Source organism: Cohnella sp. GCM10012308 (genome assembly GCF_042649185.1).
In the GTDB taxonomy this organism is placed as follows: domain Bacteria; phylum Bacillota; class Bacilli; order Paenibacillales; family Paenibacillaceae; genus Cohnella.
In genome coordinates this window covers 1-51630 of record NZ_JBHRYU010000047.1, presented here as the reverse complement: position 1 = coordinate 51630, position 51630 = coordinate 1, and the positions used below count along the sequence as shown (strand labels likewise).

The following is a 51630-nucleotide window of genomic DNA, read 5'->3' as shown; positions in this document are numbered from 1 at the left end:
AACGCAGTTTGCACGCATTCGATCCGTCGTCTCCACGCTCCTCAAACAAAACCTTTCCGTCCTCAAATCCCTCTCACTCGCCATTCACGGGCAGTTTCAGTTCTAGCTCACCTAAGTAGTAACCAAAAGTGCAGGTATTTTCGTTCATTAGCCCCATTTCCGGCTTGTGCTTTGAATTTACCTGCACATTTGCAGGTTTTTAAACAAGTGTCGCTGTTCGACAGAAAATGCCTGTACATATGCAGTTATTCGACCTGAAAAGTATCGAAAAACGCCGGCACGAGCACGATTACGGGCACGAGCACGAGCACGGGCACGGGCACGAGCACCGGCACGGGCACGAGCACCGGCACGGGCACGAGCACGAGCACCGGTACGGGCATGCGCACGAGTACGAGCCGTCGAAAATGCATTTACCTGTCATGCATCGCCGCCAAACTTATACTTGCTGATCCGGCAAATTTAGCTTGCTGATCAGCAAATTTAAACCTGCTGATCCAGCAAAAAGAAGCTTGGGGCTTCATCCCCCAAGCTTCTCGGCCATTCGATCGCCCGGCCGCATACATCGATGCGGCGAGCCATTTGCGCATCCCTATTACAAGGAAGACGCACCGCCCGCGCGCCGCAGCCGGAGCAAGCCGGGCTCGCCGCGCAGCAGCACCGGCTCGCTCGCGCCGAGCGCACCGCTGCGGATCCGGCCGTGCCGCGCGAACGTGAAGCCTGCCGGCGCCTCGAGCACCTCGTATTCGCCGGCCTCGAGCGCGAGCCGGCCCCAGGCGAGGCGGTCGCCGTCGACGTCGCGCCAGGCTTCGAGCGCCGTCTCGCCGGGCACGCCGTCGATCTCGGTCGGCAGCGCCACGGGCGCGAGCGGCCCCGGCAGCGGCGCGTCGTCCAGCCGGAAGGCGTGCTGGCCCCGCTCCAGCCGAAGCGAGAGCCGTCCGGGCGCTGCCGTCCAGTGCACGCCCTGGCTGCCAAGGCGTGCCGCGGCGTCGCCGTCCGCAGGCACCTCGCGTCCGCGGCCGCCATCGCGCAGGATCACCTCGCCCGGCACCGCCAAGGAGAGTCTCGCGTCGTCGGATACGGACGCAGACAGCCGCCCGTCGCCCCAGGCGACCGTCGCGGGCACGTCGCTCTCGAAGACGACGCCCCCGTCGCGCTCGACCCGCGTGCCGTGCACGAGCAGCGACGAAGCGCCCTCGATTGCAAGCGCAGCGCCGTCGAAGCGATACCCGTCCGCGCCGGTGTCGATCAGGCCATCTGCGGCCGTGCGTACGTACAGCACGGCGCCGCCGGCGAACGACAGCCGGACATAGCCGTCGTACTCGGCCGACGCGACCGCTTCCGGCTCGCCGCCGGCCAGCCGGTACGGCGACAGCGTCGCGACCAGCACCGCGGCATCCGTCTTCGGCGTCGCGAACGTCGCATGCACCTGCGACTTGCCGGCTGCCCATGCGACCGGCGTCGCCTCGTTCCCTTCGGGATCGAGGAACCGGGTCTCGATCGAGGCATTGCTGCCAAGCGCGTCCGCGCCATGCAGCCGGACCTGCAGCCCGGCCTTGCCCTTCTCGATCGTGGCGCCGCCGCCGTCCGGATCGAGCGTCAGCCGCTCGTCGGCATGCAGATTCCACTCGAAGGAGACGCCCGCAGGGTTGGACGCGGCCAGGTCGTCGATGACGACAAAAACGGAAGGCTTCATGTAGACGATATGCCGAAGCGCGCGTGCGAGCTCGCCGCCCCGATAGGCCGCGACCGCGTCTCCCGTCGCCGCGTCGAAGGCGGGGTGCGTCGCGAAGCCGACCATCCGGCCCTTGGCGTCGAAGTCGTCGATCGGCTGGCCCTGCCGTCCGTCGAACGTGATCGCGTTCGCGGAATACGTGCGTTTGGTGTAGCCGCGGTGATGCACGCTGTTGTAATAATCGTAGTAACCGCTCTTGAGCGCCAACGTCTCGCCGAAGGCATGAATGATAAAGCCGTTCTGGTCGGCTTGGCTATGGCTGTAGCTGCCGTAAGGACTGGATTTGAAGTAGAGCGAGATCCGCTCGGGATCGGTCAGCTCGCTGTGCATGGCGACGAGGCCGGTCGTTTGGAACCACTTGGCCTTCGGCAGGTCGGCCGGCGGCCGCGGCGCGATGCTCTCGTCGCCGTAGAAGTAATTCTGCAGGCCGGAAGCAGGCATGTCTCCGATAGCCTGGGACGCCCACTGCATACGCGGATCGCCGTACACCTGCGCCAGCCGGTTCAGCAGGCTGATGCTGGGCCAATCCGGCAGGTAGTGGCTGTCGTTGCCGAATACGCCGGCCTTGCTGCCGTGCGGGAACATGTAGATCGGGTACAGGCCCTCGTGCCGCGAAAAGGCTTTAGCATACGCGTCGATGGCGCCCGCGCTCAGCAGCACGTCCATCAGCTCCTTGTTGGAGCCGGACGACCACTGCCAGTAGCCGGTCCCTTGCGACCAGGAACCGTCCTCGCCGCCCCATGGCGGGAGCAGATTAATAAACGCGGGCACGGCGCGGCGCACCCAAACCTCGGCCTCGGGAATATCGTGAAGCAAGATCGTGCCCATCAGGCCGATATAGCCCGCGATCGTCCAGCCGTGGGAGTCGAACGGATATTGATAGATCGGCTGGCGGTCCAGGTAATGCTCGATCAGTACGGCGATGCGCGTGCGGACCATATCCTGGACGGCCTGCCGCTCCTCCGGCGCCAGCAGGTCGTAAATCCAGTCGTAGGCGATCGTAGATCGGTAAGCGACGGCGCGATGCACCTGATCGTTAATATCGAACCGCGTCGCCGCTTCCGGATCCCAGGAGGCGAAGTTCAGCAGATGGGCCTTGGCATGTTCGCCGATCGCGCGGTCGCCCGTGATCAGATAGACGAAGGCGGCTTGTAGCAGATGGTCGAGCGCGGTGTCGGCGTATTTGCGCAGGTCCTGCAGCGCCTTGACCCATTCCGGCGATACGCTCGAGATGGATCTGTCCATGTACGGGAAAATCGGGTCCGGGGGCAGCGGATCGTCAAGTTGCGCAAGCACCGACGCGCGCGTTTGTTCGAACACCGCCTTGGGGGCGCCATGCAAGCGCCGCTCGCGGAAGGCCGCGAGCTCGCGCGGATTGGTCCATACCCGCGGGTGTCCGGTCTCCATGCGCGCGAGCATCTCGTCGATCGGCGGCACGGGAAACGGCACGCTTCCTTCCGCGATCCGGAATCTGCGCACCTCGCTCCAGGCGGACCAGCCGGCCTCGGGCGTATGGAATCGCACGCGCCAAAACCAAACGCCCTCGCCTAGCGTTTCGGGAAAGTTATAAAAGTTGATCGCCGGCTCCGCGGCTTCGATCGCGCCGCCGTCCATGACGGCATCCCGCGCGAGCTCGAGCCGGTAACGGTCCGCGCCGGGAACGAAGGGCCAGCCGAAGTCGGGCGGGTTCTGCGTCGTCACGAGCGCGTCGGCCGGGCGGAACGGAAGATTGGCGTTCGCCATCAGCTCGGCGGGCCAGGCAGGTCCTGCCACCGGTTGCTTGCTCCGCTCGGGCTGCTGCGGCTTTGAAGCGGCTTCTGCATGTTTGCTTGCGTTTTCCATGACAAACTTCCTTCCTCATCGGAATTTAGCCTCATGGTAAGCGCGGCAGGCAGGCAAGACAACTCAACAATATGCAGTTTTATGAACGATCGGCACCTCGTCGGAGGTTTTCATTTTTGTATGGATCTCTCTTAGCGCTTATTCTGCAAAAAGTGCTCGATCTTTCTCAATCGGACGTGCAGATGCTCGACCGACATCTCCGCCTTGTTGGAGATGGACTCGCGGAACGCCTCGACTTCGACCTCCATGTCGCCGAGCAGCTTGTACAACCGCTCGTAATCCTTTACGACCTTGTCCAAAAAGGAGTCCACTTGATCGGCGTCGTAGCGGCGAGACATCATGCGCCCTTTGCCGAATTCCTGATTAAAAATATCCAGAGCCGTAAACGAGACGCCATTGTCGGTTAACAATTGCTGAAGCTTCGGGCTGACGGACATGCGATGACCTCCAAAATTTTATTCAACGAGAAGCACGGGAGCTGCCGGCGCAAAGCCTAACCTTGCTCGGCTGCTTGCCCTCTTCTCACCAGCAGCAAATATGCGAGCATCGCGGCCGTGCTTGTCGCCAGGATGATGACGCCGAGCGGCACGGCGGTATCCTCGCCGGCGATGCCGACGAGCGGCGAGACGATCGCGCCGATCAGGAACTGAATGACGCCAAGCAGCGCGGCTGCGCTGCCCGCCATATGCGCCTGGCTCTCCATCGCAAGCGGAAATGCCGCCGTGGAGGTCATGCCGATAGACGCGACGAACACGAACAGCGGAATAACGAGCGTGAACAGCGGACCGTGGACGAGGGCCACGATCAGGACGGCGACGCTGGCGCACAGCGCCAGACAGAGGCCGAGCAGCAGAAAGGTGCGTTCGGATACGCGGTGCGACGCCCGTCCGACGATCTGGGAGCCGATGATCAGGCTGATGCCGTTCGAGCCGAACAGAAGCGCGAACACGGTCGGCGACGCGCCGTAAATATTTTGATAAATGAACGGCGTTCCCGAGACGTAGGCGAACACGCCCGCGATCATGATGCCCTGGGCCAGCATGTAGCCGACGAACTGGCGGTCGCGCAGGAGCGTGCCGTAGTTTCGCAGCTGCTGCTTGAAGTTGCTCGGACTGCGCCGCTCGACCGGCAGCGTCTCCTTGAGGCGCCACTTGGTCATGATCCACAAGTAGATGCCGAGGAGCGACAGCGCGACGAACACGCCGATCCAGGAGGAAAACGACAAGATGCCGCTGCCGGCGACCGGCGCTACGAGCGGCCCCAGGTTGCCGACCAGCAGAAGCAGCGAGAAAAACCGCGTGAGCTCGTGGCCTTCGTACAAGTCGCGCGCGATCGCGCGGGAGATGACGATGCCCGCAGAGGCGGCAAAGCCCTGTACGAACCGGCAGGCGATCAACAGCCCGATATGGGGCGAAAACGCGCAGCCTAACGAAGCGAGCACATAAAAAGCCATGGCGATAAGCAACGGATTGCGTCTGCCGTGAACGTCGCTGAGCGAGCCCATGACGATCTGGCCGAAGCCGAGTCCGAGCAGGCAGGCGGTCAGACTAAGCTGCACCAGCGAAGCGGTCGTGCCGAACCGCTCTACGATCTGCGGAAACGCCGGCAAGTACATATCGATCGTAAAAGGCCCGAGCGTTGAAAACAGGCCAAGCAGCAAGGCTTGCCTAAGGACATTTGAGTTGTTCTTGGTGGACATTCGGTGTTCTCCTAATCCTGATCTGTCTCTTTATCTGTGTAAGTTTTCATATCAAAGGCCAGTCCATCCTACCACAATCGGGCGCGGATTCCGACAACAATTTATGACAGACGCGCAAAACGACGCGACCGGGGAAGCGATCGCGCCGTTTGCTTATGCTTTATTGACGGGTTCCTTCTATATAAATGTAGACCATAAATTTAAACCCGATTTTAATGAAGGCTCGCTTCCAGCCAGCTGCCGTCCTCCGGGATCGGCGACTCGATGGTTTGGCCGCCCTTCCGGTATCGGAGCACGCCGTGGCCGCCGGTCGCCCGGACGCGGATGCGCGAAGCGTCCATGTCGACTTCGACCTCGCCGCCGGCGGTCGGGACGGTGCCCTTCATCCAGCCCAGCCCGCCGAGCTGCGGCTCGACGACAAAGGTCCCGTAGCCCGCGCTAAGCGGTCTCACGCCGAGAAAGTATTTGCCGAACAGATAGATCGGACCCGCTCCCCAGGCATGGCAAAGGCTTTTCCCGAAGGTAACGCCGTACATCCCGTAGTGGGCGTCGTCCGCCAGGGACGGATCGTATTCCTCCCAGAACGTCGTCGCGCCGAGATCGATCATGCCGCCCCAGTAGTCGCGGACCTCCTGCAGGACATGGTCGTGCTGCCTGCTCTCGCAGAGCGTCGCCATCTCGTGAAACCGCATGTACGGGGTCCGAATTTGCGGCACTTCCGGATTCAGCATGACGCTATGAATGACGCGCTCTTGCTGCGCGGGGCTCAAATAGCCGAAGGTCATCGCGAACATGTTGGCATGCTTCGTCAGCATCGGCTGCGTGACGCCGTCCGCGCGATGATGCAGCAGACCGCCTCTGGCTTCGTCCCAGAAAAGGCTCAGCGTCTTGGCCTTGAGTTCTTCGGCAAGCGACCGATAAGATCCGGACGCGACAGGGTCGTCCAGCTCGGCGGCGAACGCGCTCATCGCTTCCAGCCCGCGCGCCAGCAAGATCTGGATCGTGCTGACGGCGCCGCTGTTGTCCAGATCCGCCCAGTCGACGAACACCCAATCCTGCTGCCTGCCCTCGACCAGCCCTTCTTCATTGCGCTGCGCGAGGCAGAAGTCCATCAATGACGCCGCGCGGTCGTAATAGTGCCGGATGAACGCAAAATCCCCGGTGTACAAATAATAGTCGTACAGCGATACGAACCAATACAGCGAATAGTCCAATATGGTGTTGAAGTGCATGACAAGCGGATCCTTGCCGCGCAGCGCGATGAGCGTCCGTCGCGTCACGTCCAGATCGAAGAAGCTGTAGTAGTTCATCAGAAACGCCTGATAGGCGTCGCCCGACCAGACCCAGCGGTCCCGTTTGATGCCGTCCAGGAAAAACTCCCGCGTATTCAGATGCAGCGTGTAGAGGCTCATCGCGTAAATCTCGTTTAATTTGGAATCCGAGCATTCGAATGCGCTGCGGTACGTGACGGGGACGTATTCGTAGAGCATCGATACGCGATCCCAGGTTGTGCCCGGGTCGGCGTGAATCCATGCATACCGGAACGCCTTCGCGGCCCCCAGCGTATAAATGCCGCCCTCGGCCTGCAGCGCCGCTTCTCCGGCATCGAATCGGTCCAGGCTGTAGCACTCCGCAATCGAGAGCGCCTCCGACATCGACTCGCCGTAGTAGATCCGGACTTTGCCTTTGCCCTGGAGATTGTGGAACCGCAAATAGCCGAACGTCTCGCGGCCGAAATCAAGCAGCGGATGACCTTGCACCTCTTCTACGGACGCCGGCTCTTGCGGCGCGACCGCCAGACGGAAGGCTGACGGCGGCACGGACGGCGACTCGAACGTCCATGTCCCGGCGGAGACCCAGTCGTTCTGGTACGAAGTCGCTTCCCAGGTTGCGTCCGTCCGGAGGTTGGGTCCTTCGATGAACAAAGCGGGCATCTCGACGTCGTTGAACACGCTGACGCTAATCTCGTGCCGGCCGGCCGGCAGCGTGATGACGGGCTCGTCCGAGCGATAGTTGTCCCTTCCGTCAAGGTAGAGCGAATAGGACCCTTCGGCCTTAATCGATATTTGTTCCTCGTGCGGGAGATCGTAGGTATAACGAAACTTCACGTTGGAGTAGTGCCGGTCGAGACGCCAATAAGCGGGATAAGGAACGCCGCGCGCCCTCCGTTTCACGGACATTTTTTCATGGAGCCGGATCTCGAAGTCGCCCGGATACCAGATCCAGGTTGCGGTCTGCGGCTTTGTTTTTATCGTCTCTTGTATCGTCTCTTGCTTCGTCATCGCCGAACCGCTCCTTCCCTATCGTTAAGCCACATTGTATAATAAACGCGCACCCTTGAAGGTGGGGAGTTGTGACGAGAATCATGGAGAATAGTGACATCGTATCGCATACCGACGACACGCAAAAAGCCCCGCGGGCCGCCGCCTACCGTTCGGAAATCTCCGAGCACTTTCAAGGCGACTTCCCGATTTTCATCAATCGCTGGGAGGAAGGCTTCGCGCTCAGGGAGCATGATCATGCCTACCTGGAGATCGTATACGTGATGTCCGGAGACGGCTTCCATTATGTCGGCGACCGCATCGAACGCACGACCAAGGGCTGCCTGTACGTATTGCCGGTCGGCACCTCGCATATTTTGCGACCGAGCGACGCCGCGGCCAGACGGAAGCTGGTCGTTTACAATCTCTGCATTCGGCCCGAATTTTTAGAGGTCGTTGCGGGCTGGCTGGCTCCATACGGTCGCGGAGGCGAAGTTCTCGCTTTTTTTGAAGGGTCGCCCGGCGCCCATTTATCCTTGTTCGATCAAAGGATGGAGATTGGACGGCACTTCGTCCGGATGCATCGGGAGTTTACGGAGAAACGCCTCGGCTACGAGGCCAACCTGTTCGCGGGACTCCTGCAGATCGCGGTGCGTCTCGCCAGGCTTCGACTGGACGGTTCGTACGCCGACGAAGCTGCTGAGGCCGCGGATTCGGGGCGCAAAGGCTTGTCGATGTCCGACATTCAGACGTATATCGACCTTCATGCGACCGAGCCGTTGACCGCGGAAAGCCTCGCCGCGCAAGCAGGCCTGAGCCCCCGTCACTTCATCCGGCTGTTCCAAAAGTCCGCGGGAACGACATTCTCGGGCTATCTGCAGCTTAGACGGATCGAGTACGCCTGCAAGCTGCTGCATGAAACGGCGCACAAAATCTCCGTCATCGCCAGCCTCGCGGGCTATAGGGATCAAGCACATTTCCGCGCCGTGTTCCGCGAGCAGATGGGCATGAGCCCAAGCGAGTACCGGAAGGGCGGCGGTGCGCGCCGCTAACCTTATCGCCGCACTCGCTGCCGACCTGCCGCGGTATCGGTGACCGTCACGCGCGCCGTTGAGTTTCCGCCGATCCGGTGACCGCCATTCGCGGCGCTCACCCTCGCAACTCCGATGACCGCCACTCGCGCTGCTCACCTGCCGCAACTCCGACGACCGCCACTCGCGCTGCTCACCTGCCGCAACTCCGATGACCGCCACTCGCGCAGCTCACCTGCCGCCGCCATCGATTAGTTGTTAAAAAGCAACTGTTTCCCCTCATCGATCCGCGCCAAAGGAATTAAGTGTTAAAAGGCATTTAATTCCTGCGAAAGAGGCGTTTTCGTCCATACTTCGGGGCATTAACTGCTTTTCAACAGCTAATTTGCTCACTTTACGATTGCGGAGCGGAATTAGCTGCCTTCTAACAACTATCGCCTCTGCCGCCTCCCCGCCGCGCCGACTCGCAGTCCGATTTTCCGCGTTATGGCGTGACCGTGGTGTCTCACTCTCCCGCCTCTGCGCAGAAAAAACGCCAAGCCCTCGGGGGCTTGGCGTTCATTGCGTCTCTCTTGCATGCTGTTACTTTTGCAGCAAATTGTACACCGACTGCGCGGCTTCGGCGCGGGTCGTTACGCCTTGCGGCGCGAACTGTCCTGCGCCCCGGCCGGACAGCAGGCCGAGCGACGAAGCTTCGGCCACGTACGGCGCCGCCCAAGCGGCGATGCGGTCCGCGTCGGCGAAGCTTGCGCCTGCGCCGGCCGCTGCCGCGGTGCCGTGCAGATAGCGGTACGCCTTCACGATCATCGTCGCCATCTCCTGGCGGGTGATCGCGCCGCTCGGGTCGAACGTGCCGTCGCCGCGGCCCGTCACGATGCCGGCTTCCGCCGCCAGCGCGATCGGCTTCGCGTACCAGGCGCCAGCGGACACGTCGGCGAAGGACTGCGTGCCTTCGTCCGTCAGCTTCAGCGCGCCTGCCAGCAGCTGCGTGAACTCGGCGCGCGTGATCGTGCGGCTCGGCTCGAACGTCGTTTCGCTCGTACCGCCGACAATCTGCTTGGCCGCCAGCTCCTTGATTACGTCGATCGCCCAGTGCGAAGCCGGAACGTCGGCGAAGTTCTTGGAGACTTCAAGCACCGCATACTTGCTGAAGTGTTGAATCTGCGCGACATAAGCGCCGTCTACGTACTTGCTGTCGACATACTGGCGCTGTCCGTTGCCCGCCAGGTAGAAGATGCCGCCGAGCTTCGGATTCGTGACGCCATCCGCCTTCAGCGTCAGCGTGATCGGCGCTTCAAACGTCGTCACGGCCGTGCTGGCATCGCCAACGACGACGGTCAGCGTGAACTCGATAACGTCGCCTGCCAGCTTTACTGCAGTCGCGTCGGTTGAGACGCCGACCGCTTGCGCAGCCGCAGCAGCGTCGACTGCCTTAAACGATACTTGCACCTGCGCATCGCCGAGGCGATCCGCCGGAATCGCTGCCGCCAGCTGCTTCAGCACGGCTGCCGGCAGGTTTAACGACAAGCCGTCAGCTTTAAGCGCCAGGCTTTTGCCTTCCGCCTTGCCGAGCAAGCTTGCCGGCAGCTGCGCCGTCTTCGTGCCGGCAGGCAGCGTCACGGATGCTCCCGCGTCGCCCACCGTCAGCATCTTATCCGTTACTTTCAACTTGCCTTCGGCATCCGGTTGATTCGTCTCTGTAACCGGCGTCGTCACCGGCGGCACATACGGCGGCACATAGATCGGCGCGATCGTCAGGCTCGCCGCTACCGTTGCCGTGCGTTCTTCCGCATCCGTCGCCGTGATCGTCAGCGGGAACGTACCGCTGCTCGTCGGCGTACCGGAGATGCGCAATGTCGCTGGATCGAACGTCAATCCCGTCGGCAAACCGCTTACGCTCCACGTATACGGCTCCGTGCCGCCCGTGGCCGTCAGCGTCAGCGCCTGATCGTACGCGCCGCCTTCATTGCCCGATACGATCGCGCTGCCCGCAGCCGGGGTCACAATCGCCAGTTCTTCCGTCCCCGGATCGACCGGATCCGACGGCGAGACGGTCAGAGATGCCGTCATTTCCCGGGAAACATTGGCGGAATCCGTCACGCGAATGACGACTTCGTACGGGCTGTCGACATCCGTGCCCGCAGCCGGAACGCCGCTAATCTTCTGCGCTCCAGCATCCAGCGCCAGCCCTTCCGGCAGTCCCGTCACCGTCCAGGCGTAAGGCTCCGTGCCGCCATAAGCCGCCAGCTGCACGCTGTATGCCGCGCCAACCTTGGCCGCCGGTACGACTCCGCCTTCCGGCGAGCCGATGCCCAGCACGTCGCCGATGGCCAGCGTGTTCGTGACCGATACCTTCTCGTCGTTCGCATCCGTCGCCGAGATCGTCACCGTATACGGACTGCTATCTACTGCGCCGTCCGCAACGGTGCCCGTGATCTTGCCCGTCGCGGCGTCGAAGCTCAGTCCCTCGGGCAGTCCGGTCACGCTCCACGTATAAGGAGCGGTGCCGCCGCTTGCTTCGAGCGCCAGCGTCTGATCGTACGCCACGCCCGGCTTCGCGGCCGGCAGAGCCGCGCCGTCCACCGGCTTGGCGATGTTCACGGCCGTTTGCGTCACCTGCAGGGAATCGATGCGCAGGTCGGCGGCTTCGAAGACGACGTACACCGTATGCGTACCCGCAGGCGCCGCCGCTACGGCAGCCTCGACTTTCACATAACCAAGTTCATTGACCGTCTGATCGGCGGCCGTCGGCATGACATAAGTCGTCTTGCCCGTGACCGGCACGGCGATCGTCGCGAACGGCTCGGCCGTCGGCGAGTCCGCCCGCAGCGTAATGTTGCCGCCCGCTCCGTTCGTGCCTACGCTTGCTTCGATTTTTTTGGCGCCCGTGAAGTCCGCCTTCGGCAGCGCGACCCAGGAGCCTGCGCCCTTGGACATGACCGCATAAAAAGCGCCTGCTTGCTTGTCTTCCCGCAAGCTCTCGACAGTACGCGCCTTCGAGGCTTCGCGGTACACAACTGCCTGGGAGTTGTACGCATGGTCGAATACGTTAAATGCCGTCTTGGCATCCAGCGTCGCGAGCGCGTCGCCGGAAATCGTGATGTCTTTGGTTGCGCGAATGTCGGCAGAGGAATGGCCCACCATGAACGTGTAAGCGCCGTCCTCGACGATATATTCGCCCTTGTTCACGTCCCAGATCGCCAGATCCTCGGGATCGACGCTGAGCGTGACGATCTTGTGTTCGCCGGCGGTGAGCTCCACTTTATCGTAGGCAACGAGCTTTTTAGCCGGTACCTTGTCGCCGTAGGCGGACCCGTTTTTCCGCGCGTACAGCTGCACGACCTCGGAGGTGGTCAGGGCGCCTTCGTTCGTGATTTCGACGGCAAGATTGAACTTGCCCGCTTTGGACGCCGAGTCCGGCGCGGCAAAGTTGCTGTACGTAAACTCGGCATAACCCAGGCCGTACCCGAACGGATACGTGACCGGCGCCTTCGTATACATGTAGGTCAGCTGCGTCTGAACCGGATCCCCGTCCAGCATGTCCTTGACGTAACGAGGATCCAGCTGGCTCAAGGAAGAGATAGTCGCGTTGCCTTCGGGAATGTCGTATTTATCGATGTTGGGGAGTGCGCTCATATCCGCGTACCAGGTCGTCGTCAGACGGCCGGTAGGGGCATAGTCGCCGTAGAGCACGTCCGTCAATCCCTGCGAATCGAACTCTCCCGCGTAAGGCTGCGTAACGATCGCGGAGATGTTCGGGTCCTTTTGCAGCTGGTCGACAATGACCGGCGAATTCGCCAGGACGACGACGATCGTTTTCTTGTTCTTCGCGGCAAAGGCGGCCGCGACGTTCTTGGCGAGCGCGTAATCGTTCTGTCCCAGATACAGGCTGGCACGGTCGTTGCCTTCCGAAGCGCTGTTTCTAGGATCGGCGCCTACGAATACGAGCGCGTAATCCTGCGTATCGGCCATCGCCGCGATGTCTGCGCCAGGCTGCTTGACCGTCGTCTTTTCAAATTTAACCGCGTCGCCGCGGTCGTTGAAGGCTGCCGCGTTGCCGATGGCGGAAGCCGCGGTCGCAATCATGCCGTCCGAGCTTGCTGCGAGGAAGCGGCCGCTGAAGATACCCGTCTGGAAAGCCAGGCCGCCCGCGACGATGGAAACCGTATTGTCGTTATTCGATTCGAAGCGAAGCTTCGGCGGGATGGTGCTGCTTCTTGCCTTGGCCGTCAGGTTAGACCAGTCCGAATCGGTCAGATACAGCACGGAGGCATTGGAGTTGGCTACGCTCGAGCTGTTCGCGGTCGGCGAGGTGACCCAAAGGCCGTTCGCCTTGGACTGCAAGCCCGTCGCGTTCTGTCCCCAGTCCGCCACCTCGAACAGCTGCGCATCCGTCAGCGCGTTCGCGGCCCCTGCGAAGCTCGCGTTCAGCTGGGAGCCCGCGCCTGTGCCGGCGGTAACGTACTTGCCGTTCAGCACGGACTTCAGCGCGACGACTTCGTTGCCGGACGCATACTTCGCATTGCCCATGCCGATCGTCTTCAAGATGCTGTACAAAGGCGACTTGCTGGCGATGGCGATGTTCGGCGTATTCAAGCCGTTTTGCGCCACGATCCGCGTATCGGCGTACAGTCCGCCGATTGCCGCCTTTTTAGTCTTGGACAGCGGCAGCGCGCCGTCTACGTTTTTCAGCAGGACGACCGTCTCGCGCGCCTCCTGCATGGCCACCTCTTGATGCGCCGGCGTGTTGTAATCCGTCAGCGTCGAGGCGACATCCTTGGCCTGATTCGCGAACGGATATTGCAAAGGCACGCCGCTGGCATCCGTCTCGTTGAATACGCCGATCCGAACCAGCTGGTTAATGAGCGGCCTGCCGGCCTTCTGGACATCCGCCAGCGTGATGCCGTACAGCCCTTCCTTGACGGCATTGGCCAGCGTGACGACGTCGGTCTTGTCCGTGCCGGACGCGCGCGTCGACTCGGACTCCGCCAGCACCATCAGCGCCAGCGCATGCTTGCGGTCGGGCGTGTACTGCGTGTCGTAGCCGTTGCCCGAGTTGCCGCTCGTATACATATGATTCTCGGCGTTAAAATCGGGCGAGGAATACATGCCGAACCGGGCACGCTCGTTGCCCAGCGCCAGGTAAGGGGAGATGATGTTCGGAACGCCGTTCGTGCGCCCGAACGCGGTCATCGCGCCGGCCATGGAGCCCGAGGCGAACGCCTTGAACACCGATGGCGCATGATATTCGTAGATCGCTCTCGCGCTGGCGTTGTAGCTGGCGGATTGGCGGAACCACTCCGCGTTGTACAACGAATAGTGCCGGGTGCCGACGATCGCGCGCTGCCAGAAGCCGTCTTCGCTGACGCTTTGGTTCGTGCCCGCCAGGCCTGCCGACATGCTGTCCACCATGGTGGCGGTCAGATGCGTGTCTTCGCCGTAGCCTTCGGCGAACCGGCCGTTAAGCGGATTGACCCGCATATCCGTAATCGCGGTGAACGCGATCGGCTTGGACGCGCCGGCGCCGTTGTGAATGTTGGACGTGCCTTGCTTCACGTTCAGCTGGCTGATTTTCTCGCTGCCCATCACCTGTCCGACCTGCGCGGCGAGATCTTTGTTCCACGTTTGCCCCAGGCCGAGCAGGGAAGCGAAGTCGGTGGAGACGCCATAGGGGTTGTCCGCCGCCGCGATGCCGCCCGGTACTACTTTTCCTTTGCGCGGATTGTCGTCCATGACGAAGGTATAATTGTCGCGAATGCCCGTCGCGTACAAGGAAGCGCCTTCAAGACCGATATAGTCGAAGTAGGTGTCGACGAAGGCGTTCAGGTGATCGGGGTTGCCGTCGAAAAGCGGCATTCCGTCATAGACGCCCCCTGCCTGCGTTTTGAATGTTACGGCGTTAATTACGTTTAGTCCCTCTTGCGGTTGGGCCGCTTGCGCAGCCGTCGCGAACGCGGAAACGGATAACGCTGCGGCGAGCGTCAGCGACACGGTCCGAAGACCGAATTTCTTTATCCTTGTGCCGGGCTTAGACAATTGACTTCCTCTCCCTTTGATCTGTTTTTGGAATGCGATTGCTGCCTCGCTTTTCCTTAAAAGCGATTTCAGAACCTATGTTAAAGGGCCGCATGGGCATAGAGAATGGAAATACTTAACCTCGGCCATGCAATATTCGGACTTTTTGAAGATTCGTTTCCCGGGCTTCTTCTGTTATAAAAAGACAGCGAAGGCGCGTTCTTCGCGGATCAGAGAAGAGGCGCGGATTAGCAAAGAGGCGCTGCACAGCGCTACTTTGTGCCGATTTGCGGCTCGAATCAGCAAAGAGACGCTCTATAGCGCTACTTTGTGTCGAATGGCGGCGCGGACTAGCAAAGAGACGCTGATCAGCGCCTCTTCGTGCCGATGGCGGCGCGGATCCGCAAAGAGACGCTGCTCAGCGTCTCTTCGTGCCGATTGGCGGCGCGGATCAGCAAAGAGACGCTGTACAGCGTCTCTTCGCGCCATTGGGCGCAGTTAGCCGGTTTTTCCCGCTATCTCCACACGCAACCTGCACTTCTTGGCGCAGTTAGCCGGTTTTTCCCGCTATCTCCGCACGCAACCAGCGCTCCTTGGCGCAGTTAGCCGGTTTTTCCGGTTAACTCCACACTCCACCTGCGTTCCTTGGCTCAGTTAGCCGGTTTTTCCGGTTAACTCCACACTCAACCTGCGCTCCTTGGTGCAGTTAGCCGGTTTTTCCGGTTAACTCCACACTCAACCTGCGCTCCTTGGTGCAGTTAGCCGGTTTTTCCGGTTAACTCCACACTCAACCTGCGCTCCTTGGCTCAGTTAGCCGGTTTTTCCGGTTAACTCCACACTCAACTCGCACCACAGCAAAAAGGCGCTCCTCAGCGCCTCTTCGCACCATTTGCGGTTTACTTTAGCCTCAGGCTTCACCCTTAAGCCATCGACGTTCGTTCCAACGTTTCACGCGCCATGCTCAGCCCTTGACCGAGCCCGCCGTCATCCCTTCGATGATGTAGCGCTGCAGGAACAGATAGACGATCAGAATCGGGAGCATGACCGACAGCAGATCGGCAAAGACGTACTGCCACTCCGTCCCGTACTGGGAGACGAAGTTGTACACGGAGAAAGGCAAGGTCCACTTGCTGCTGTCGCTGATGATGTACAGCGTATTCGCGAAGTCGTTCCATGCGTAGATGGAGACGAAAATCGTCACCGTAGCGATCGAAGGCTTGAGCAGCGGGAAGATGACCCGGCTGAACGTGTAAAATCCGCTGGCGCCGTCGATCGTAGCCGCCTCGTCGAGTTCTCTCGGCAGCGTCCTGACGAAGCCGCTCATGATGAAGATGGTTAGCGGCAAGTATAATGCCGTTAAGAATAAGATCAGGCCGATAAACTCGCCCGAGATATGCAGGGACTTGAGCAGCTTGATCGACGGAATCATCGACGGAGGCGCGATCATCCCCGCGAAAAAGAAGATGAACAAAAACGAAACCCAGCGCCCGTGCCGCCTTGACACGAAATAAGCGCTCATCGACCCGGCGCCGATCGTCAGTATCACCGTGGATAACGTCACCAACACGCTGTTCTTGAACCCGTTCAGCAAGCGGCCTTCGACGAATACTGTCTTGTAGTTCGACCACATCCACTCGCTCGGCAGACTGAGATTGAGCTTCGCCGCTTCGGCCGGATTTTTGAGCGATCCGAGCACGACGAGCAGGAGCGGCAGCAAAATAACGAGACTGCCCAATACCGCCAGCACGGTGCGCAGCCATGGTCCGTATCGCGATGTCATACCGCCGTCTCCCCTCTCCGCATCAGCTTCACCAGCAGCACCGAGACGATGCCGACCGACAGGAACAAGATGACGTTTGCCGCAGTGCCGTACGCATACAGACCCGAGCCGAACTGTTTGAAAATAAACGTGTTCATGACTTCGGTCGCGCCGCCCGGGCCGCCGCCCGTCGTCACGTAGATCAGCTCGAACGTCTTCATCGAACCGATCATGCTGAGCAGCACGCTGATCGTCACGACCGGCGCCAGAATCGGCATGACGACATAACGGAGACGCTGGCCGTACGTCGTGCCGTCGATGACGGCGGCCTCCAGCATATCCTTGGAGATGCCTTGAAGGCCCGCCAGATAGAGCGCCATCGAGGAGCCTGCCCACTGCCATACGTTAACCGCCGTCACCGAATACAGCGCGAGCTTGGGATCGCCGAACCAGTCCTTCGTCAACGACGATAGCCCGATTTGATCCAGCAGCTGGTTAAAGATGCCGTCCGGATGCAGCACGATCGTGAACATATAGCCGACGACAAGCGCGCTCAGGATGCACGGCATAAAAAACACGCTTCGGAAAAAGTTGCGTCCGGCCAGCTTCGCGTTCAGAAAGAGGGCCAGGAGCACGCCCAGCCCGTTCTGAAAGATCGTGACGATCGCCGCGTAGATAACCGTATGCTTCATGGCGGTGTACATCGCTTTGGTGCGGAACAGATCGACGAATTGATCGAAGCCGATCACCTTGATGCTGTCTTTGTAAGGAGACCAGTCCGTCAACGAATAATAGAAGCCGGACGCCGTCGGAAAAATGTAGAGCACTGCGTATATGACGAGCGCGGGAACGATTAACCAAACGGGATACATCTTTCTATGCAGCATGGTTCCTCACACTCCTTCCGTACGGGGGCTTTCTATTAGAAGCCGGCGACGCCCGCCGCTTTTGCCCCTTTATCTATGTTAGACTGTACGCCCGCAGCCACTTCCTTGGCCGACAATTGGCCGCCGTACAGCTGCTGCAGCAGGCTCTGATAATCGCCGATGTCGACGACGGACAGCGCGTTGAAGAACGGAACCGCCTTGCCACTCTCGACATACGCGTTCATATCCGAAGTGCCCGGGTTCAGATCGACGGTCAGACCGGTCCAGGTCGGGATCGACTTGACGGTGTTGAAGTACTTGGAGAGCTCGTCCTGGCTGCTGAAAAACTTGACGAAATCCATGGCGGCTTCGACGTTTTTGGAGTTTTTAAGCACGTACAGGCCGTTCGGGTCGGAGATCGACGCATAATTGTCGCCGTCCCACGGCAGCGGGAACATGCCGATCTGCGCGTCCGGGTATTTCTCGATTAGCGGGCTCACGGCCCAGTCCGCCTGGAAGATCATTGCGGCTTTGCCGGTGGCGAGCTGCTCCAGCGACATGTCGTAGGTGCCGGAGAACAGGTCTTTGTTCACGTAACCTTTTTTCTGCAGGTCGGCTTGCTTCTGAAGCGCGTCGACGTACTCGGGCACCTGATCGAAGGTCGTCTGGCGCGTGTTGATCTTCTCCATCAGATCCGGCTGCTTGTTGATGACGTCGGCCATCGCGCTGAAGGTGAAGAGCTGCAGCGGCCAGCCTTCTTTGCCCGCCTCGTAGATCGGCGTGATGCCGGCGGCTTTGATCTTATCGCTCGCGGCGAGCAGCTCGTCGTAGGTTTTCGGAATCTCGATGCCGAGGTCCGCAAACACCTTTTTATTGTAGAGAACGCCGCCGACGCTCAGTCCCGTGACCGGAATGCCGTACAGCTTGCCGTCCGTCTTGAGGAAGTACTTGCTGACGGCCGGGTTGATGCGGGAGGCGAACTCTTCGTTGCTGAGGTCGACCAGGTTCTTTTCAGGCTGCAGCTGCTTGATCGAGCCTTCCTGGCTCCAGTAGAAGAGCAGGTCGGGCGCATCCTGCGTGGCCAGGCGCGTATTCACCAGATCCTTGTAATTGTTGACGGGTGCGCTCTGGATATCGAGCGTGTTGCCCGATTGCTTTTCGTAGTCGTCGAATACCGTCTGCCACTTTTTCTCTTTCAGCCAGTCGCTGGCGACGAGCACCTTCAGCTTGACCGGCTTTTTATCTGTCGCCTGCGTGGATGCAGGGGCCGATGCGGAAGCCGATGCCGACCCGCTTGCCTCGCTGCTTGGGGAAGCGCTGCTCTCGCTATTATTGTTGTTGCCTTGTCCGCACGCCGCCAGCAGCATCGTGCATCCGAGCAGGACCGCTACCGCTTTATTGCCTTTATACATGTTAACCCCTCCGCTAATTGGCCTTGATTGCTTCCTCATCATAGTGCCTGGCGAAAAATTGCGGAATGGAAATACTGAACTTGCCCCCTGTAATTTTCGAACCTCCCGGAATCGCCGGCAGTCCTCATGATACAATGCGACTAGGAGGGGAAGGCATGCAGGTCACCATTCAGACGCGGCTGTTTCTAAGCTTCACGCTCCTATGTTCCATCCTCGTGGCATGCAGCAGCTATCTGTTTTACACGCAGACTTCCAAGGATCTGATGGAACGCGGGGAAGAAATGAACCGGCAGCAGCTGTTCCGCTATCAGGAAGCGCTCGATCATCTCATTGAGGATCTGGACCGCATCTCGGCGCAGGTCATCTATAGCTCCGATATTAAAAATTACTTGCTTGAGCAAAGCGAGGAAGACACGTCGACTTACCAGAGCTTCACGAAACGCAAAAAATACGAGGACCTGCTCGCCTCGCTCAACGGCCCTTGGTTCATCGCCACGCAGATCAGCCTGATCAAGCTGGACGGCTTTTTTCTGACCTACGGACAGAATATGAACACCGTCTCCGATCTAAAAGGTCAGATGAAAGGGGCGGCCTGGATTAAAGACGCGCTGGCGCTGGACGGGGAAAAGCTGCTCGTTCCGCCGCACCGCAGCGAATGGCAGGACAACCATCCTTTTCATTTTTCCCTCGTCCGCAGCTTCCGATTCCCGCCCTCTCAGCCCCCTGCAGTGGTAGAGGTTCAGCAGACTTACGATCTGCTGGAGGAGACGATGGAGACCGGGCGGAACGCGGATTCGAAGGCCAGGGTCTTCGTTATAAATGACCGCGGCAGCCTCTTCTACCCCGCCGGGACGGACGGCGCCGAGAAGCCGGTCATTCCCGCAGGGTCCGGGAGCATCGAAGAGGTCAAACGGACGGACGACGGGGAAGCGGACATCTGGAGCCGGCTCCGGTCGGACTACAGCGGCCTCACGGTCGTGATCCAGCAGCCCAAGACGGAGTTCATGCAGCCGATCGCGCACCTGAGGCGGATCACCTGGATACTGGCGCTGCTGGGCGAACTCGTCTCGCTCGCCATCGCCTACGTGCTGTCCGCCAACATCTCCTCTCCGATCCGGTACTTGCAGAAGCGGCTGGAGAAATTGAATATCGACAACGTCAACACGTTTCCCGTCAAAAAGCTGAAGAGCACCAAGGAAATCGCCATTCTCTATTCGACGTTCGAGGATATGAAGGAGCGGCTCAACCATTCGCTCAACGAGATGATCCAGGCGCAGAAACGGGAAAATCTGGCCCACCTGCAAGCGATGTACGCGCAAATGAACCCGCATTTCCTGTTCAACACGCTGACCTCGATGGCCTCTTATGCGGACGAATCGGGCTTCCCGGAGTATGCCCGGATCTCGCAGCAGCTGAGCGGCATGCTTCGCTACTCGACGAACGCGTTGTCCGACTCGGTGACGCTGAAGCAAGAGATGCAATATACGGTGCAGTACATGGCGCTCATGCAGTTCAGGTACGAGGGGCAATTCAGCTACGAGGTCCGGGTCGAGCCGGCGCTCGAAGAAGAACCGGTGCCCAAGTTCCTGCTCCAGCCGCTCGCCGAGAATGCGTTCTCGCACGGCTTCCAGCAGTCGCGCCCGCCATGGATCATTACCATCGGAGTGACGCTTGCCGGGGATGGTTCGGCCTTGGCGATCCGGATCGAAGATAACGGCTCCGGCTTCACCGAGGAAGCGTACGCGGAGACGACGGCCCTGATCGGCGAGTTAAACGAAGGCAAGATCCGGCAGCTCGAGATGCTGTCGGCGCAAGGCCTCGGCCACCTCGGCATCGTCAATACGCTGACGCGCTGCAGGCTGTTCTGGAACGAACGCGTACGTTTCGAGCTGGAAAACCGCGCGCAAGGGGCGGCTTTTATCATTACCGTGAGGAGGTCGTCCTGAATGTTCCGAATGATCATCGTCGAAGACGAGCCCCGGATCCTGCGCAACCTCAAGGAAAAAGTCAAATCGCTCGGTCCGGACTTCAAGGTCGTCGGCGCCTACAACAACGGAGAAGACGCGCTGGTGGAATTGCATTGGACGCAGCCGCACGTGCTGCTCACCGATATCCGCATGCCGGTCATGAACGGATTGGAGCTGATCGCGCAGGTCAAGGCGAAGCTGCCGGACGTCCAGTTCGCGGTGCTGAGCGGGCACCATGATTTTCAATATTTGCGGGAAGCCATTCAGCTGGGCGTGACCGATTACTTGCTCAAGCCCGCCACGGACGAGGATATCGGCAGCCTGCTCGGCAAGCTGAAGGAGAAGCTGCTGCTGAATCAGTCGCTGCTCGAACGGGAGATCGCCAGGCAGCTGCTCGAGTCGGCGCAGGAACCGGACATGCCGGGTTTGTCGTGGAAGGAGATCGCGCAGGAGCTTTTTTATCACGGCAATTATATCGTCGCGTACGCCTGGAGTCCGCTCGGCGACCTGCCGGCCGGCCTCGAAGCCGCCTGTTCGCCGCTGCTGCGGGAAGGGGAAAATCGTATCCCGCTTCCTTCTGCGGCGGGCAATGAACACATCTCGCTGTTCGGCGTTCATTCGCTCTCGCCCGAGCGGCGCAATGAGTGGACGCAGGCGCTGACGGAACGGCTCCAGAACGAGCAAGGGATTACGGTGCTGCTGGCGGTGTCGGTCAAGGGCATTCAGCCGGTTCCAGCTCTGCTGGCCGAATGCAAAAAGCTCGCCTTGACGGCAAGCCGATTCCCTGCGAGCTGCCAATGGACGCGCGACGTCGCGCCGGAGGAGACGGGCCCCATCCTGGAGCAGCTTCAACCGGCTTTGTCGCGGATGGCGCCGTTTATCGTGAAGCATCAGCGGCAGTTGTTCGTCAAAGAGCTGGAGTCGCTGTTCCAGCCGGGACGCGCCCTGCCGAAGACGAGGAAAGGCTGGGAGGAGCTGCTACTCTACGCCTCTCACTCGCTGCACGGCTTGCAGTCAGACGCCTTTAAAACCGAATTTGCCGGCAAACAAGCGATGGAATCCGAGCTGCGCGAGGAAGTGTGGCGGGCCAAGGGTCCGGCGGAGTTGTTGGTACAAGTGAAGGAGATTTGGAGCGCCTATTTCTTCAAGGTAGATCCGGATCAGGCGTCGGCGCGGGACTGGGCCGAGGAAGCCAAGTCGTACATGGAAGGGCATTTTCACGAAAACATCTCGCTCACCGCGATCGCGGAATCGTTTCAGCTGCACCCGGCCTATTTGAATCGCGTCTTCAAACGCGCCTATCGCCTTTCCATTCCCGACTATCTGCTCCATCTGCGCATGGAGGAAGCCTGCCGGTTCATGAAGGCGCACCCGTTCGTGCTGATCAAGGAGATCGCCGAGCATGTGGGGTATTCGGACCCGTTTTATTTCAGCAAAGTATTCAAGCAGCATACCGGCGCAAGTCCGAGCGATTATCGGAGCGGCAAGCCGTGACGGGCAGCATGTAAACCGCGCAGTGGCGCTTTTGCTTGTTAGATGCACAATTTTTGTGCATCCTACGGCAGCATCGGCCGAGCGGCGGCGCTTCTGCTTGTTAGATGCACAATTTTTGTGCATCTTGCGGCAGCATTGGCCGCGCGGCGGCGCTTCTGCTTGTTAGATGCACAATTTTTGTGCATCTTGCGGCAGCATTAGCCGCGCGGCGGCGCTTCTGCTTGTTAGATGCACAATTTTTGTGCATCTTGCGGCAGCATTAGCAGCGAGGCCGCGCTTCTGCTTGTTAGATGCACAATTCTTGTGCATCTTGCGATAACACTGGCCGCGCGGCGGCGCTCCCGGTTCATAGATGCACAATTCTTGTGCATCTTGCGATAACACTGGCCGCGCGGCGGCTCTCCGGGTTCATAGATGCACAATTCTTGTGCATCTTGCGATAACACTGGCCTCGCGGCGGCGCTCCCGGTTCATAGATGCACAATTCTTGTGCATCTTGCGATAACACTGGCCGCGCGGCGGCTCTCCGGGTTCATAGATGCACAATTCTTGTGCATCTTGCGGCAGCATTGGCTGCGCGGCGGCGCCCCTACTCGGCTGTCGCCGGTGTCGCCATCGCTGCCCGCCAGCCGCCAAATGCCGTAATGTCCTCGGCCCCCCGCTCCGCCCAGCCTTCGCAGATGAAGCCGGGCACTTCCGTTCCGTCCGCCAGCTCCACCTTGCCGATCCCGAGCGGCCCCGGAATCGCCGCCGCGAAGGATCCGAAGCGGGCGAGCGGCATCTCCCACAGCTCAACCGAGATGGCGGCGCCGCCAGCGGTCTGCTTCAGCAGACCCGGCTTGGCCGGTTGCGTGGGCAGCCGTACCAGCTTGTACTTGGCGATCGTATACGCTTCGCGAATAAACGTCGCGCCATGCGCCTTCATCTGCGCTTCGAGCGGGAAGCCTCGCATGTGCAAGCCGCAGACGGCTACGAGCGTCACGGGCTCGTGGTCGGGATCGTGGTTGGGCTCATAGTTGGGCTCGTAGTTGGACTCGTGGTTGGGCTCATAGTTGGGCTCATAGTTGGACTCGTGGTAGGGCTCGTAGTTGGGCTCGTAGTTGGGCTCGTAGTTGGGCTCGTAGTTGGGCTCGTGGTTGAGCTCGTAGTTGGGCTCGTAGTTGGGCTCGTGGTCGGGCTCGTAGTTGGGCTCGTAGTTGGGCTCGTAGTTGGGCTCGGCTTTTGGCTCACGCGCTGACGCCGGCTCGGGCTCCGGCTGCGATTCCGGTTCCGGCTTCGCATGCCATGGGTCGTCGCCATAGCGCTCCGCAAGCCCGACGAGCAGATCCTCTTGCCCCGACAAAGCAAACAGCGTAATGCCGAACGGCAGCTTCTCGCCTGCGAGCCCGGCGGGGACGGCAACGGCACATAAGTCGAGCAGGTTGCAATGGTTCGTGTAAAGGCCCATCGCGCGATTGGTCGCAATCGGGTCCTGTCTCGCTTCGTCGCGAGTCCAGGTTCCGCCTGCCGTCGGCAAGACGAGCGCGCCGCCCGCGAGCAGCTGCTGCGCCTGACGCTTCAAAGCCTGCAGCCGATGCTGCGCCTTGAACAGGCGGGCGGCATGGTACGTCGGATCGGCGCCCGTCCGCAGAATCCGCTCCGTCACGGGAAACGCGCTGCCCGGATGCGACTCGACGAATTCGCCGAGCGCCGCCCAGCGTTCGGCAACCCACGGCCCTTCGTATAATAGCGCGGCGGCCTCATCGAACAATGCCATGTCCACGTATGCCACCGCGATGCCGAGCCGCTCAAGCTGCGCCTTCGCGCGCTCCCAAGCGAGACGATAGCCGTCTGCGAACGGACCGTAGAACGCCGGCGGCTCGCTCGGGAGGTAGACCTTGGCGGGAAGACTTGGTTCCGAGCCCTGCCGGCGCGGAATGTCCTTCGACCAAGGATCGTGCGGCGCCAGGCCTCGAACGGTCCGGTCGACCAGGTCGGCTTCGTCCAGCCGATGCGCGAAAACCGTGATGCAGTCCAGGCTCTCGCAGGCCGGCACCATCCCCGCGACCGGCCAGGCGCCGACGCTCGGCTTCCAGCCGACGAGCCCGTTAAGCGCCGCGGGCACGCGGCCGGAACCGGCCGTATCGGTGCCTAGTGCAAACGCCGCCTGGCCCCGAGCCACCGCGACCGCCGAGCCGGAGCTCGAGCCGCCGCTGATCAGCTCCGGGCGCAGCGCGTTGCGCGCCTCGCCGTATGGGCTGCGCATGCCGACCAGCCCGGTGGCGAACTGGTCGAGATTCGCTTTGCCGACCGGAACCGCGCCCGCCTCGATCAACCGCTGCACGACCGTCGCATGCGCGGACGGCACATACGCATAGTCCGCGCAGCCGGCCGTCGTCGGCACGTTCGCCACGTCGATGTTATCCTTGACGGCGAACGGAATGCCCCATAATGGCGCCTGCTTCAGATCCAGCTCGTCGAGCCGCGCAAGGTAAGGCTCGATCGCATCCAGCGTCGGCGGACTGATCCAGATGTTCATGTCCCGGTCCGCTTCGGCGCGCCGGACGATCTCGGCCGCCACGTCGCGCGGCGTCAGCCGGCCGCTCTCGTACTGCGATTTTAACCAATCCACCGTCAGTTGCTCCGCGAATTCGAACGCAGTCTCGCTCATACCACCGCCAGCTCCTTCTCCTCAGACTTGGCGATGCCCACGACCAGCTGCCCGGCATGCACCGTATCCCCCGGCTTCACGTGAACCGAGTGAACGATGCCGTCGTACGGCGCATTCTGGGAAAATTCCATTTTCATCGACTCGACGATGAACAGCGTGTCGCCCTTGCACACCCGCTCGCCCGTTACGACCTGTACCTTCCACATGCTGCCCGGCATCGAGCAGCGGACCGCGTCGACCTCTTCCGGCAGCTCGTCGTCGCTTGCCGCCTTGCTCGGTTCCTGCTCCGACACGTATTCCGCCAGCCCCCGCGTCTTCCAGTCCTCGCGTTCCTCCCGGAACGCCCGCTGCTGCTGCGCGCGGAACTGTCCGGCGCTCTCTTCTATTGAAGAAAGGAACTGCAAATACTCGCCCAGATCGAACGTCGTCTCCGTAATGTCCGCCTCGAAGCGACCTCGGAGGAAATCCTCCCGCAGGACGAGCAGCTCCTCCGCGCTGACCGGATAGAACTGGATCTGGTCGAAAAACCGGAGCAGCCACGGCTTGCCGGACACGAAGCTGGCCGTCGTGCGCAGCTTGTTCCACATCTGGATCGTACGGCCGACGAATTGGTAGCCGCCCGGCCCTTCCATGCCGTAGACGCACATGTAGGCGCCGCCGATGCCGACGGCATTTTCCGGCGTCCAGGTGCGGGCCGGATTATACTTGGTCGTCACGAGCCTGTGCCGAGGATCGAGCGGCGTGGCGAGCGGCGCCCCCAGGTAAACGTCGCCGAGGCCGAGCACGAGATAGCTGGCGTCGAACACGATGCGCTGCACGTCGTCGATGCCGGCGAGTCCGTTCACCCTGCGGATGAACTCCAGGTTGCTCGGGCACCAAGGGGCGTCGGGGCGCACGTTCTGCTGGTAGCGATCGATCGCGAGCTGCGTCGCCGGATCGTCCCAGGACAGCGGCAAGCGGACGATGCGGGACGGCACTTGGATCGAAGCGAGCGGCGGCAGCCCGGCGTCCAGCTCAAGCAGCTGCATGGCGACGCGGCTGACCGTCGTGCGCTTCGGATCGATACGCACCTGCACCGAGCGGACGCCGGGCGTCAGATCGAGCGCGGGAATGGCGTCCTGGGCGCGGATCGCTTCGATCAGCGCATGCACCTGGAAGCGCAGCAGCAGGTCGAGCTCGAGCGAGCCGTATTCGACGAGCAGGTTCTCGTCGCCGCTGCAGCGGATCGTTATCCTGAAGTTCCGCCCTTCGGACGCGCTATGCAGAATCGGATATTCGGGCGTGAATGCTGCGGCTTCCTCCGGGAGCGTCAAGATTCGCAGTTCCTCGCGGCCGCCTTCCGCGATCGTCTGCAGCTGCGCTTCCTGAACGCGCCGCATCTCCTCCGCTTGCTCCAGCGTGACGAGCCGGAAGCGAACCCCGTCGCCGGCATGCAGCTGGCCGAGCTTCCAGAACTCCGCCGAAGCGGTCGTCACCGGGCAGACGAAGCCGCCGAGACTCGGTCCGTCCGGGCCGAGCAGAATCGGCATGTCGCCGGTCAAGTCGAGCGTCCCGATCGCATAAGCGTTGTCGTGAATGTTGGACGGATGCAGCCCTGCTTCTCCCCCGTCCTCGCGCGCCCAGAGCGGCGCCGGGCCGATGAGCCGGACGCCCGTGCGGGAGCTGTTGAAGTGGACTTCGAAGCGCGTTGCCGCAAGCTGCTCCAAATATTCCGGCTTGAGGAATTCCCCCGTGCAGTGCGGACCGGGAATGACGCCGATCGTCCATTCCCGCGCGATCGCGGGGCGGTAAGCTTCGGGCAACCCGAGCAGCCGCGGAGGCGCCTTGCCTTCCCGGCTTTCCCGGCGCACATTCAGCACGTCGCCGGCACGCAGCGCGCGGCCGCCGTGTCCGCCGAAGCCGCCGAGCGTGAAGGTCGACGCGCTGCCCAGCGTCAGCGGCATGTCGAAGCCGCCGGCGACGAGCAGGTAGGCGCGCAAGCCCTCGCCCGCTTCGCCGAAGGACAGCACCTGGCCGCGCTCCGCCCGTACCGGCTCGTACATCGGAATCGGCGCGTCGTCCAGCGCCGGCTTCATGTCCGCGCCGGCGACGCACAGCCACATGGACTCGCGGAACTTATAAGCGCCGCCGCGCAGCGTCAGCTCCAGGCCGCTCGCGTCCTCGGGGTTGCCGAGCAGCGCGTTGCCCGTGCGGAAGGCGAGCGGATCCATCGGTCCGCAAGGCGGCACGCCGACGTCCCAGTAGCCGGCGCGTCCCGGCCAATCCTGCACGGTCGTCTGCACGCCGCCATCCAGCACCTCGATCGCCGACTCGCCGGGGGCGAAGTCGCCGAGCAGCTGCGTGAACACGTCGCCATCCGCGAAAGCCGGTTCGTCCAGCAGCGCCTCGACGTACTGCAGGTTCGTCGTGATGCCGTAAAAGCGCGTCTCGGAGAGCGCCCGCTTCAGCTTCGCGATCGCATCGGCGCGATCCGTCCCGTGCACGATGACCTTGGCGAGCATCGGATCGTACAACGTCGTGACCGTAATGCCGTCGCGCACCCACGTCTCGTTGCGCGCATGCGCGGACAACCGCACCTGGTCGAGCTGTCCCGCGCTCGGGCGGAACTGCTGCAGGCAGTCTTCGGCGTAGACGCGCGCTTGAATGCTATGTCCGGCAGGCTCCCCGAACAGCGTCTCCAGATCACGCAGCTCGTCGGCCGCCTCGCGGATCATCCACTCGACGAGATCGATGCCGAGCACCTCTTCGGTGACGCCGTGCTCGACCTGAAGCCGCGTGTTGACCTCGAGGAAATAAAAGCGGAGACTGGCCGGATCGTAAAGGAATTCGACCGTGCCGGCGCTACGGTAGCCGGCTTCGCCCGCCAGCCGCCGCGCGCTGGCGAGCATCTCGGCTCTGACGTCGGCCGGGAAGCTGGGCGCCGGGCTCTCCTCGACGACCTTCTGGTTGCGGCGCTGCACGGAGCAATCGCGCTCGCCGAGCGCGACGACCTCGCCGAACCGGTTGCCGAAGATCTGGACCTCCACGTGGCGCGCTTTAGCGATATACTTTTCCAGGAACACGCCGCCGTTCTTGAAGTTCGTCTCCGCCAGGCGCCGCACGCTGTCGAACGCCGCGAGCAGCGCCTCTTCGTCCGCGCAGACGCGCATCCCGATGCCGCCGCCGCCGGCGGTGCTTTTCAAGATAACCGGATAGCCGATCGCATCCGCATGCGCGATCGCTTCGTCCAGCTCCGTGATGAGCGGCGTACCCGGCAGGAGCGGCACTCGGGCCTTCGTCGCGAGCTCCCGGGCCGAGTGCTTCAGTCCGAACGCTTCCATCTGCGCCGCGGAAGGTCCGATGAACGCAATGCCGCTCTCCTCGCAAGCCCGGGCAAAGTCCGCATTTTCGCTCAGAAAGCCGTAGCCCGGATGGATCGCGTCAACGCCGCGCTCCTTCGCGATGTTGAGGATGAGCTCCGCGTTCAGGTAGCTTTCCTTGGCCGGACCGTCCCCGATCAGAACGGCTTCGTCGGCATGATCGACATGCAGACTATCTTGGTCGGCAGTCGTATAGACGGCGACGGACGCGATCCCGAGCTTGCGCAACGTGCGCTCGATCCGGACGGCAATGGCGCCCCGGTTGGCGATCAATACTTTGTTGAACATGGCGTTCGTCTCCTTTTTCCCCTCAAGGCGCTTGATGACCGCTCGTCGTTACTCGTTCCAGATGAGGACGCGGATCGGCGTCGGATTGTAGGCGTTGCACGGATTGTTCAGTTGCGGGCAGTTGCTGATCAGCGCCGTCGTCCGACCGTGAGACAGCAGCTCCACGTAAGCCCCCGGCGACGAGACGCCGTCGTCGAACTTCAGGCCGCCCTCGGGCGTGACCGGCACATTCATGAAGAAGTTAATGTTCGGCGCCAGATCCCGCTTGCCGTAGCCGCCGCCCCGCTTCGCCAGCTGGAGCATAAAAGTGTCGCGGCAGTTGTGCATGTATTCTTTCTCGTGCGCGTAGCGGACGGTGTTGCTCTGCGCCGAGCAGGAACCGCCTAACGTGTCGTGCCTGCCGCAGGTGTCGGCGACGATCGTGAGCAGCGCCTTCCCGGACTCCGCTAGCAGGACCGATCCCGTCGTAAGATAGATGTTGCCCTGCATGGCGATCGTCGCTGCCGCCGCATAATGATCCTCCGGATAATCGGCGTCGTAAAATAGCGTGTCCGCGGCCTGGTTGCCTTCCAGATCGACGATCCTCAGCACCTGTCCGGGCTCCAGATCGCGCATCCATCCGTCTCCGGCCGGAATGATGTCGTCATAGACCGCCTGCTCCGGCTTGCGCGGACTTTCTACTCGGTGAAATGCGCCCATTCTCTTTTCCTCCCCTGTGCCCGATTAGATAAGCGAATAATAATTCCATGTATTCTCGAATGCCCGGCGGTTCTCGTCGCGGCGGTTGACGCATGCGTCATCCTCGCGAACCGGCTCCGCTTGCGTCACTTCCAGCCTCACGGGAACCGAAGGGTATAACGCGCGCCCGTCCAGCGGATTCGGCGTGTTCGACAGCGCCAGGACGACGTCCATCTCCGTTCGGAGCGTCACCGACGCCCCTGCCGGACAGTGTTCTTGCTCATAGTGCATCGCGCCGTTCTCGTCGCAGTACACTTTGGAAAACAGGTTGACGACCGGCATCATGTCGCGCATGCCCAGTCCGTGACGGGTCAGCTCGACCGCGAAGTTCTCCTGGCCGCTGCGCAGCCAGTCGTTGCGGAGCGCCTGGTAGGTCGTGCGGCCGTATCGGTCGTCCGTTAGCGCTCTTGTCGTATAACCGCCGATCGGATCGTGCCAGCCGAGCTCGTCTTGCACGATGCTGGCGAGCACTCGGCCGTTGTCGCTCATAAGCGTATGCCCCGTCGTCAAATGCGCCGTATATTGGGCCTTTAACGTATCCGGCATGTTGTAGCGCTCGGTCAGATCGTGCGCGTGGAACAGCATCAGCGACACGTTCGCCCCGGCCTCCAGTGCCGTGAAGCGAAGCTGCTTGCCGCGTCCGATGCGGCCCGACCATTTTCCCCCTGCGCCGATGACAGTGTTCAACATCCTGATCCTCTCTCTTTCCCGATGAAATTTACATAACACCATTTTTTATTCGCTCTTGATTCCGGCAGGCGCGCCTTCGAACAAATTCGCCGAAGCGCTGAACGAGCGCGACTTTCTGGTGCGGAACAGATAATAAACAAGGCCAGCCGCGAGCCAGATGCAGCCCAGCGTCAGCGCATTCGCGTCCAGCAGCGTGATCAGCCACACGATGAACGAGGCGCCCGCCAGCGGGAAGATCAAGTATTGGAAGGTCTGCTTCAACGTCCGCTGTCTGCGCTTGATATAGCACTCTGCGATGACAGATAGGTTGACAAAGGCAAACGAGGTCAACGCGCCAAAGCTGACGAACTTCACGGCCATATCCAGGCTGATCACCAGCGCCAGCAGCGAGACGATGGTGACCAGCACGATATTGTTCACCGGCGTCCGGTACTTCGGATGAAGCTTGCCGAAAAAACCCTGGGGCAGTATCGAATCGCGTCCGAGCACGTACAGCAGCCGGGAGACGCTCGTCACCGACGTCAGCCCCTGCGTGAAGATCGCGAAGATCAGGACGGTGGTGAAAATCGCGCCGAGCGTCGCGCCGCCCGCCATCTTCATCAGCTCGAAGCCGGCCGAATCCATGTTAACGAACGTCAGGTGCGGATACGAAACCTGGATAAGGTACGAGGTGACGACGTAGAGCACGCTGGCGATCAGAATGATGAGCATAATCGCACGGGGGATCGTTTTCTTAGGTTCGATGGTTTCCTCCGCCAAGGTCGACACCGTATCGAAGCCGAGAAAGGAAAAGCAGATGATCGAGGCGCCCGCAAGGATGGTCGGCAAGCCGACACCGAGGTTCGCGAAGGGCTGCGCCACGCCGTCGAAGCCATGGAAGCCTTTGATCAGGTAGCCGCAGAACAGCGCGATGAAGATGATCTGGAACAAGACGAACAGCTTGCTGAGGCTGGCGGAAAACTGGATGCCCGCGATATTGACGACGGCCAGCACGATGTTGAGCAGGATGATCCAGACGAAAGCCGGAACGGCCGGGAACTGAGCGTGCAGGTAGATGCCGAACGTCAGGCATGCAATGATCGGCGAGAACAGATAGTCCAGCAGAATCGCCCAGCCCACCGTGAATCCCGGAATCGGGTGCATCGATTTTTTCACGTACGTGTACGACGAGCCGGAGCCCGGGAAAACCTTCGCCATGACGCTGTAGCTGTATGCCGTGAAAAAGATCGCCACGACCGACAGTGAGTAGGCTTCGGCAATCATCCCCTTCGAAGCGTCGTACGCGATGCCGAATACGGAAAAGTAAATCATCGGCGTCATCCAGGCCAAGCCCAGCGCGACGACCTGAACCAGCGTTAGCGATTGGCGAAGCGTAACCTCTTGTTTCATCCCTTAGCTCCCCTTTCCTGTCTCAAAAAAACAAAAATAAAAAGCCGCGGGAAGATATGTAACATATCCTCCCGGGCTTTTATCCCTCCGTGGACACGGCCGCTGTGCCGTGCGTCTTCTCTTGGACCAGACCGGCGATGCAAGCGCCGCGGAACCCTAGAAAACAATTCGTATGTAGTTGGATGAAGCAGATAAGCTAACAGGCATTAATGTGCTTCAATCATTTATGTTAGTTAACATAACATACAATTTGAAGTTTTCAAGCATCTTTTTGAAATAAGGATGTTTTTATGTCTTCATACCTAACGCAAGCAAGCTTTTTTTCTGATTTTCAACGCAAAAAAGCCCTCATTGCCAAAAAGAAGCGGCCCGCATTGTGTGAAGCTTGTTTACGGGCTCTTATTTTGGAAAGGGCTTTGCAGATGAACGATTAGTTGTCTAGAAATCGGCGATCAATGAAGAACCTCGACCAAAAACCCGCCAGGCGCTTTGACGTAGAACGTCCACGCGTGGGAGCGCTGCGGGGGATCCACTTCAAACCCATCGTCCCTCAGCCTCTGATTGATCTCGTTCACCCGCTCCTCGCTGGCTTGAATGAAGCCGATATGAAACGTGTCCGGATAAGCGACTTGCTTGCCTTTCATCAAAGTAAGCACGAACCCGCTGTCGTCGAACAACACCGCAAAGCCGCTGCCGCGGGTGGTTCCGATCTGCAGATCAAAGTAATGAACCAGGAAGTCGGCAGTCGCTTTAACGTCGGTGACGGTCAGGTTGAGATGGTTTAGCCTCAAGATCGCACTCCCCCAATCACAAGGTGCTTACGACCATATTTTAGCAGATTGTATTGGAATGAACAGCTAGAGGCGGAGACTGCTTTAATTTATGTTGACGACCACATATATGAATGTTATCTTAGGAATACGAAATATGTTGACGACCACATAATAAGGGGCGATGACGGCTTTGAAGAGCAACGACAACAATGATGCGATTGAAAATGAAATCAGCGCGGTCACCCGGTTCCCCGTAAGCTTCTCGATTTTCAGCTTGGCTCGTTCCCACCATCGCGTTGCGGGACAACTGCTTCGGGAAGCCGGCTTGTACCCGGGGCAGGAGCTCGTACTGATGCAGCTATGGCAGCGGGACAGCCAATCTCAGAATAGTCTCTCGAGGTCGTTGCGCCTGGATCACTCGACCATCGCAAAATCCGTTCGGCGATTGGATGATGCGGGGCTCGTCACCTGCAGCCGCTCCGAAGAAGATAAACGAGTCACGCTCGTATCGCTCACCGAGGCAGGACGCGAACTTGAATCCAGAGTCAATCAAGCCTGGAGCAAGATGGAAGAGATCACGATCGAAAATTTAAATGAGGAAGAAAAAGCGCAGTTCGTAGCCCTGGCCAAAAAAATCACCGCCGTACTGGAAAATTAAAACGAAATCAATCAAAACGATAAATATCGGAGGAGAATTCAAATGTCGAATAAAACCATGCAAGCGATTCAGGTTCATGAATACGGCGGTCCGGATGTCCTAAAGGCAGTAACGGTCGATCGCCCCCAACCGGCGGCGGACGAAGCGCTCGTTCGCATCGTGTACGCTGCGGTCATTCCGCTCGACTTCAAGATTCGCAACGGGGGGCTTCAAAATGTTTTCCCGGTAACGATGCCCTACATCCCCGGCTTTTACGCTTCAGGCGTTATCGAGGAGGCAGGGCCAGGCGTAACGGCGTTCAAGCCCGGCGATCGCGTATTCGGTATGATCAGAGGCGCTTATGCGGAATATGGCGTCGCCAAGGCCCAGGAGTTGATCAAGTTGCCCGAGAACCTCACCTTCGAAGATGCGGCAACGATTAAGGCAGGAGCCGAAGCGGCCTGGAAGGCATTGTTCACCGAAGGCGAACTCCAAGCCGGCCAAACCGTTCTCTTGCATGCGGCTGCGGGCGGCGTCGGACAGTTTGCCGTTCAGTTGGCCAAATGGAAGGGAGCAACCGTGATCGCCACGGCTTCGACCGCCAACCTGGACTTTGTTAAGTCGTTGGGCGCGGATCAAGTCATCGACTATACGACGACGAAATTTGAAAACGTCGCTGGCGAAGTAGATCTGGTCGTCGATTCAGTGGGCGGCGAGACGGAGACCAGGTCCTGGCCCGTTCTGAAAAAAGGCGGCATCTTCGTCTCGTTGACCCAAGATCCGTCCCAGGAGAATGCCCTGAAGCATGGCGTTACAGCGAAGTTCAATACCAAACTCCCTACCCGCCAGGACTTGGAAAGCTTAACGGAATTAATGGCCGAAGGTACCATAAAAGCTAAAATAGATTCCGTATTCCCGTTAAGCAAGGCGCAGGAAGCGCTCGAGAAAAGCGAAGCCAGACACGGCCGGGGAAGAATCCTGCTGCAGGCCGGCTCCATCTAATGGATTGACGCTACGCTGATGCCATACTGTTGTCAGTGGTGACTATGTATGATCGGAGTAGGTTGTAAAGCATTAGAAGATAAGGCGATGTATAAGGAAGGATGTTGTCCGATGAACTTTGCTTCTGTACGTATCATTACCGACGACGTCGATCGTCTCGTTGCTTTTTATGAGAAGATTACGGGCGTTACGGCAAAGCGCCCCGCACCTGTCTTTGCCGAGCTGGTGATGCCATCGTGCACGCTGGCGATCGGCCATTCCCAGACGGTGCCGCTGTTCGGCGCCGGTTCTGCGGTGGCGGCCGCCAATCGCTCCGTCATCATCGAGCTTCGCGTCGACGATGTCGATGCCGAATACGAGCGCTTGAAGCCGCTAGTCGACGAGTGGGTGAAGGAACCTACAACGATGCCCTGGGGAAACCGTGCCACGCTGTTTCGAGATCCCGACGGCAACCTGGTTAACCTGTTCGCGCCGGTGACCGAGGACGCAATCAAACGGTTCAGCGACAGGCGTTGAAGGGCTGACGATGAGAGAGACCATTGCGTTGAGCAATGGTCTCTTCATTTTAACCGGCTATATAGTTTGGAAAGGTTCGGTATGCGGTTCACATCGGTTCGAGCGGCAACGTATTCTTGGGCTCTAGAGCCTCGCAAACGTAATGTAATCAACCTGGACAGGCTCTGCCGATTCGCTCCGAAGCGCCCGGTTGATCTGTCCCCGGTGATATTGCCCATGCAAGAGGACCTGCGACAGGATATCCCGGACGGAGGTTCGGAACGGAACCCCGCTCTGGTTGGCATAGTCGACCATCTCGTCCAACTCGGATTCCGCGAGACCTTCGATATAGACGCGATACTGCTCGGCGTTTTCCTCGAACATCGTCCGGATCGCCGCCAGGTCCTCCGCCTCCTCCCACAACGAATACTGCGCGCTGCCCTTGCCCTGCAATCGGGACAGCCAGACTCGTTCCGCGATCGCGACGTGACGAACCAGCTTCAGGAGGTCCTTGTTCCTCGTCTCGCTCTCCTCGAGCGCGTCCAAGATGCGTTCGTCCGCCCAGTACAGGTGCTCCATCATGCGCTTGATCGTTTTCATTTCGGCTTCCCCTTTTCACAATAATCTCGTGGTCGCGGCTTCACCCTGACTTTTATTCGAGGACAAGTTGGATGCCACGCCAATCGCCTACATCGCATTGGCCGTACTCGTTATTGCCCGCAGCAACCATCGTGCCGTCCGATCTAAGCCCGAGCGTATGCGCGCACCCCGCCGCCACCGCAACAATATTCCGCCAGTTGCTTAAGTTGCATTGGCCATGTTCATTTTGGCCTACAGCCTCCACCGTGCCGTCGGATTTAAGACCGACAGTATGATAACTCCCCGCCGCTATCTCCACCATATCGCGCCAACCGTTAGTGTCGCATTGGCCATGACCGTTCAAGCCAACTGACGCCACCGTTCCGTCCGATTGAAGACCGACGGTATGGAGATAACCCGCCGTTACAGCCACCATGCCGCTCCAGCCGCTTATATTGCATTGGCCGTACCGATTATTGCCTGCAGCCGCCAGCGTACCATCCCTTTGAAGACCGACGGTATGCCAGTCGCCTGCCGCTATCGCGACGATATCGCGCCAGTCGTTTACATCGCATTGGCCTTCTTGATTACGACCTGCAGCCAATACGGTACCGTTCGATTTAAGCCCGACGGTACGACGCCAACCTGCCGCAATAGCGATAATATCGCGCCAGTCGTGTACGTCGCATTGGCCATGCTTGTTCCACCCGACAGCCGCTACCGTACCGTCCGATCTAAGCCCGATCGTATGCGCATTCCCCGTGTTCGTGGCCATATGAACATTCCCGGCCGCGACCGCTACAATATCGCGCCAATCGCCAACCTTGCATTGGCCGCACTTATTATCGCCCGCAGCGACCGGCGTTCCGTTCGACTGAAGAGCGACGGTATGTCGTTGGCCGGCGGCTATGGTATCTTTAGGCAAATGTTTCACCATAACCGCAGCTCCCTCGGATTTTCTAATACAATCGTTGGTGCACAAGACTCCTTATCAGACATTTAAAATTCAACAGGTTATGACTTAAAAGTCGTTAAAGACCAATGGTCTGCAAAGATAAAAATGGAATCCCAAGAGTCAGAAAAGCCCATAAAATAAAATAATCTTTTTTCTTTATCCGCAAACTGATTTGGAATTTTTAAATGAGACAAACAATACCCGATGTTTGGCGCCTCGCCACTAGTTAAAACAGTAAATTCTTCAATCGTTTGCAATTCCTGCGTTAAGATCTCATCGTCCTTTATCAGCAAGAAACTTGATGCATTGTGAAAGACGATTTCCCCGAATGGGTCTTCCCATGAATCTAACATCAATTGAACTTTAATGCCATTATCAAAATTATTGATCTTATATATCTTTGAATCATGAAAACCTATATCATTAAAATCTGAAGGTAGAGCATGATAAGGCAACGATAACGGCATTTTATCTGCGCCGAATAGATTAGGCGTTCTAGGCGGGAATGCTAAACACTCTAACCAAAACAACTGATAGTCGGCTTTTGGGTTATCCAGCTTAGCGAGTTCATCAAGTAGTTCTTTATGGTATAATGGCCAAACTTCCTTAGTCAATTTTCGCAACGTATTATATGTTTTTCTATATTTCCCTTCATCTATCCATTGGTTTGCAAGATCAAAAACCGACTTGATAATTTGATCTACCTTGCGCTTCAACTGCTCACCTCCATATGGTTAGTATTTTATCCCCACTGATAGAACGCTAGAATAAATACCTTGCCCTCGGTTACAAAATAAAACTGCTCCCAATCTAATTCATTTTTTGCTTCGACTTCCGATTTCAATCTATATACGATAAGTTCTTTACCATCAAAGAACTGGCTTAATAAATCAATCAGCTTGTTGCTAACTGAATTTGATTTTTTATCAAACTCAGCAGGTTGCTCAGGCAGTGCCTTACCATTATCATCGTAGTAAGAAACATGAACTTGAAAGTTTTGTATCCGATAAAGGGAAAAGAACCAATACGCACTCACTTCAAAAAGAGAGCCCTTCCAGTCAGGAAGGGCGCGCAACGGTAGGAATTTGATATCATCATGGTTTTTCAGATTACTACACTTATTGTACTGCACAACGATTTGCTCCAAAGGCAGATCATCTTCAAACTCACTGATCATGTATTTATGACCATGACCTGCTCCAAAATAAGAGTTGATCGTACTTAATGCATCCAGATATCCACTCATTTTAATTAAGATCTTGTAATCCATCGTACCCGCCTTTGTTTTACGATCCTTATATTCGAACACCTTGCCAGCTTAATAACGAAATGCTTACTTGAAACGCCCTCCATCAATTCTGTGCTTTGCCAGTGATCGAATTTCTTCATTGTCATCTTTTAGTAAACTGCTTAGAACTTTAAGTGTCGCTTTTTTATTGTAGACAATCCGTTGTCTGACAGAATCGCTAATGTCCGCTGCTAGTATTAATTGTAGGTCTTCAGGTAATCGATTTTTTGATGCGACCATAAATCTAACTCTTTCATCTACATCGACAGCGAGAATTTCCATGATCACAACAGGAACTGTTTTATTATGTGCCACCCATTTACGCATGTCAGGGTACCTATTAATTACATCTAACCAAACCTCGACAGACGCCTCATCCCATGCCGCTTTTAAGTATTCATCCATCTTTTCACTGCTTCGTAGCCTAACAAATTCTTCTGCGCATTTAATCATTACTGAACCTCGAGTTATATTTTTATACAAAGACCACTCATATTAGTAAGCTTTGAAAGCGACGAACACCGAACCGATCATCACGACAATGCCGCCGACCTTGCTCATGAAATAATAGAAGTCGCTCGGCTCGGGGTTCTCATACATGAGCCGCTGCGGAGATATTCTGAACATGAAATCCTGGAGGGCTTGGTACCGGAAGCTGCACCAGCCAAAGATCAAGAGGCCGAGAGCAAGAAACAGAAAACCTGGCATGCCTCGTTTGACATGGTATTCGGGATAAGCCGCGCTTACGAGCGCAGCCGGCAAGAAAGCTTCTTCCCCTTCCTGCTTGATCCTCTCGCCGTTGACGTACATCTGAGCAGACATGACCATATTGCCTTTATCATCGTAACTCAAGAGCAAGCCGTTATTGTCCTCGACGCTGTAGACATGGCCGTTTGGATAGGTCACGCGGAACTTGGTCGAGTATGGGACACTTTTGTCCGCAATCGCATACGACTGCCCGCCGATAGTCACTGTACGGTGCAGCTCGTCGACGGTGCGTACTTGGACGGGAGCTGCCGTGCTGCTATGATAAATGACGATACGGTCTTGCTCGCCGGCGGATTTATACGTATCCTCGTAAAGGTAGAAGACGCGGTCCGTAAAGTAGGGCTTCGACAAGACGCCTATCACAACGGAAACGAGGAGAACGGAGACGAAAAAAATAGAATCAGGCGTTTTCATTTTTCGGAATAGATCCGCTTGGGTAGAAATATTCGCTCATCCTTTCTGCCTTATCCGTTACGTTCTATAGAGAAAGGGAGTTGCAAACATTTAGAGCTCTTTCAGATTCAGCCGTTTTGCGTTTTTCGACGATATCCCTCTTCAAGGATTTGTTTCAAACCTTCTGTTTTCTAAAAGAAATGTTTCTCAAGATGTCTTACGTTTTCTTCGGTCACTTTAAGCTTATTTCCTAATGCATCGAAAATGAATTGCAATTCGCTTCAAAATTCTTATTCATTCGCGCCTCATTTTTAACGGACCCTATCCAATAAGTCGTATAAGGATCGTACTTTTAAAAAAAATTCAGCTTCACATGACAACCTCATGTTGGAACATATCTACCCACAAATTATACCATTATTAGGCACACTTCTGATTGTCACTTTGAGTGGTGCGGACGCCTATCAATGCCTTATCCATCAGCTCTTCCGCTAAGCCCGTACGCTGTCGACAGCCTCGCTATTTCGCCGCAATGCCTGCAAATATACATCTTTTTCCGCAAAAGTCGGCCCTTTTATGCAGGATAGCTGCAAAAGTGCAGTTATTTTCCTTCATCTGCCCCATTTCCGGCTTGCGCTTAGAAAATACCTGCGTATTCGCAGGTATTTCATTACGTGTCACGCGACGGCAGAAAATACATGTATAAATGCAGGCTTTGGGGACCTGGAAGCCGCCAATAGCGCCGGCCTGCCGAATATGCGCTTAGCAGCCCGCGAATCGCCGCCAATTTTATGCTTTATGATAAAAAGGCAGCCGGCCTCTAGGCCGACTACCTTCGTGTTTCTAAACTCTAAGCTTGTTTTATAAATAAGACCTCGTCCGATTCATATCCGTCACCATAAACGGATTATCCTTCTTCATGTTCTCAACTAAGCGATGAATTTGAGCGCTGTCCGCTTTTAATGCCTCTAATTCTCGCTGCGTGATGCCAACCAGTTGAATAAAGTCGACTTTGCCGTGGACCGTATCGATCCCTTCCGCTTCCGTATCGCTGACGACGATCAAGGCGGTGATCGCAGATTCAACGCCCACGTGAATGGAACTCCCATTTCCCGAAATATATTGAAAGGGCTCGAATATGGCTTCCCGGGTGTACGTATACCTGGCCAGATTAGAGAGCATATCGATGGCCCACAGACATTGCTCCACCGATTCTTCCTTTAACTTGAACGTCATCTCATAGCCCCATCGGCTCCACTCGCCGCCAAACGATTGCTCTTCCACGTAGAGCTCGGTCATTCCATACGTCAGGATATGCTTGTAGCCATTCGGGGAGTGATAGATGCTGTATCCATCGAGATACGCGTCTCCGCCGAACAAGGCGCGCTTATGTATCTCTGTCCCGTAATGCGCGGGAGTCTGCCCAGGATAGAGCTTTTTTTCGAACGCTTCATCGATGGCATCCCAACCCGGCGCCCAATCGTCCTGCGCTGAAGCCCGCTTTATATTCATCTAAATTCATGCTGGTCACCTCACGATTGTGCTGAGAATCCGGTTACCTCCATTCTATTTAGAAGCAAATCGTTTCGCAAACGCCACGCACAGGACAACGCCGAGGTTCACGACAAAGACCGGCCAGCCAACGGATTCATGCAGAACAAGCGCCGAGAGCAAGAGGCCGAAGAAAGGCTGGAGGAGCTGCAGCTGCCCGACCGCCGCTATGCCGCCTTGCGCAAGACCGCGATACCAGAATACGAAGCCGATCAGCATACTAAACAGCGAGACATATCCAAGGCTCAGATAAGAAGAAACTCGAATGCTTTCCCAAGATGGAGGCATCGTGCAAAACGCGATAACCAACATAAGCGGCAGCGAAATGAGAAGCGCCCACGAGATGACTTGCCATCCGCCCAGTCTCCGCGAGAGACGCGCACCTTCGGCATATCCGTATCCGCATGCGATAATTGACGCCAGCATGAGTCCGTCGCCGAGCGGCGATGATGCGGCTCCGTTTGCCAGAGCAAATCCCGCCACAAGGCAGCTCCCCAGCGCCGATAATACCCAAAAAACCGGTTTGGGGCGTTCACCGCCGCGAAGCACCCCAAAAATGGCCGTCGACAGCGGCAGTAAGCCTACATATATAATCGCATGCGCAGTCGTGACATATTGAAGCGCCAAGCCGGTCAGCAGCGGAAACCCCACGACGACGCAAAGCGCCACTAGCGCAAGCGGAAAAACTTCGTTTCGAACAGGACGTTGTTGCCTGAAGCAAATAAGCAATGCCGCCGCCAATACTCCCGCAATGGCAGCGCGACATACGGTTAGAAATAATGGATCGAAATCCATAACGGCCAGACGCGTTGCCGGCAGCGATCCGCTGAAGACAAGTACGCCTATAAATCCGTTGATCCATCCGCTCGTTGTTTGGTTCACTCTGTCCACCCCGCATTTACTTTTGTGCGATAATCTGCATTATAATAGTGACAGATGTGCGTGTATATCTCGAATAAACACATCTGTAAGGGTACAGATCGCAACTTGCGGGGTGCAGGGATGACGAACAAAAAGCAAACGGTGACCGATCGGATCCGGTCCGATATCGTCAAAGGTCTCATTAAACCCGGGCAAAAATTGCCCTCCATTCGGGAGCAGAGCCAAGCCTTCGCATGCAGCCTGAATACGATCATCGGCGCCTATCAGGAGCTCGAAAAGGAATACCTGATCTATTCGCGCCCGAAAAGCGGTTACTACGTCGTCGCGCCGGAAGCCCTCTTACCCTTGCTCCAAAAGAAACGAATCGATTTTACGTCAGCGGCGCCCGACCCCTCTTCGCTATCTCAGACAGACTTCCGACAATGCTTGAACAAAGCGATGGAGCTGTTCGAGAGTTCTATTTTCACCTATTCAGACTCGCAGGGGTTATTGTCCCTACGCCAGGAGATCGTGAAGCTGTTTCATAAGCAGCAAGTCTTCTCCTCGGAGCATCAGATCTTCATATTCTCAGGCGCTCAGCAGGCGCTTCATCTGCTGAACGGCATGCCTTTCCCGAACGGAAAAACGAACATCCTGGTGGAACAACCCACCTACTGGGGAATGCTCGAGTCGCTAAAAGCGCAAAACCAGACCGTGATCGGCATCGAGAGAACGCCGGACGGCATAGACTGGGCTGCGTTGGAACGCCATTTTCAGAGCAATATGATCAAGTTCTTCTACACGATCCCGCGATTCCATAACCCGTTGGGCACGTCCTACACGCAGAAGGAGAAGCAAAGAATAGCGGAGCTCGCGCAAAAGTACGACGTCTACATTGTAGAAGACGATTATTTGGCGGACTTTGAAACAAACCACAAGGCGGATCCCATTTGGGCCTATAACGGGTCCAGCCACGTCATATACCTGCGGAGCTTTTCAAAAGTCATGCTGCCAGGGCTCAGACTCGCCGCGGCGACCGTTCCAAGCGCATTAGTTCCTTCCCTTCAGCAACACAAGCGAACGGCGGATCTTAGCACATCCGTTCTCTCTCAAGGGGTATTGGAGATTTTTATCCAGTCGGGCATGTACGAGCATCATGCTAAACAAATGAGAGCCATGTACGCTCAACGAATGAGCAAGCTAAAGGAAGCTGCAAGCCGGCTGCTGCCCAAAGCGTTCTTATATTCCATTCCGGCTAGCGGAGGGCTGTTTGCTGCCTTGAATTTACCCGGCATACATACGGAGGAGCTCGTCAAGCGGATCGGCCAACGGGGGGTCGATGTGCTCCGGGCGGATCAGCAATTCCTCCCCACTTTTCCCAAGCCGAACCTGCTGCGTATGAGCATTATGCGCACGGACGAGCAGGATATTGAAGAAGGCATACAAACGCTTGCCGAAGAGTTGGATCATGCTACACTAACGAATAACGCCTATACGCCGTCCTTCTGGATTTAAATCCTATTATTTTACGAGGAGAGTCACGCATGACGATGAACGCCCCTTTACCTTGGAGAAAGGTACTTATAGACGAGGCTGCTCACACGATTTCCGGCGATGTTCATATTATTGAAGCCTTCCCGGTACCACAGCTTGAGACGGCGCGCAGAGTGTGGATTTATTTGCCGAGGAGCTATAGCGAAGGAAATCGCAGCTATCCGGTCTGGTACTTGCACGACGGGCAAAATGTATTCGATCAAGCGACCTCCTGGGGAAGCGAATGGGGCGTCGACGAGGCTTTGGAGCAGATATCGCAGGAGAATCCCACGCTTGAGGCGATCGTGGTCGCGGTCGATCACGGGGACGATCAGCGCAATCACGAATATAACTTCGCGATTAACTCGGAATATGGCTTCGGTGGAAAAGGGGAGGCGCATGTCGCGTTTGTGGCGGAGACGCTGAAGCCTTATATCGACAGCCGCTTCCGGACGCTCCCCGAAGCGGCGCATACGATGATCGGCGGCAGCTCGTTCGGCGCCTACATCTCGCTGTTCGCGGCGATTCGTTACCCCGATCTGTTCGGCCGCGTGGGCGGGATATCCTTTGTCATGTGGCACGACGAAGGCGCGATCATGCAGCTGCTCCGGGCGTCGGCGCTGTCTCCAGCGCTGCGCGTCTACTTGAGCATCGGAGAGCAGGAGACCGACAATCCCGAGTTTAATCGGCTTGCCCATGAGCACGTTAAGTCGGCCCGCCAGTCCCTGATCGAAGCAGGGGTTCCGGAGAGCCGCGTTCGATTCGACTATGTTCCTGGCGGGACGCACCATGAATCTACATGGGGCCAACTGTTTCCCGAGATGCACCGGTGGCTGCTTCAGTCTTAACGCTCGTTATACGTGCAGAACGCTTGGAACATTACGGCCGCCAGACTTCCCACAGGTTACCGTCCGGATCGGCAAACGTTATATTGGGTCCGCTGGTCACTCGTTCTCCGATTATATTTACGCCGTTATTCTTGAAGCGCTCCAGGAGCTCCTCGATCCGCGGCGAGATGAAGCACGCGATGGCATGGGGCCTGTCCTGATCCAAGGACCATGAAAAACGCAAACGACCGCCTTCTTCATCGGACTTATGGAGGAACAGCGCAGGGACGACTTGCCTTAACCCCGGCGAAGGCAAGTCGCCATTCTGGTCGGGTACGTTTAACACGGCCGTCGTCATCCCAGGCTCTATACGCTCGGTGCTTGCCGGTTGGTACCCCAAGTTTTTTTGATACCATTGAATCGACTCGTACACGTTATTCACAGGTACGTAAATGCAAGTGACTCCCGTAATGTACTCGCGCATAACCTTTACACCTCCGTAAGATCCGACGGCGATTCAAACACCTGCCGCAATTCGATCTGCCCTTCCCCGTGCCCTTGCGGATCCGGCATCCGCTTGGCCCATTCGACCGCTTCTTCCTTGGACTTCACGTCGATAAGGAAAAATCCCGCAACTAAATCCGGCGACGCCGCAAAAGGACCTTCCGTGACGACGGGCTCCTCCCCCGGCTTCGGAAACGAAAGGCGCAGCCCGTTTGAGCTCGGGTGCAGCCCTTTTGCCATAATCCGTACGCCTGCTTGTATCAATTCTTCATTGTACTTCGACATGGCCTCCCTGAGCTCTGCGCTCGGAAGATTGCCGGCTTCCGAATTGTGCGAGGCTTTGACGATCAGCATAAATAGCATCGGGCTTCCTCCTTATTTTGGGATTACCTGCCCTAAATATATCGCGTTACTCGGGTCTCCGTTTCTTTTGGATTGCTATAATAGCCGCGCCGCCGTCGTTTATCGTTTCCCGAGAGGTTAATCAAGCAAGAGATCGTCGATGCGTTCCGAGTAATATAAAAAAGCCTCGCCCCATCCATTGATAGCGAGATTTCTTGGAGCGACGCAGTAGGTGCAAACATAGCAGCGATGGCGGGCAAAACCGATAGGTCCTTGCGCTGGAGGCGATCCAGGACGTCGTCAAGCTCAGCGATCACGTCGCTAACTTCGTCGTACTTGGACCAGAGCAGTTCTGTGTCGTCTCCTATGTGCCCCTTTATGTTTTGAATGATTTCGGATAATCTCTCGTACCGAATATTGCTCCCCCCTTGGTAAATCTCGATTCCTCGTCAGCGCAACAATTCAGCATTTTGGTGCAGCCCCAAAATTTCTATCACTTCAGCTTGACCAATTCTTCTAGGGCCCTCCATTAGATAACCAATAACACCAATCTTAATTCTATTTACATGCACGAGCCGTCTCATTTCGGGAAATAGTATCCACATCGTTGCCGTACCCTGTCTTGGAACAGGGACGGTTCTATCAAGAATTATCTCTCCGAATTCGTCTTCAAATTCTGGATGAATAGCAAACATACCTGTTTCTTTAATATCATCGCCATCATATGAAAAGTCACAACGCAATCCCTGAAATACGGGATTCTTTCTGCCACCTTCACTTTGAGAGAATAATCGATACTGTATCCTAAAATCCGGAGGATGTTTTCTTATTGTCTCATACGGGGTCCATAGCTCCATGTCTAGATTCTCCTTATCGACTATTAGCCAGTTCCTTCACGCTGCCAACACCTTAGAATAAGTTCGACATTACCAGTGTTCTGACCTTCTTAATCGACGGGCACTCTATCTCCCCTGCTATTCGGTTTAGAAACCACCAGAAATTCGATCTCTTCATCGGATTTGTTGAACATCTGATGCGGCACAAGTGCAGCGACCTCTACGCCCTCTTGGGCATGGAGGATCACTTCCTCCCCGTCTACATGGATGGTTGCCGAACCCCACAATACAAAGAAAAATTGACGCGATTGTCGGTGGTAATGCTTCACTTCCGAAGTATGGGCCGGCATCCGTTCGTGGATGACGCTCAGGGCTTGATCCTTAACTAAATGCCAGCCGTCGCAATGATCTCCCCAAATATAATGCTCGGCAGTATGTTTGCTTATTTTCATACCAGTCACGCCTCCCCGGTACTTCCAGTATGATCTGCCCGCACTCATTTTAACAATGCCGGACTCAGCCTGCCCCACATCACAGGGATCGCCGCCGCAATAAGAATCACGCCCATTAATGCGGGTGCGGCGTGACCAAACGATACATAGATCTGCCCCCCGACGATAGGCCCGATCATCCTCGCTAATGCCTGAATCGATTGACTGCCGCCCTGAACGCTTCCTTGCTCGCTGGAATCGACCGATTTGGACAGCATCCCGTTGAACGAGGGTCCGAAGATCGAATCGCCAAAACCGAATAGGAACATGCCTGCGATAAACAGCGGATAAAAGGAGAACAACGCCGATGCCGCGAACAGACCGTAACCGACGAGCTCTGCGCTCATCCCGATAACCGCGATCTGTTTATCGCTCCGTTTTTTCAGAAGCTTGGGCATGATCAAGCCTTGAGAAAGGATGTCCTGTACGCCCATGATGGAAAACAGGAGTCCGATCGTTGCCGGCTTCCAGTTGAAGGTGTCCAGGGTAAATTGAGAAAATACGGCCTGGAGCGATCCGTTCGGTACCCATAGCAGAAATGCGGCAATCAGGAGTCTGCTCAAGCTTTTCATGGAAAGCAGGCTTGCAAGCTGGGCGAATGGATTCAATCGCACAAAGGGGATTTCCTTCAGCCGCTTGTTCTTATCCAGGCTTTCCGGCATAAAGAAGTATCCGAATGCGACGTTCAATAATGTAATGACGGCCCCGAAATACAGCGGTGCGGCATAATCGAGCTTGGCCAGCAGCCCGCCTAGCGTCGGACCGATGACGGTTCCTACGCCGACAACTGCGCTCATCCAACCAAAGTATTTGGTCCTCTGCTCCGAAGGAATGATATCCGCAAAATAGGCGAATATCGTGCCGATGCTGCCGCCGGTTATGCCTTCTATGATGCGCCCTACAAAAAGGATCCACAGCGCGCCGCCCAAGCCGAAAACGAAGTATCCGATCGCTGAACCTAATAGACATAATAGCAGCAAGGGGCGGCGGCCATATTTGTCGCTCAGAGCGCCAAGCACGGGAGCTGCGAAAAACACGCAGCCTGCATAAACGGAGGTCAGCAGCGTAACGGCGATCGCTTGCTCCGCCGGGTCGCTTATATACGGCTGCACCAGAAACGGGACGACAGGCGCAACGATGCTGAAGCCGATTCCGCATAAAAACACGGACATGAGACCGAATAAAAGTGCCTTCCTATCTATGCTATGCGCTGGATGCCGGTCAGATTTAGAGCTGGTTTGAAACACTGGCATTCTCCTCTTGATATTCGAATTTTTGTTTCCTCGGAAACACAATCACATCGTAACGCCTTTTTGTGTCCACGTCAACAAAAAACCGATTGTAAAAAAGCAGCCTATACTCCGTAGAGTTGGCTGCCTCGAGTCCATCCTTATTGCGTTCTATTCCGACATCATATCGACGCCTTGTTTCTTGATTTCAGCATCCAGATGCTTGCTATACCGCTCCACGAAGCTTAGCATACTCTCGTATTGCGCATCGGTGATGTGCGCAAAGACATCTTTGTCCCGCTCCCGAAACTCATTGTGCAGCTTCTCGTGGATCCGGTTAACCTGTTCTCCTTGCGCCGTAAGCCTGAAGTATATTTCCTTTTTGTTTTCCGGCTTCTGGTAGCTCTCGATGAGCCCCTTTTCCATGAGCTTTTTGGCTATTTTGCTGATGGCGCTTCTGGTCATATAGAAGGACTCCGCAAGCTTGGTCACGTTGGAATCCGCATGTTGAGCGATGTATTCGATGCAATGCACCTCAGAGGGCTTGTGCCCCTTGAGACTGGCTTCCATCTTCGACTTGTTCAGCCACACCAGCTTGTTGTACAGATCTCTAAAGCCCGCGAGAACCTGGTCTTCCTTGTTCATGGCGTGTCCTCCCGCCGTTCATCTTACTTCCCTTATATCATGCGGACAGCAAATAGTAAATCAAACGGGACCGTTCATCATTCAGCCGGAGGATCAACATGGAGATTCTGATCTGGCGCAGTCAGTTCCCATCTGGTAAAAGTAACTTCAAACCCCTCACGGGTTGGCGAGCATGCAAACGGACCCGCCTGGTTACCCGTTGGATATGGAAACCGTGCGACGCGAATGGTCCGCCATGCATACTTTGTACTGCGGGCCCGGATAATGACGGCATCTTTGAGGATGGACGCGCGTACGGTCACTTCCTCACCCGCCCATTCAGGCACCGCCGTAAGCGACCAGTCCGAATAACCGTCCGTCACCACTGTAGCGAGTTGAGGTATGCCATCGTTTATTTCAATCCCTGTTTTAATCCATTGCCCGGGACCGTGGTATAGCGGCAGGCCTGCCTGATCGTACAGCTCCGTAAAGGAATGGAGTTGAAAACTCACTTCAACCGCGGTCTCGTGATCCCAATGAGCAAGCAATGCCGGCCCATCTTCATGTTCAAAGCCATACAATGTCTTTTTCCAAAAGTCTCTCCCTTTCTCGGGCGACACCTTCAAAAATTCGTCTTCCTCCCGGAAGCTTTGAGGAGGGTTGAGCCATGTACCTGCTTGCCATTCCATTCGTTTGCTCGTTGGTGTCATTTATGCTCATCCTTTCTTTTTAAAGATCATGACTGCCGCTTAGTCATGTAATGCGCTGTGAAAAAGAACATGCTTGCGCAGCGGACTATCTTCTTCGACTTTTGGATGATCAAAATTGCGCACAAAACGCATGCCGATCTTGCGCATGACATTTTCCGAAGGCTTATTCACGTCGGCTGTAAAGCTATACACCTCGCTAAAACCCAATTCTTTAAAGCCATGCTGCAAACAGGCCGAAGCTCCCTCTGTCGCGTATCCTTTTCCCCAAGCTTCTTTTCTCAGCCGCCATCCGATTTCAATGCACGGTGTAAAGTCCGCCTCAAATGTTGCTCTATGGAAGCCTATAAACCCGATAAAAGCTTTATTTTGCGTTTCTTCTACCGCGTATAATCCAAACCCGCATTCTTTAAACTCGGCTACGATAGAATGGTAAAACGCTGTTGTTTCTTCTGCCGATAACGTTTTAGGAAAATATCTCATCACGGTTTCATCCGCATTCAGTCGACAGAATGGCTCTAGATCAGCTTCTTCCCAATCGCGTAATTTTAGTCTTGGCGTTTCTAAATATATCAATTTACACCTCCGGGATGATATCTTCTTGTGAGAAAACTTTTTAAATGAATTATTATAATGGCGTTTACTATTGGAAAATCGTTGCGCAATCTTGCCCGCCAGCAGAACAACCCGCCAGATTAGACCGGCAGGCTGTGTATGTTCGTTTATTGAAGCGCCAGCATTACGCCGCTGCTCTTTAACGCCGTTAGCATCTTTATTAGGATAGCCTACACAATGCTTCAGAAATTCATTCTTGAGAACGATAAATCATCCCCTCGCCCCATATTGTTGCACCATTTCAACAGCATTAAATGATCCCTATTCGCCGATTTATTGATGAAGATTCCGGCAATTATAAAACAATTGAACCTGTCACAAAAATAGAAATGTCTTTAATGTCCACCAAACTTCACCTATTATCATTTTTAGTCTTCTAGGACTGCACAAGTTAATCCTATTTAATTAACTCCGTAAAGGCTAAGATAATCTTCTATTTTATTCTTCATTGGCCCATCAATTGCAATCTTTCCATCGATCTCACGATTATGAAGATAAAATAGAATATCTTCTATCGTCACAATCGCGGTGGTTTGAATGCCGTAATCATCATTTAATTCTTCAATAGTCGTTTTATTTTTACGTCCCCTTTCCAAACGGTCGACAGAAACAATTAGGTCTGTTATTTTGACCTCTGCAATGGTTCCAAGCAGCTCCAAGCTTTCCCTTACAGCAGTGCCCGCCGTAATTACATCTTCAATAATCGCGATGCAATCGTTGCTTTGAGGCATATGCCCGATGATTTGTCCTCCCTCACCATGATCTTTCTTTTCCTTTCGGTTAAAGGTGACGGATATATCTCTTTTATATTTATTGTACAGAGCAGTCGATGCAGCAACCGCTAGGGGGATTCCTTTATAGGCCGGACCGAACAAAACATTTACTGATTTGTCTACTTGGTTCTCAATACAATCAGCATAATATTCGCCTAGAATTGCAAGTTGCTTTGAAGTTCTAAAGTTCCCTGTGTTTATCATATAAGGTGTTTCTCTGCCGCTTTTGGCTACAAAGTCACCGAATATAAGAACATTCGATTTAAATAGAAATTCAATAAAATCACCTTTCATACGCATTGAAATCTGCCCCCTAAAAATTAACTCTCTTCTTAAATTAGCTGCATTATTCAGAAACCAAAATATACTTCAAAGAGCCTTCAGAGGAGTACAGCGTTCGGTTAACCTCGTACGTGTCGCCTGCAGGAACGGCCTCACGCGAACGCTCCGGTATGGGATCCGAAAAACTGTAGCCGCCAATAGTCACATCAGCGGTATGGAAGTCTTCTGCGCCTGCTGGCAAGTCGTTGCCGGATACGTTCTTTGCGACAAACGTAAGCAAAATACGTTTATCTTTACTGCCTGCGGGCGGTAGATTCATTTTGAAATAAAGCGGCCGAAAATGACCGACAGTTTGAAATTCCCTGGATTCGTCGAGGCGTTGCGTGACGCTTCTTCTTTCACTTCCATTGGGAATGGAAATGGAAAGCAATGATTCTTCATAATCTGCTTTAATATGGAGTCCGTTCAATAGCACTTTTGCAGGGATAAAGAACTGGCCTTGTTTCATTACTGGCATTGTGTCCAATTTAACGATCGTGCCATCGTACGAAGCGATATTGGCGTTTAGCGTCAACTCAACTTGATGTTTTGCCAAGGACACCATAGCTCTGTGAAGTTTGGCGTCATAATTTACATCCGCGCCTAGCAATTCACCGACAGCGCGCAGCGGCAGCATGAGCCTATTATTTGCATCAATGTAGGAGACATCGGGAGCAGTGAAGAGCACGTAGTAATTGTTGACCTTCAAATGCACTTGCGCTTGTATTTCCTTGCCTACTGATATAGGGGAGGCTTGTGCCCCATCTCTTCTTGCCGCTATAACTGGAAAGGCTAACAAGGCTATTGCAGCAATGCGCAAGCTATTTTTAATTAAATGCAACAACGGGGTTGTCCTCCTTAGAACGGCTGCTAATAAGGAATATCCTTGGCGCTCGTTCTCTTAAGGGAAAATATAACATTCGGAAAACAAGTTGTATATCGGTATCCAGTCAGAGTCGCAATACGGTTATTGATTCATTGTTGAAGAATGCTCATCCGCGTAGATGACCAATGGAAATGGATGCCCTCCATTCGTTAAGAGTACATAACACGAAGCAACGCTTGACAGATTAGACGCGACAAATCCCCGTTGGTCCTCTGAGTGTGAAGGGCTCAGATCACGTCGTCGATGTCGACACATAAGGTGCCGTGGTCTTGATTCAACCCGTTCTCGATATTGTAAGCAGCTGTCTCGAGCAATTTTTCTTTTTCTTCAAGCATGATCGCGTTAACTCTCGAGCTAACCGGCTCGTAGCCATCCGCTTCTGGCGCTTTGTAAATAAACTGAGTTACCAGGTCGATGGTGTTATCTTTTTGGACGGCAACGACACGGACGTTTGCGAGCTCAGTGAGGTCGTTAGCGACCTCGTCATCAGGGGCATCGTTATCACCGCAAATACTTACTTCCCAGTAGTTCCATCCTTCCTCCGTCTCGCCGCCGCCAAAACTTACAGCCTCAATGTTCTTCCAATTTCTCATTTCCAACTTCGATCTCCTCCTGCAGATGCGCGATTAACGCCTTACTCGCAAACCATGTCTATCAATAAACTTTTCGAGAGCGTTATCCCACGCATATCCAAAATCATTCTTCAGCGCACACGCTTCGTCACATTCCTCTTTGCTTTCATAAATGTCCCAAGGAAAGTACGTTCTATTGTTCCCCTTCGAATAAAATGCAACAACGTTGCCACTGACTCGAGACGAACTTATTTGTTGTTTATATGAAAATATACCATCAGTGAGTGGCGTCCGTGACCATTCGGAGACCCAATAAGTCCTGTCTAATTCTATTTCTTTATGGTGTTGAGACAGGGCTTCCAGAGTTGCAAGTACTGCCTCTTCGTCTTTATTATCCGTTGAGTGAATTAGTTTTCTAAGGATCCTCAGCATTTGATGTACCTCCTTTCAAATATTCATATAAATTTTCCTGCTCAAAAAACTCAATTAGAATACGATAAATGATGATATTCGATATAACCGTGGATGAACGCTTGAAGTAGTTGTAATGATTTTTTTCCAAGATAGATTTCCGGAAGGTGCCCTATTTTTTGGAGTAGAACGTATAGTTTGTCCATATCCACCTCTCCTAACCTATGGGAGCAAACCATATCGATTAGCCGAACAGCGTAAGTTCTGCGCAGCGAGCGGATTTATTTCTTGTTACAATCGGGGTAGAACCAATGTAGATCAAAGAAAAATTTTTCTATATAGAACGCAATTAACAAACGCACATCATCACGCCAATCATCAAATCGGGTAATGAAATAGTAAATAAAACCTGGTGGCGATGAAGATGAGTAGTGAAAACATGGAGCAATTAACCACAGCTAT

43 protein-coding genes, 1 pseudogene and 1 riboswitch are annotated in these 51630 nt (G+C 56.3%); of the genes and pseudogenes, 8 read left to right on the top strand and 36 right to left on the bottom strand.

The window, feature by feature from the left end; genetic code table 11:
* Positions 1–245: 245 nt before the first annotated feature.
* From ACFOTD_RS31840 to ACFOTD_RS31820, 5 genes are all read right to left on the bottom strand, one after another.
* The gene (locus tag ACFOTD_RS31840; protein ID WP_378124001.1) at positions 246–413 is read right to left on the bottom strand and encodes a hypothetical protein; all 168 of its coding nucleotides are present in this window, start codon (positions 411–413) and stop codon (positions 246–248) included.
* Between the two features lie 182 nt (positions 414–595).
* Complete coding sequence (locus ACFOTD_RS31835; RefSeq protein ID WP_378123999.1) at positions 596–3577, bottom strand: DUF4962 domain-containing protein; 2982 nt, start codon at positions 3575–3577, stop codon at positions 596–598.
* 131 nt (positions 3578–3708) lie between these two features.
* Positions 3709–4014: a DivIVA domain-containing protein gene (locus ACFOTD_RS31830; protein WP_378123998.1), complete on the bottom strand. Its 306-nt coding sequence runs from the start codon at positions 4012–4014 to the stop codon at positions 3709–3711.
* Positions 4015–4070: 56 nt separating this feature from the next.
* Entirely contained in the window at positions 4071–5276 is a 1206-nt protein-coding gene (locus ACFOTD_RS31825; protein WP_378123997.1) for a multidrug effflux MFS transporter, read from the bottom strand.
* Between the two features lie 212 nt (positions 5277–5488).
* The gene (locus tag ACFOTD_RS31820; RefSeq protein ID WP_378123995.1) at positions 5489–7558 is read right to left on the bottom strand and encodes an alpha-L-rhamnosidase-related protein; all 2070 of its coding nucleotides are present in this window, start codon (positions 7556–7558) and stop codon (positions 5489–5491) included.
* A 71-nt stretch (positions 7559–7629) separates the two neighbouring features.
* On the opposite strand from ACFOTD_RS31820, the gene ACFOTD_RS31815 reads away from it, so the two are divergent.
* Entirely contained in the window at positions 7630–8589 is a 960-nt protein-coding gene (locus ACFOTD_RS31815) for an AraC family transcriptional regulator (protein ID WP_378123993.1), read from the top strand.
* A gap of 561 nt (positions 8590–9150) precedes the next feature.
* On the opposite strand, the gene ACFOTD_RS31810 is transcribed toward ACFOTD_RS31815, so the two are convergent.
* From ACFOTD_RS31810 to ACFOTD_RS31795, 4 genes are all read right to left on the bottom strand, one after another.
* Positions 9151–14604, bottom strand: a complete 5454-nt coding sequence (locus ACFOTD_RS31810; protein WP_378123992.1) for an S-layer homology domain-containing protein — start codon at positions 14602–14604, stop codon at positions 9151–9153.
* Positions 14605–15544: 940 nt separating this feature from the next.
* Complete coding sequence (locus ACFOTD_RS31805) at positions 15545–16363, bottom strand: carbohydrate ABC transporter permease (protein WP_378123991.1); 819 nt, start codon at positions 16361–16363, stop codon at positions 15545–15547.
* Complete coding sequence (locus ACFOTD_RS31800; RefSeq protein WP_378123990.1) at positions 16360–17229, bottom strand: carbohydrate ABC transporter permease; 870 nt, start codon at positions 17227–17229, stop codon at positions 16360–16362. Before ACFOTD_RS31800 ends, ACFOTD_RS31805 begins: the two co-directional genes overlap by 4 nt.
* Before the next feature lie 35 nt (positions 17230–17264).
* The gene (locus ACFOTD_RS31795) at positions 17265–18620 is read right to left on the bottom strand and encodes an ABC transporter substrate-binding protein (protein ID WP_378123989.1); all 1356 of its coding nucleotides are present in this window, start codon (positions 18618–18620) and stop codon (positions 17265–17267) included.
* A gap of 155 nt (positions 18621–18775) precedes the next feature.
* Between ACFOTD_RS31795 and ACFOTD_RS31790 the strand changes: the two genes are divergently transcribed.
* Together ACFOTD_RS31790 and ACFOTD_RS31785 are read left to right on the top strand one after the other, a co-directional pair.
* Positions 18776–20566 (top strand): sensor histidine kinase, encoded by a 1791-nt coding sequence (locus tag ACFOTD_RS31790; RefSeq protein ID WP_378123988.1) that lies wholly within the window; start codon positions 18776–18778, stop codon positions 20564–20566.
* Positions 20567–22081: a response regulator transcription factor gene (locus ACFOTD_RS31785; protein ID WP_378123987.1), complete on the top strand. Its 1515-nt coding sequence runs from the start codon at positions 20567–20569 to the stop codon at positions 22079–22081. It begins immediately after the preceding gene.
* 589 nt (positions 22082–22670) lie between these two features.
* On the opposite strand, the gene ACFOTD_RS31780 is transcribed toward ACFOTD_RS31785, so the two are convergent.
* The 6 genes from ACFOTD_RS31780 to ACFOTD_RS31755 all read right to left on the bottom strand — a co-directional run bounded on the left by ACFOTD_RS31780 (position 22671) and on the right by ACFOTD_RS31755 (position 31986).
* The gene (locus ACFOTD_RS31780; RefSeq protein ID WP_378123986.1) at positions 22671–24731 is read right to left on the bottom strand and encodes an allophanate hydrolase; all 2061 of its coding nucleotides are present in this window, start codon (positions 24729–24731) and stop codon (positions 22671–22673) included.
* On the bottom strand, positions 24728–28378 hold the full coding sequence (gene uca, locus ACFOTD_RS31775) for an urea carboxylase (protein ID WP_378123985.1): 3651 nt from the start codon (positions 28376–28378) through the stop codon (positions 24728–24730). Before uca ends, ACFOTD_RS31780 begins: the two co-directional genes overlap by 4 nt.
* A gap of 48 nt (positions 28379–28426) precedes the next feature.
* A complete protein-coding gene (locus ACFOTD_RS31770; RefSeq protein ID WP_378123984.1) occupies positions 28427–29077 on the bottom strand; it encodes an urea amidolyase associated protein UAAP2 in 651 nt (216 codons plus the stop codon).
* Between the two features lie 24 nt (positions 29078–29101).
* Positions 29102–29806 (bottom strand): urea amidolyase associated protein UAAP1, encoded by a 705-nt coding sequence (locus tag ACFOTD_RS31765; RefSeq protein WP_378123983.1) that lies wholly within the window; start codon positions 29804–29806, stop codon positions 29102–29104.
* 45 nt (positions 29807–29851) lie between these two features.
* Positions 29852–31195: an APC family permease gene (locus ACFOTD_RS31760; protein ID WP_378123982.1), complete on the bottom strand. Its 1344-nt coding sequence runs from the start codon at positions 31193–31195 to the stop codon at positions 29852–29854.
* Between the two features lie 66 nt (positions 31196–31261).
* Positions 31262–31366: riboswitch (guanidine-I (ykkC/yxkD leader) on the bottom strand.
* A 281-nt stretch (positions 31367–31647) separates the two neighbouring features.
* Positions 31648–31986, bottom strand: a complete 339-nt coding sequence (locus ACFOTD_RS31755) for a VOC family protein (protein ID WP_378123981.1) — start codon at positions 31984–31986, stop codon at positions 31648–31650.
* A gap of 172 nt (positions 31987–32158) precedes the next feature.
* Here ACFOTD_RS31755 and ACFOTD_RS31750 point away from each other — a divergent pair, with 172 nt between their 5' ends.
* The 3 genes from ACFOTD_RS31750 to ACFOTD_RS31740 all read left to right on the top strand — a co-directional run bounded on the left by ACFOTD_RS31750 (position 32159) and on the right by ACFOTD_RS31740 (position 34123).
* A complete protein-coding gene (locus tag ACFOTD_RS31750) occupies positions 32159–32626 on the top strand; it encodes a MarR family winged helix-turn-helix transcriptional regulator (protein WP_378123980.1) in 468 nt (155 codons plus the stop codon).
* A gap of 42 nt (positions 32627–32668) precedes the next feature.
* Positions 32669–33607 carry an NADP-dependent oxidoreductase gene (locus ACFOTD_RS31745; protein WP_378123979.1) on the top strand — a complete coding sequence of 313 codons (939 nt, stop codon included), beginning with the start codon at positions 32669–32671 and terminating at the stop codon, positions 33605–33607.
* A gap of 111 nt (positions 33608–33718) precedes the next feature.
* On the top strand, positions 33719–34123 hold the full coding sequence (locus tag ACFOTD_RS31740; RefSeq protein WP_378123978.1) for a VOC family protein: 405 nt from the start codon (positions 33719–33721) through the stop codon (positions 34121–34123).
* A 123-nt stretch (positions 34124–34246) separates the two neighbouring features.
* Here ACFOTD_RS31740 and ACFOTD_RS31735 read toward each other — a convergent pair whose 3' ends face one another.
* The 8 genes from ACFOTD_RS31735 to ACFOTD_RS31700 all read right to left on the bottom strand — a co-directional run bounded on the left by ACFOTD_RS31735 (position 34247) and on the right by ACFOTD_RS31700 (position 40518).
* Entirely contained in the window at positions 34247–34702 is a 456-nt protein-coding gene (locus tag ACFOTD_RS31735) for a DinB family protein (RefSeq protein ID WP_378123977.1), read from the bottom strand.
* A gap of 52 nt (positions 34703–34754) precedes the next feature.
* Entirely contained in the window at positions 34755–35618 is an 864-nt protein-coding gene (locus ACFOTD_RS31730) for an RCC1 domain-containing protein (RefSeq protein ID WP_378123975.1), read from the bottom strand.
* 77 nt (positions 35619–35695) lie between these two features.
* Complete coding sequence (locus ACFOTD_RS31725; RefSeq protein ID WP_378123974.1) at positions 35696–36352, bottom strand: hypothetical protein; 657 nt, start codon at positions 36350–36352, stop codon at positions 35696–35698.
* A 26-nt stretch (positions 36353–36378) separates the two neighbouring features.
* Positions 36379–36906 (bottom strand): hypothetical protein, encoded by a 528-nt coding sequence (locus tag ACFOTD_RS31720; protein ID WP_378123973.1) that lies wholly within the window; start codon positions 36904–36906, stop codon positions 36379–36381.
* A gap of 63 nt (positions 36907–36969) precedes the next feature.
* Positions 36970–37377 (bottom strand): hypothetical protein, encoded by a 408-nt coding sequence (locus tag ACFOTD_RS31715; protein ID WP_378123972.1) that lies wholly within the window; start codon positions 37375–37377, stop codon positions 36970–36972.
* Positions 37378–37419: 42 nt separating this feature from the next.
* Positions 37420–38106 carry a DUF6199 family natural product biosynthesis protein gene (locus ACFOTD_RS31710; RefSeq protein ID WP_378123971.1) on the bottom strand — a complete coding sequence of 229 codons (687 nt, stop codon included), beginning with the start codon at positions 38104–38106 and terminating at the stop codon, positions 37420–37422.
* An 840-nt stretch (positions 38107–38946) separates the two neighbouring features.
* Complete coding sequence (locus tag ACFOTD_RS31705; RefSeq protein WP_378123970.1) at positions 38947–39597, bottom strand: suppressor of fused domain protein; 651 nt, start codon at positions 39595–39597, stop codon at positions 38947–38949.
* Between the two features lie 54 nt (positions 39598–39651).
* A complete protein-coding gene (locus ACFOTD_RS31700) occupies positions 39652–40518 on the bottom strand; it encodes a DMT family transporter (protein ID WP_378123969.1) in 867 nt (288 codons plus the stop codon).
* Positions 40519–40638: 120 nt separating this feature from the next.
* On the opposite strand from ACFOTD_RS31700, the gene ACFOTD_RS31695 reads away from it, so the two are divergent.
* The gene (locus ACFOTD_RS31695; RefSeq protein ID WP_378123967.1) at positions 40639–42012 is read left to right on the top strand and encodes an aminotransferase-like domain-containing protein; all 1374 of its coding nucleotides are present in this window, start codon (positions 40639–40641) and stop codon (positions 42010–42012) included.
* A 29-nt stretch (positions 42013–42041) separates the two neighbouring features.
* On the top strand, positions 42042–42878 hold the full coding sequence (locus ACFOTD_RS31690) for an alpha/beta hydrolase (protein WP_378123966.1): 837 nt from the start codon (positions 42042–42044) through the stop codon (positions 42876–42878).
* 31 nt (positions 42879–42909) lie between these two features.
* Here ACFOTD_RS31690 and ACFOTD_RS31685 read toward each other — a convergent pair whose 3' ends face one another.
* From ACFOTD_RS31685 to ACFOTD_RS31625, 13 genes and pseudogenes are all read right to left on the bottom strand, one after another.
* Positions 42910–43341 (bottom strand): VOC family protein, encoded by a 432-nt coding sequence (locus tag ACFOTD_RS31685; RefSeq protein WP_378123965.1) that lies wholly within the window; start codon positions 43339–43341, stop codon positions 42910–42912.
* Positions 43342–43346: 5 nt separating this feature from the next.
* Complete coding sequence (locus ACFOTD_RS31680) at positions 43347–43724, bottom strand: YciI family protein (RefSeq protein ID WP_378123964.1); 378 nt, start codon at positions 43722–43724, stop codon at positions 43347–43349.
* Between the two features lie 428 nt (positions 43725–44152).
* Complete coding sequence (locus ACFOTD_RS31675) at positions 44153–44560, bottom strand: hypothetical protein (protein WP_378123963.1); 408 nt, start codon at positions 44558–44560, stop codon at positions 44153–44155.
* 89 nt (positions 44561–44649) lie between these two features.
* Positions 44650–44991 (bottom strand): cupin domain-containing protein, encoded by a 342-nt coding sequence (locus ACFOTD_RS31670; protein WP_378123962.1) that lies wholly within the window; start codon positions 44989–44991, stop codon positions 44650–44652.
* A 44-nt stretch (positions 44992–45035) separates the two neighbouring features.
* Positions 45036–46283, bottom strand: a complete 1248-nt coding sequence (locus ACFOTD_RS31665) for an MFS transporter (RefSeq protein ID WP_378123961.1) — start codon at positions 46281–46283, stop codon at positions 45036–45038.
* A gap of 147 nt (positions 46284–46430) precedes the next feature.
* Positions 46431–46904: a MarR family transcriptional regulator gene (locus ACFOTD_RS31660; RefSeq protein ID WP_378123960.1), complete on the bottom strand. Its 474-nt coding sequence runs from the start codon at positions 46902–46904 to the stop codon at positions 46431–46433.
* 77 nt (positions 46905–46981) lie between these two features.
* The gene (locus ACFOTD_RS31655) at positions 46982–47593 is read right to left on the bottom strand and encodes a DUF1349 domain-containing protein (protein ID WP_378123959.1); all 612 of its coding nucleotides are present in this window, start codon (positions 47591–47593) and stop codon (positions 46982–46984) included.
* Positions 47594–47632: 39 nt separating this feature from the next.
* Entirely contained in the window at positions 47633–48166 is a 534-nt protein-coding gene (locus ACFOTD_RS31650) for a GNAT family N-acetyltransferase (RefSeq protein ID WP_378123958.1), read from the bottom strand.
* Between the two features lie 440 nt (positions 48167–48606).
* Positions 48607–49278 (bottom strand): orotate phosphoribosyltransferase, encoded by a 672-nt coding sequence (gene pyrE / locus ACFOTD_RS31645; RefSeq protein WP_378123957.1) that lies wholly within the window; start codon positions 49276–49278, stop codon positions 48607–48609.
* Between the two features lie 46 nt (positions 49279–49324).
* Positions 49325–50143, bottom strand: coding sequence for a copper amine oxidase N-terminal domain-containing protein (locus tag ACFOTD_RS31640; RefSeq protein ID WP_378123955.1), 819 nt, complete (start codon positions 50141–50143; stop codon positions 49325–49327).
* 147 nt (positions 50144–50290) lie between these two features.
* A pseudogene (locus ACFOTD_RS31635) lies at positions 50291–50440 on the bottom strand (GNAT family N-acetyltransferase); the annotation flags it as partial.
* On the bottom strand, positions 50413–50784 hold the full coding sequence (locus ACFOTD_RS31630) for a hypothetical protein (protein ID WP_378123954.1): 372 nt from the start codon (positions 50782–50784) through the stop codon (positions 50413–50415). The pseudogene ACFOTD_RS31635 and the gene ACFOTD_RS31630, both read right to left, overlap by 28 nt.
* A 27-nt stretch (positions 50785–50811) precedes the next feature.
* The gene (locus ACFOTD_RS31625) at positions 50812–51189 is read right to left on the bottom strand and encodes a hypothetical protein (RefSeq protein WP_378123953.1); all 378 of its coding nucleotides are present in this window, start codon (positions 51187–51189) and stop codon (positions 50812–50814) included.
* Positions 51190–51630 lie beyond the last annotated feature (441 nt).

Bases quoted from the DNA above. Each gene is read 5' to 3' on its own strand.
- ACFOTD_RS31625 (WP_378123953.1), bottom strand. From the start codon at position 51,189: ATGCTGAGGATCCTTAGAAAACTAATTCACTCAACGGATAATAAAGAC.
- ACFOTD_RS31745 (WP_378123979.1), top strand. From the start codon at position 32,669: ATGTCGAATAAAACCATGCAAGCGATTCAGGTTCATGAATACGGCGGT.
- ACFOTD_RS31780 (WP_378123986.1), bottom strand. From the start codon at position 24,731: ATGAGCGAGACTGCGTTCGAATTCGCGGAGCAACTGACGGTGGATTGG.
- ACFOTD_RS31795 (WP_378123989.1), bottom strand. From the start codon at position 18,620: ATGTATAAAGGCAATAAAGCGGTAGCGGTCCTGCTCGGATGCACGATG.
- ACFOTD_RS31665 (WP_378123961.1), bottom strand. From the start codon at position 46,283: ATGCCAGTGTTTCAAACCAGCTCTAAATCTGACCGGCATCCAGCGCAT.
- ACFOTD_RS31655 (WP_378123959.1), bottom strand. From the start codon at position 47,593: ATGACACCAACGAGCAAACGAATGGAATGGCAAGCAGGTACATGGCTC.
- ACFOTD_RS31685 (WP_378123965.1), bottom strand. From the start codon at position 43,341: ATGCGCGAGTACATTACGGGAGTCACTTGCATTTACGTACCTGTGAAT.
- ACFOTD_RS31825 (WP_378123997.1), bottom strand. From the start codon at position 5,276: ATGTCCACCAAGAACAACTCAAATGTCCTTAGGCAAGCCTTGCTGCTT.
- ACFOTD_RS31840 (WP_378124001.1), bottom strand. From the start codon at position 413: ATGCATTTTCGACGGCTCGTACTCGTGCGCATGCCCGTACCGGTGCTC.
- pyrE (WP_378123957.1), bottom strand. From the start codon at position 49,278: ATGCGTATGAAAGGTGATTTTATTGAATTTCTATTTAAATCGAATGTT.
- ACFOTD_RS31670 (WP_378123962.1), bottom strand. From the start codon at position 44,991: ATGAAAATAAGCAAACATACTGCCGAGCATTATATTTGGGGAGATCAT.
- ACFOTD_RS31720 (WP_378123973.1), bottom strand. From the start codon at position 36,906: ATGGATTACAAGATCTTAATTAAAATGAGTGGATATCTGGATGCATTA.
- ACFOTD_RS31690 (WP_378123966.1), top strand. From the start codon at position 42,042: ATGACGATGAACGCCCCTTTACCTTGGAGAAAGGTACTTATAGACGAG.
- ACFOTD_RS31680 (WP_378123964.1), bottom strand. From the start codon at position 43,724: ATGCTATTTATGCTGATCGTCAAAGCCTCGCACAATTCGGAAGCCGGC.
- ACFOTD_RS31835 (WP_378123999.1), bottom strand. From the start codon at position 3,577: ATGGAAAACGCAAGCAAACATGCAGAAGCCGCTTCAAAGCCGCAGCAG.
- ACFOTD_RS31740 (WP_378123978.1), top strand. From the start codon at position 33,719: ATGAACTTTGCTTCTGTACGTATCATTACCGACGACGTCGATCGTCTC.
- ACFOTD_RS31730 (WP_378123975.1), bottom strand. From the start codon at position 35,618: ATGGTGAAACATTTGCCTAAAGATACCATAGCCGCCGGCCAACGACAT.
- ACFOTD_RS31760 (WP_378123982.1), bottom strand. From the start codon at position 31,195: ATGAAACAAGAGGTTACGCTTCGCCAATCGCTAACGCTGGTTCAGGTC.
- ACFOTD_RS31660 (WP_378123960.1), bottom strand. From the start codon at position 46,904: ATGAACAAGGAAGACCAGGTTCTCGCGGGCTTTAGAGATCTGTACAAC.
- ACFOTD_RS31820 (WP_378123995.1), bottom strand. From the start codon at position 7,558: ATGACGAAGCAAGAGACGATACAAGAGACGATAAAAACAAAGCCGCAG.
- ACFOTD_RS31705 (WP_378123970.1), bottom strand. From the start codon at position 39,597: ATGAATATAAAGCGGGCTTCAGCGCAGGACGATTGGGCGCCGGGTTGG.
- ACFOTD_RS31805 (WP_378123991.1), bottom strand. From the start codon at position 16,363: ATGACATCGCGATACGGACCATGGCTGCGCACCGTGCTGGCGGTATTG.
- ACFOTD_RS31675 (WP_378123963.1), bottom strand. From the start codon at position 44,560: ATGGAGCTATGGACCCCGTATGAGACAATAAGAAAACATCCTCCGGAT.
- ACFOTD_RS31830 (WP_378123998.1), bottom strand. From the start codon at position 4,014: ATGTCCGTCAGCCCGAAGCTTCAGCAATTGTTAACCGACAATGGCGTC.
- ACFOTD_RS31710 (WP_378123971.1), bottom strand. From the start codon at position 38,106: ATGAAAACGCCTGATTCTATTTTTTTCGTCTCCGTTCTCCTCGTTTCC.
- ACFOTD_RS31695 (WP_378123967.1), top strand. From the start codon at position 40,639: ATGACGAACAAAAAGCAAACGGTGACCGATCGGATCCGGTCCGATATC.
- ACFOTD_RS31735 (WP_378123977.1), bottom strand. From the start codon at position 34,702: ATGAAAACGATCAAGCGCATGATGGAGCACCTGTACTGGGCGGACGAA.
- ACFOTD_RS31765 (WP_378123983.1), bottom strand. From the start codon at position 29,806: ATGTTGAACACTGTCATCGGCGCAGGGGGAAAATGGTCGGGCCGCATC.
- uca (WP_378123985.1), bottom strand. From the start codon at position 28,378: ATGTTCAACAAAGTATTGATCGCCAACCGGGGCGCCATTGCCGTCCGG.
- ACFOTD_RS31715 (WP_378123972.1), bottom strand. From the start codon at position 37,377: ATGATTAAATGCGCAGAAGAATTTGTTAGGCTACGAAGCAGTGAAAAG.
- ACFOTD_RS31790 (WP_378123988.1), top strand. From the start codon at position 18,776: ATGCAGGTCACCATTCAGACGCGGCTGTTTCTAAGCTTCACGCTCCTA.
- ACFOTD_RS31800 (WP_378123990.1), bottom strand. From the start codon at position 17,229: ATGCTGCATAGAAAGATGTATCCCGTTTGGTTAATCGTTCCCGCGCTC.
- ACFOTD_RS31785 (WP_378123987.1), top strand. From the start codon at position 20,567: ATGTTCCGAATGATCATCGTCGAAGACGAGCCCCGGATCCTGCGCAAC.
- ACFOTD_RS31770 (WP_378123984.1), bottom strand. From the start codon at position 29,077: ATGGGCGCATTTCACCGAGTAGAAAGTCCGCGCAAGCCGGAGCAGGCG.